This window comes from Salarchaeum sp. III, from assembly GCF_036418315.1.
In the GTDB taxonomy this organism is placed as follows: Archaea; Halobacteriota; Halobacteria; order Halobacteriales; family Halobacteriaceae; genus Salarchaeum.
Genome location: NZ_JAZHPG010000011.1, coordinates 1 through 54072, shown reverse-complemented (window position 1 = coordinate 54072; position 54072 = coordinate 1). Strand labels below are relative to the sequence as shown.

The following is a 54072-nucleotide window of genomic DNA, read 5'->3' as shown; positions in this document are numbered from 1 at the left end:
CCCGTGATAACCGCCGTCTTCCCGTCGAGTAGTGGTTCCGACATCACGCAAATATTTCCGCTACCGCGGGATAGCGTTTCTGCCAAAACAGATTGGTACTCGCTCACACCCGATTCCGGAAACGGTCTCCCCGGGCGCTATACGACTGAGTCGACGTACTTCGTGACGTGGTCGTCCATCCGGCGCTTGAACCCGGCTTGCCGGGCGAGCCGGTCGAGTTCGCGCGCGACGAGAGTCCCGTACTGCACGGCCTTCTTCTCGCGGTACGCTATCGGGTCGGGCAGCCGTTCCGCGGCGAGTTCGCGGAGCGCGCGCTTCCGGACGCCGTCGGCGACGAGCAGGTCGTCGGGAAGGCGGAGCGCCTCGCGGACGACCGCGTCGTGGAGAAGCGGCGTCACCGGTTCCGTATCGGTCGCGCGCACGGCCCGGATGTCTCGCTCCAGTTGGGCGGGGAGCGTCCTCACGACCTCGTCGCGCGCGCCGCGGACGGTGTCGGCGTCGGTTCGGGGGTCGCTCTCTGCCTTCTCCACCTTCGCGTACCCGCCGAACAGTTCGTCCGCACCTTGGCCCAGCAGGAGGCGGTCCGCGTCCGCGCGCGCCGCGACGAAATAGAGCGGGAGCGCTATCGACACGTCCATCGCGTTCGTCCGACCGATGGTGCGCGCCACCGACGGAACAGCAGCCTCCACGTCGTCGATGGTGAGTTCGTGGACGGTCAGGTCGCGGCCGAGCAGGCTCGCCGACTCCCGGGCCGCGTCGATGTCGGCGCTGTCGGGGAACCCGACGACGTGCAGGGGCGCGTCGGTGGCGTCCGCGACGAGCGCCGAATCCACGCCGCCGGAGAACGCGACCGCCGCGTCCCCGCCGTCTCCACTGGCGAGCGCAGTGTCGAGCGCGTCGCGGAGGGCGTCGAGGCCGCCGTCGGTCGTGGAGTCGGGGAGTCGCCAGACGCACTGGTGGTCGTTCGGCGCGCCGATGTGCCCCGCGGGAAACAGGGTCGGGTCGGCGAGGTCATCGGGGCTGTGGCTCCAGGTTCCGGCGTCGGTGTAGAGGAGTTCGCGGCCGAGCACGTCGCGGGCGAGGCGGCCGTCCGGGAGTTCGCCCGCGAATCCCGTTGTTCCCGGAAGCGGGTCACCGGTGTCGACGGCCTCAACGACGTACTGGGGGAGCATTAGAAGTAGTCGCGCAGCCGGTTCTTCACGCGGCGTTTCGCGCCCCCGGCCGCCTGCCGGAAGCTCACGCGCCACGGCGTCCGCGTCCCCTCCACGGAGGTCCGGCCGTCGCGGATGGCGTCCAGAATCGCGTCGAGCGACCGCTCGTCCGTGTCGACGCGCGTGACGGCCTGTCCGACCATCTCGGCGATGTGCGCATCGCTTCCCGCGGTCATCGGGAGGTCGTGTTCGTCCGCGAACCGCTCGGCCTGCCGGTTCGCCCGGCCGGTGAGGAGGCGGGAGTTGTAGATTTCGATGGCGTCTGCGGACGCGAGGTCGCGCCGCGAGACGTTCGCCGCGACGCCGCTCCGGGACTCCTGGAACGGGTGCGGGACGACCGCGATACCGCCGCGGTCCCGGATTTCGCTCAACGTCTCGTCGAACGGCAGGCCGGTGGGGATCGCGTCCCGAACACCGATGGCGAGCACGTGCCCCGCGGCGGACGTGACTTCCATCCCGGGAATCCCGACGAGACCGTACTCGCTCGCCTTCTCCGCGGCGTCGAGGCTCGCGTCTATCTCGTCGTGGTCGGTGACCGCGAGCGCGTCCAGGCCGACCGCGCGCGCCTGCTCCAGGAGCATTTCGACGGGGTCCCGGCCGTCGTAGGAGAGCGCGGAGTGCGAGTGCAGTTCGACGGACAGCACGAGCGAGGGTTCGCGGGCCGCCGGCAAAAGCCCCCCGGTCCCGTCGACGAGAACGTTTATTCCACGGGGAAAAAGACGTATCGTATGGCACTACTGAACGACGCCTTGCTTCCGTTGCAGAGTGGCAACGGCGGTAACGGCGCCGCCCTCCTGTTCCTACTGCTCGCGCTCCTGATAGCACTCGTCACGATAGCGGGAATGTGGCGGATTTTCCAGAAGGCCGATGAACCCGGGTGGGCCGCGATAATCCCCATCTACAACACGTACGTCCTGATCAAAATCGGCGGGAACCCCTGGTGGTACCTCCTGCTCTACCTCGTCCCCCTCGTGAACCTCATCGTCGCCATCAAAGTCTTCATCGACGTGGCTCGCGCGTTCGGCCGCGGCACCCTTTTCGGGCTCGGAATGGCCTTCCTGACGTTCCTCTTCGTCCCCCTGCTCGGGTTCGGTGACGACCAATACCGCGGCGCGCCGCGCTGAGCGCGAATCGGGGAGAACAGTTACGTGGGACCGCGACCTCTCGCCGGTCAATGAATCGGTATGCTCGGGGGCGCGTGCTCGCGTCGACGGTCCGCCCCGTCGCGGGGCGACCACAGCCGCCCGCGGAGGTGGTGGCGTGAACACGCTACAGGTCGTGCTCGACGCGCTCGTGGTGGCGCAAAGCACGCTGTTGACGGGGGCGGTGGTCGTGATGGCCATCGCCGCGCGCGGGTACGCGGGCACGGCGTGGGGGAACGTGCTACAACCGATAACGGTCGCCATCGCCGGGTTTCTCGGAACGACGATGGCCGCACAGCTTCCGCTGCCGACCGCGTGGTACCTCGTCGCGGCAACGGCGTTCTGGACGGTGAGCGTCGCGGCCGTCGCGCTCGCGACCTACCGGCTCGACCGGATGACGCGGGGTGTTGGAGCGTGAACGTCGAGGCCGTGGCAGTCGCGGTGTTCGCCGCCCAGATTTGCGTCCTGCTCGCGTGCATGGCTGTCGTTCTGAACATTCTCGTTCGGCGCGCCGACACCGTGCTCTACCAGGAGGGGGTGCTGTTGTTCGCGGTAACGCTCGGCCTGCTGAGCGTCGGCGCGGCCGCGAACTTCGCGTACGACTTCGGACTCGTCGAGAGCCGCCTCGCAGTCCTCATCTCGTACGTGTTCTACGTCGCGGCGAGCGCGTGTATCGTGGCTGCGGCGGTCTACTTCGCGCGGGACTTCGTCGGGACCGCGCGCGACCGCGCGGTCTCAGAGAGCGGGGACGGAACGAGTGGAGGGTTCGAGGATGCCTGAGAGCGCGGCGCAGACGCTGGACGCCGTCCGGTCGGGTACGCAGGTGCTCGCGGAGGCTCCGCCGCACGGCTCGGTGGTGGACGTGCTTCCGGAGCGCGCGTTCGACAACCTCCTGCTAGTGCAGACGAGCGGGTCGCCGGCGCGAACGGAGCGCGCGGTCCGGGAACGCGGCGCGAACCCCGCACACGTCGGCGTCATCCCCGTAACGGGGTCGACAGTGACGTACGACGGCCCGCTCTGGGTGTCCGAGCGCGTGAGTCCGAGCGACCTGACGGGACTCAGCATCCAGTTCTCGAACGCGCTTGAGCACGTCCGAGAGGGCGGCTGGGTGGTGTTCGACAATCTCAGCACACTCTACATGTACGCGGACGCCGACCGGCTCTACCGCCTGGTGTCGACACTCGCAAACGCGACGCGGGACGCGGGCGCAACCGGCGTGTACGTGGTCGCATCCGGCGTGATGCAGCCGGAACACAACTCGCAGTTGCAGAGCGTGACCGACGAGCACGTCACGCTCTGAGTGCACGAACGTGTACATGGAAACGCATTAATGGCGGGTGTTAGTACACGTAGTTGAATGAGTCTCGCCGATTCGGACCGCGAACTCGTGGAAGCGGAGCTCGGCCGCGACCCCACGACGACCGAGGCCGCGCTCTTCGAGAACCTCTGGAGCGAACACTGCGCCTATCGCTCCTCGCGCATGCTCCTCTCCGCGTTCGACAGCGAGAGCGACCGCGTCGTCGTCGGGCCCGGCGACGACGCCGCCGTCGTCGCGCTGGACGAGGATACCTACTTGACGTTCGGCGTGGAGTCCCACAACCACCCGAGCTACGTTGACCCCTACGACGGCGCGGCGACGGGCGTCGGCGGCATCGTCCGGGACACGCTCTCCATGGGCGCGTACCCCATCGCGCTCGCCGACAGCCTCTACTTCGGTGACTTCGACGCCGAACATTCCCGCTACCTCCTCGACGGCGTCGTCGAGGGAATCAGCGACTACGGGAATGCCATCGGCGTCCCCACGGTCGGCGGAAGCACGCAGTTCCACCCCGACTACGAGGGGAATCCGCTGGTGAACGTCGCCTGCGTCGGCCTCCTCGACGCGGACCGCCTCGTCACCGCCGAAGCTCAGGAACCCGGGAACAAGCTCGTGCTCGTCGGAAACGGTACGGGCCGCGACGGACTGGGCGGCGCGAGTTTCGCGAGCGAGGATCTCGCGGAGGACGCCGAAACCGAGGACCGGCCCGCCGTTCAGGTTGGCGACCCTTATACTGAAAAGCTCCTCATCGAGGCGAACGAGGACCTCGTTTCCGCGAACCTCGTCGAGTCCGCGCGCGACCTCGGCGCGGCCGGACTGGGCGGCGCGTCCTGCGAACTGGTGGCGAAGGGCGGCCTCGGCTGCGTCATCGACCTCGCGCGCGTCCATCAGCGCGAACCGAACATGAACGCGACCGAAATCCTGCTCGCCGAGTCCCAGGAGCGGATGTGCTACGAGGTCGCGCCGGAGAACGTGGACGCGGTCCGCGACATCGCCGAGACGTACGACCTCGGCTGTTCGGTCATCGGCGACCTCACCGACTCCGGACGCTTCGTCTGCGAGTTCGAGGGTGAGACGGTCGTGGACGCGCCGGCCGAATACCTCGCTGACGGCGCCCCCCTCAACGACCTCCCAACTGAGGAACCGCCCGAACCCACCGTCGACCTCCCCGATACGCCCCTCGAGTCCGCGTTCGACGCCGTGCTCTCCAGTCCGAACACGGCCTCGAAGCGCTGGGTGTACCGCCAGTACGACCACGAGGTCGGCGCGCGAACGAGCGTCCGCCCCGGCGACGACGCCGCACTGCTCGCGGTTCGACGCGCCGGTCAGGGTGTCGCGCTCTCCGCGGGCGCGAACCCGAACTGGACGGCTGCGGCGCCCTACGAGGGCGCGTACGCCACCGCCGTCGAGAACGCCACCAACCTCGCCGCGGTCGGCGCGACCCCGCTCGCCGCCGTCGACTGCCTCAACGGCGGGAACCCCGAGAAACCCGACGTGTACGGCGGATTCACCAGTGTCGTGGACGGATTGGCGGACGGCTGCCGCGACCTCTCAGTTCCCGTCGTCGGCGGGAACGTCAGCCTCTACAACGACTCCGCCACGGGGCCGATTCCGCCGACGCCGACGCTCGCGATGCTCGGCACCAAATCGGGCTACGACGCGCCCGGCACCGGCCTCAGCGGCGAGGGAACGCTGCTGCTCGTCGGCGGGCACGCGAGCTGCCTCGGCGGGAGCGAGTACCTCGCCCAATCGGGCGGAAGCGACCGCTTCCCCGCGCTCCCCGACCGGCCCGCGGACCGCGTCGCCGGCCTCGCGTCCGTCGCCGACCTCGCCTCCACCCGCGCGGTCCACGACGTGAGCGACGGCGGGCTCGCCGTGACGCTCGCCGAGATGCTCACCGCGGACGCCGGCCTCGAAGCCAGCGTCCCGGGACTCGCGGAACTGTTCTCGGAAGCCCCCGGTCGCGCGGTCGTCGAGACCACGGACCCCGACGCCGTCCGCACCCGCGTCGACGCCGTCGAACTCGGTGCCGCGGACGACTCGGGAACGCTGACGCTCGACGTTGCTGGAACGGAACTCGCGTACGGCTTCGAGTCGGTCGCGGACGCCCGCGACACGCTCGCCGAAGAACTAGACTAGAAGCGCCGGTCCGACGATTACGGCGAGACCGAGGAGGAGAACGACGAACCCAGTGAGGACGGCGCGCCCGCCGTATTCCTGCATCGGCGACGTGACCCGAGAATCGTGCCGGGACTGTTCGTCGGTCGCTTCCTCGCTCTCGGTGTCGGAGTCGCTCATATTCCGAGTGTTCTGTGGGCGCGTATTTACGAACTTCGAACGATGTGAACGTCGTAGCTCGCGTCGGTCGCGACGTTCTGCCCGACGCTCACGAGGTTCGTGACGAGGCGACCCGCGCTCCGACTGCCGACGAACACGACCTCCGCGTCGAACTGTCGCGCGGCCTTCCGCACTGCGAGTCCGATGGTCGCGAGCGGCGGCGCGGACTCCAACTGAATCGGCTCGAACGACGCGGTCGGCTGGCGCTCCCGAACGCGCTCGCGCAGCGTCTCCTCGACCGTGTCCATGTCGAACGAATCGTCGTCCCGGAGCCAGTCGTTCGCGCGAGCGTACGCGGGACTGTTCGGAATCGTGGTGACCGCGACAACTTCCCGGTCTCCCGCGAACTCCACGGCCCGGTCGAGCGCGGCCCGCGAGAGCGTCGAGTCGTCGTAGGCGACGAGAAACGTCATACTCGACGTAGGTCGGGTTCGACTATCAGCGTACCGTATCGAGGCGAAACCGTGAAACGCCGCGCGAGTGAACGAACAGGTATGTTGACGAAGCGCGTCATCCCGTGTATCGACGTGGACCTCGACGAGAACGGGGACGCGGCGGTCTACACGGGCGTTCAGTTCGAGGACCTCCAGTACACGGGCGACCCCGTGGAGCTCGCGAAGAAGTACAACGAGGCGGGCGCGGACGAGTTCGTCTTCCTCGACATCACCGCGAGCGCGGACGGACGGGAGACGATGCTCGACACCGTCTCCCGGGTCGCCGACGAGATCTTCATCCCGCTCACCGTGGGCGGCGGCATCCGCACGCGCGAGGACGTGAAGGAGACGCTGCGCGCGGGCGCGGACAAGGTCTCCATCAACACCGCCGCCATCCAGCGCCCCGAACTCATCACCGAGGGCGCGCGAGCGTTCGGCAGTCAGTGCATGGTCGTCAGCGTCGACGCCAAACGCCGCTTCGACGAAGACGGCGAACACTACGAACAGGTCGATGGCGAGTCCTGCTGGTTCGAAGCCACCGTCAAGGGCGGCCGTGAGGGGACCGGCCGCGACGTACTCGAATGGGTGGCGGAAGCCGAGGAGCGCGGCGCGGGCGAACTGTTCGTGAACTCGATCGACGCCGACGGCACCAAGGACGGCTACGACCTCCCGCTCACGAGCGCCGTCTGCGACGCCGTCTCCACGCCCGTCATCGCCTCGTCCGGCTGTGGCGGCCCCGAGCACATGAAGGAAGCGTTCGACGCCGGCGCCGACGCCGCGCTCGCCGCCTCCATCTTCCACTTCGACGAGTACGGTGTCGACGAAGTCAAAGAGTACCTCGACGAGCACGGGGTTCCCGTGCGGCTGTAGCGGATTCTCGAACGCGCTCCGACTAGACACTCGGCTAGTGTTTTTTGTCGTGACGAGTGGATACAGTCGTATGGACTGGTCCACGGTGCGCGCGATTCTTCTCGGGCCCACGCCGGAGAAAACGAAGCGGTGGAGCGTGCTCGCCGGAGTCCTTCTGGGCGGGTCACTGCTGTACTTCGCCGCCCTGAACGCCTTCACTGGATACAGCTGGCCCGTTCACCTCGCGCTCTGGTGGGAGGGATACGCCGTCTTGCTCGGCGCGCTCGTGGTCGTTCAGGCGTACGCTACTGAGGCCCTACTGGTGAGCTGGGCCGTGAGCTTCGCGGCCGTCTTCGGACTGGTGATGAACTACGGCGGGATAGCGCTCACCGGAGAACCACCAGCCCTCCCAGAATTGCTCGGACTCGGACTAGTTGGTGGCTGTCTCGCGGCACTCACGATTGGAACGCTCGGGTTCGCGGTCGGTGCGGCACTCCGACGGTTCGCGCCAGCATTCCGATAAAACGGGACACAGAGCAGCTGATAGCCGCCCCACCACGCTCCCGGTCACTGGGCCACGCCCGACTCGGATACGTCCTCGCTCGGCAGGGAAAAGGAGAACCGTTAAGCCGCTCGAATATGTAGTTGTGAGTAGTTACTTCGAGGGAGCCTGCCCTCACCTGCCCGATGACGTCGGAAGACCGAGGGCTGTCCCCGTCTACCGGTTCGACCCGGGCGGCGGAGACGAACACGGGCTGGACAGACGCGAACCTCTGCTCTACGCCATCTGTCCCGCCTTTCTTCACTGAGGAGTACTGATTAGTTCCGTTCCCCTGTCCCATGCCTCGAAACCATCACTCAGCCGCTCGACGCGGCGGTCGAAACGACTCCCCCGGTACCACGGAGACAAGCCTATCGACGCTCACGCGCACCGCGTTCCGGGACGCGCGGTACGTGGACCGCGCGCTCGAACGACCGCTCGATCAGGTTGTCTTCGTCAGCGACGAGCTCGGGTACGCGGCGGACCTCGCGCTCGCGTTCCTCGGTGTCACCGAAACGCGGCAGTCGGGCGGATGTTGTGTCGTCACCACGGAGCGGCGCGTGAGCCGAATCAAGCGCGATACCGACCGAGTGCTCTGGGAGTCGCGACTCGGCGTCGTCGAGGTCGGTATCGACGAGTCGACGCGGACGGATCCGTACGCGGAAACGCCCGTGTACTCGCTCTCAAACGTCGGGGACTACGCGTCGCTCTTTCTCACCGTGGACGACCTCGTTGGGCGGTTCGACGGACCCGCGTCACTGGTCGTTCACTCGCTCGACGCGCTGCTCGCCGAAACGTCCGTTCGAACCGTCTCCCGCCTCCTCACGCTCGGCCAGCGGCTTGACGCGACGCCCCAGTTGTTCACGCTCGACAGCCAGCGCTGTTCGTCCGACTCTCTGGAGACGATTCGGTCGACCGTGGATGCGGTCGTTCGAATCGAACACGTGTCCGGAGAACCGCTGATAACCGTCGAGTAACAGCTCATAGCGACACGTTCGGGAGTCGTAGCATGTAGCTCGCACTCAGGCGGGTTCGAATCGGTAGCCGTCCCAGTCCTGGCTCTCGGGTTCGCGGATGCCCGCGTCGGGGTCCCGGAGTTCGTCAACGTGGACCGGCGTGACGGTGTCGCCGATGTCGACGCCGTCGGTGGTGAGTTGGCCGAGGGCGCGCACAGACTGGCCGTCCACGTCGAACTCGACGATGGCGAGGTGGTTCGGTTGGCGGACGCCGGGCGGCGTGGCGGTGCTGGTCGTCCACGTCACGACCTCGGCGGTCCGGTCGGTGAGCGAGACGGTATCGTCCTGTGGTTCGCCGCAGTCGGGACAGCGGGCGTGACCGGGATACGTGAGGTGGTCGTTCGGACAGCGGTGTGCCTTCATGCTGTTTCGAGGATGGTGGTGGTGACGCAGTTCCCGAACCCGCCGACGTTGCAGGCGAGGCCGACATCGGCGTCGACCTGGCGGTCGCCGGCGTCGCCGAGAAGTTGCTGGTGGAGTTCGTACGCCTGTGCGACGCCGCTCGCGCCGAGCGGATGGCCCTTCGACTTCAGGCCGCCGGAGGTGTTGACGGGGAGGCGGCCGTCCCGTTCGGTGACGCCGTCCCGGGCGAGCCGCCAGCCCGCGCCCTTCTCGGCGAACCCGAGGTCCTCCAACTGGAGGACTTCGAGGATGGTGAACATGTCGTGGAGTTCCGCCACGTCCACGTCGTCGGGCGTCCGACCCGCCATCTCGAACGCGGCGTCCGCGGAGTCGGCGACACCCTTCATCGTGGTTGGGTCGTCGCGCTCGTGGACGACGTGCGTGTCGCTCGCGCCGGCGACGCCCGACACGACGGTGTAGTCGTCCGTGTACTCGCGAGCGACGGATTCGGGGCAGAGAAGGAGGGCGGCCGAGCCGTCCGTGATGGGGCAGAAATCGTACAGCCGGAGCGGGTCCGCGACGATTGGGGAGTCCAGAATCTCGGCCTCGCTCACCTCCTTTCGGAACTGGGCGTGGGGGTTGTCGACGCCGTTCCGGTGGTTCTTCGCAGCGACCGCGGCGAGCGACTCCCGGGGTGCGTCGTACTCGTCGAGGTAGCGGCGCGCGGTCAGCCCCGCGAAACTCGGGAGCGTGACGCCGTGCTTGTACTCCACTGGATGCGTGAGGCTCGCGATGACGTCGGTGGCTTCGCCCGTACTGCGGTGCGTCATCTTCTCCCCGCCTACGAGGAGTGTCATGTCGCTCGCGCCGGACGCGACGGACTGCCAGGCGGCGTAGATGCCGGCGCCGCCCGACGCGCTCGTCTGGTCCACGCGCTGCGTGTACGCGCCCACCATCCCGAGGTCGTGCGCGAGCATGTTCGAGACGCCGGTCTGCCCCTCGAACTCGCCGCTCGCCATGTTCGAAACGTAGAGATGCTCAACCGCGTCCGAGGGGGCGTTCGCGTCCCGCAGGCAGGCGTCTCCGGCCTCGGTGAGGAGGTTGCGCAGCCAGCCCTCGCGCTCGCCGAACTGCGTCATCGACGCGCCGATAACGGCTACCCTGTCCATACTCGAGCGAGTGCAAGCGAGCGCCTTCACGGTTTGGGTGACTCGCGCCTCACAGAAAGCAGTAGGCTGATACTGACGGGGAGCGCACGTGGAGGACGATGACCGAGCGGTCCCTCCACACGCGCCGCGGCGTGCTGGCGTCCAGCAGTGCCCTCCTCGGGTCGATCGCGGGCTGTACGACCGTGTTCAGTGATGGTGAACCCCCTCCGAAGCCGACGCTCGACGACTTCCGCGGCGACACCAGTCTCGTCGGCGACCGCCCCGTTCCGGGCGGACCGCGAATCGCCGACCTCCCCGAACTCGACGGCCGGCTCACCGTCTACGTCGCGGGAAGCGCGAGCGAGCGATACGAGCGACTCGTCGGCCTGCTCGAACGCACGTATCCCGGATTCGCTCCGACGCTCCGCGTCGAACCGGCGGACGTCCTCGTGTCGGCGCTCCGCGAACAGGCCGACGCCGGGAACGTCCGCGCGGACGTCTTCCTCGCGACCGATGCCGCCGCCGTGGACACGCTCGCGGACGACGACCTCACCGCTCCGCTTCCGGACGACGTGACCGCTCGCGTCCCCGAGAAGTTTCATCCGGACGACACCTGGGTTGGAGTCGGCGCGCACTCGCGCGCGCTCGCCTACGACACCAGCGCCCTCGACGCCGATACTGTGCCGACGACGGTTTACGCGATTCCCGATGCGGTTCCCGGACCGGTCGCGTGGGCGCCGCGCTCCTACGGCTTCCGGACGTTCACCACCGCGCTCCGCGCGCTCGACGGACGGAGCGCCGCGCGCGAGTGGCTGCTCGCCGTACTCGACGCGAACCCCGAAACCGTCGACGGCGAATTCTTCGCCGCAAACGCCGTCGCGCGCGGTGACGCCGCGCTCGCGCTCACCTCCCACCAGGACGTCCTGCGCGTTCGCGCGGGCCGGCCCGATATGCAACCCGGGCTCGCGTTCACGCAAAACGACGCGGGCGCGCTGGTCAACGCCACCGCCGCCGGCATCCTTCGCACGAGCAGCGCGACGATGCTCGCCCGCCAGTTCATCCGCCACCTCCTCAGCGCCGAAGCACAGGAGTTCGTCGCCACTGACGCGCTCGCCTACCCTGTCACAGCTGGCGTCGACCCGGTCGCGGCTCTCCCGCCGCTCAGTGACCTGCAGCCGCCCGGTCTCTCCCTGTCGGCCTTGGGGGACGTGGCACGGACGGAGTCCCTGCTTCAGGAGGTCGGAATTCTGCCCTAGGGGGAGATCGACACCATGAACTCGAGGTGGTCTGCGGCGTCCTCTACGCTGTCTACAACCGCGTCGACGCCATGGACGAGCTCGCGCACGACGAGCGCGTCCGCCACCTCCCGTTCGTCGAACGCGACTCGAACGGCGTCGTGGCGGCGGTCGTCACACGCGCGCTCCAACGCTCGGATGTGCGATACCGCGTCGGAGACGGTTTCTCCGCCACCCGTGCCGAGATAGGCGGCGGTCGCGGTTTCGAGGTGCGTGCTCGCGACCACTGCGTCCGCCACCATCTCCCGCAGGTGCGGTCGGACGGGCCCGAGGTACGCGCCGGTCGCACGGTAATCGAGCGCGACGGCCTCTGCGTGGTTCGCGATCTCGTCGACGCGCGTGTAGAACTCCGCGAGGTCGCCCGCTTGCAGGTAGACGCTGCGGAACGTCGGAGCCGCCGCGCCGAGCGCCGATTGGAGCGAACGCCCCGTCTCATCGCATCGCGACTCCAGGGACTCGACGCGTTCCACGCCGGATGCGCCCCCGTCGAACACGCCGTCGAGCGCGCCGACGCACTCTGTCACCTCTTCGAGGTACGTTTCGCTTAGTTCGTCGATGCTGTCGTCGCTCACGGCTACCTCCATTATCTACGAATCCCGTGAAAACGCGGGAAAGCCTTGCTATGAACGGTCCGAAGCACTCCGTACTTGTCTGGAGCGCTCGATACCCACGAAATCGCACAACTCCCGAAATTGGATATAGCGAAATAGAATTTATAGAGTGCGTGGCGGACATGGTGGAACCTAATATACTCGACAGGAGGTGTTCGTTCTGAGGGAACGAACTCGCCCGTGGTCACCGGAAGTCAACGCCTGGACGAGCGGAAACACCGAACGGCGAATCGAGGCTCGGCCGCACCAAGGCCCCTTCGAACCATCGTGGCACTCGCCGCTCGGTTCGCACGTCCGTCGCCGGGGTCGAGAAACCGCGTACAGTACCTGTTGGGGAACGAACAGCGTTCTTCTACAGCGAGTGGGGTACCCCGGACGGTGCGACGCGCTCGCCATATCCGAAACGTCGCTGTCACCATCGTCACCGGCCAAACCCCTCCCTCGGGATGAGAGGGTGGTACCAGGACACGGGTAATCGGTGTCTATCCAAGGTTTCTCTACCCGGGGACGTCTGTCATCATGGGTTCGCCGCCGGGGATTCGCACGACCCGGCATCGTGTTCTCTCAGTAGACTCGGGAAAGAACCGACACGAGCGCCACAGGATTACCGTCAGTCCGATGGTGTACGGCCCTGAAGCATCGCACTCAAAAAGCCGTCTACGAGAGGGGCTTCACGCTCGCAACTGTCGTGGGAGTCCCGTTCAGGAATCCGATACCGGAACGACAGCGGTGACCCCGAGCTGCGCCAGAGTAGCCGTTTCGATACCCCAACCCGCTTCCGCTGGCCGGGGCGTCCCGCGCGCGAGGAAGGCCAGACTCCTCGCGTCCGACTCGTCAACGAGCCGTGACTCCCCTCGAATCAGAATTAGTAAGAAAGCAACGTAGGACTCGACACTCTCGGCTGTAATCTGTCTAATTGGGGTACAGAGATCTAAATCAATATTTCTAGCACTACAAAACGCCACTATTGTAGGTACACTACTGACGATAAGTGTATTTATCCGCTGTAGTGGGAACTTTGATGGTGGCGGGATGTGAGGCGTGACGTATGAGCGAAGAGGAGCGCACGTCGGTGAAGACGTACGTGCCGCGGTGGCAGAAAGCGGAGTGGGTGTCGGACGCGGAAGACCTCGATATGACGCAGAGCGAGTTCGTACGGGCGATGGTGCAGGCGGGCCGGCAGAACATCCAAATCAATGTTGAGGACACCGGTTCTGGGCCCGTGGACCCTGGGGGTGACGGCGGGGAAACGGGGTTGGAGGAGGACGTTCGGTCGTGTCTGTCGTCTGAGGGGACGCTCGATTGGGAGGAACTGCTCGCGGCAGTAACTGACGACGTGGAAGACCAGGTCGAGGCGGCGATTCAGTCCCTCGAAGACAAGGGAGCGGTTCGGTACCGGCCGCGCGAGGGCGGGTACACGCTGGTGGACGAATGAGCGAGCGCGTCGAGTACTTCCTGGAGGACATGGGGTTCCACGGGAAGAGCGAGCGCACGCGAGCGGCGTACGAACGCGTGCTCGGCGAGTACACGGCGTTTCTCGACCAGCGCGGCACGTCGCCTGCGGACGCCGACCGCCGGGACTGTCTCGCGTGGGTGTCATCGATACGCGACGGCCGCGCGGACAGTACGGTCGCGACGTACGCGTCCTACGTGCATCGGTTCTACGCGTACATGTCGCAGGTCGGCGAGCTGGACGCGAATCCGATGTCGCTCGTGGTCGAGGAAATGGACGAATCTATCGACACGGACCCTGCGCGCCGCGAGATACCGATTCCGCGTATGCGGGCGTTCGTCACCGACATCCGACACCCGCTGGAGCGCGCGGTCATCGTGACGCTCCTGAAGACCGGGCTGCGCGTCGGTGAACTCTGTAATCTCGACCTCCGAGACATTACGCTCGACGCGCCGGAACTCGGGGACGCCTACGAGTTAGGCGGGCGCGCGCACCTCGACGGCCGGACGGACACGCTGTTCGTCGACCCCGATACCGTGCGCGGAACGACCGTGAACGGCGAGGAGCGCACGGCGTCGAACAAGCGAAAACGCGTGACGTTGGTTCCCGTCGACGGAGAGTTGAAGCGCGCACTCCTCCGCTGGCTCGCGATTCGACCGGACGCGCCGTCGCCCGCAGACCCCTTGTTCGTGAGTACGAGCGATGCCTGGGGCGAACGCGTGACGCCGGAGATGGTGCGGAACGTCGTGACCCGCCACGCGACTGACGCCGGCTGGTACGAACCCGGCGCTGACGCCACCGAGAACGTCACCCCCCACTACTTCCGGCACTTCTTCACCACGCACCTCCGCGACCGCACGGGAGACCGCGGCGTCGTCAAGTACCTCCGCGGCGACGTGGCGGACGACATCATCGACACCTACACCCACAACTGGGGTGATCGCGTCCGCGAGGTCTACCTCGACTCGATTTACTCGCTCACAGCGTGACCGACACCCAACTCATACACTACATTCCGCTATATTGAATGTGGGGTGTGTCTGTCGACCGAGTAGGAACATTCACGAGGACAACACTCGGACTACGACCGTGATTCGGAGTCGTTCGACGAACGCGGCCGCTTCCCGGTGGCGATGACACCCGCATTCGACGAGTGGCAGGTGACTGCGGCCACACTCTTTCAGGGCGTGCTTCGGGAGGACTACCGGCCGATAGACGTGGCGCTCGCCGCGCGGAACGCGATGGAGGCGCTCGGGATTCGCGCGCCGAGCGGGGACGCGTACGTCGTCCCGCTGTTCGATGGAGATACGCCGGAGCTGACGGACGAGTACGTGTTGTTCCGGCCCGAAAAAGAACAAATCGGATGGCACGACACGTCGTTCGGCATCAGCGGCCGCGAGCGGTTCGTTGACTGCGCGGACGCCGCCGGAACCGAAATCGGTCACCGCGTCCAGTTCTGGCTGCGCGACGACATCACGCCGTCGGACGCGGCGCTCCCCGCGGACGACCGACCGCCGAGCGAACTCGCGCCCGTAGAACCGCACGCGGTGGACGACTCAACCGTGTTGGACGACCTTCGCGAGTTCGTGCGAACGGAAAAACACGCCGAGCGGTCGGGAGCGCGGCGGGCGTACCGCGAGCTGGGCCTCCGGGAATCGATTCGACGAGGAGAGGCCGCGGGACCGTTCGCGTTCGTCGGGACGACCCGCGACGAGATGGGGGACGTGGCGTTCGTCCTCCAGCACGTCGGAGACGACGACCCGTCGCTCCGCCGGGACGCCGGCCTGTTCCCCGGAAACCGCTGTCTGCTGGACGCGCGCGGCGGGCCGTCGTGGATGCCGATCGACACCGAACTCGTCTCGGTCGACCGACCGCACGTGACGTTCCGGCCGCTCGACCCCGGTATCGACGACGAAACACTCGAACGAGTGGTGAACGGGACGGACGCGTGGCTCACTAGCCTCCTGAATCCGGTGCCGTTCCAGCGCCGATTGGACGCCATCGAGTCGGTGGCTGGAGCTGACGCGAAGCGCGAACTGCTCGCGGGCACGCGACCGCTCGGATTCACGGTGAACGAGCACGCGAACTACGACCCGACGCCGAGCCTGAACGACCACCAGCGCCGCGCGCTCGTCTGGGCGGACGCCGCCGAGGACGCGGTCTGCATCCACGGGCCGCCCGGAACGGGGAAGACGCGGACGCTCACCGCGTACGTCCGCTACGCCGCGACGCAGGGCCAGCACGTGCTCGTCGCCGCGCACTCGAATCAGGCCGTGGACAACCTCCTCGTCGGCGACAGCACGCCCGACGACCCGGACCCCGATTCGTTGCACGGGCTCGCGAACGACGCCGGCATCTCGCTCGCGCGCGCCGGCGGGAACACGACGAACGAGGTTGTCGCCCGCGAGTACGCGAACGAACCCCTGGAAGCCGCGGACGTGGTGGCGGCGACGACGAGCGCGGCCGCGGCGTTCGACCGGAACCGCTTCGACGTGGGCGTCGTGGACGAAGCGACGCAGGCGAGCCGGCCCGCGACCGCTATCGTCCTCGACTGCGCTCGCAAACTCGTGCTCGCGGGCGACCACAAGCAACTCCCACCGTACAGCGCGAACGAACACGATACCGACGCGGACTCACACCCGTCGCTCTTCGAGTACTTGCTGGAGCGCTACGGCGACGACCTCGCCGTCCCCCTGCGCGAGCAGTACCGGATGCACGAGGAGATAGCCGCGTTCCCCAACAGGGAGTTCTACGACGCCCTCCTCGAAACCACGGAGCGGGACGAGTCGTGGACGGTCGACGACCTCCCGCCCCTCCGCGGCGTGGACGTGACCGGGCCGGAGCGCCGAGACACGGCCGGGAACTCCTACGACAACCCGGCGGAGGCCGATGCCGTGGTCGCGGAGGTCGAACGGCTTCGCGATGCCGGGCTTCCCACCGCGGACGTAGGCGTCATCGCGGCGTACACCGGTCAGGTTCGATTGCTCCGCCAGCGGCTCGGGGACGCCGGGCTCTCCGACGTGACCGTTGACACCATCGACTCCTTCCAGGGCGGGGAGCGCGAAGCCGTCGTCGTCTCCTTCGTCCGAAGTAACGACGACGGTGCGAGCGGGTTCCTCGAACTCCCCGAGGAGGGACCGCGACGGCTGAACGTCGCGCTCACGCGCGCCCGCAAACGCCTCGTCCTCGTCGGCGACTGGGAGACCCTCGGGACCGTTGCCCCCCATCGAACGCCCGGAGAGAGCTGTGCGGACGTGTACGCCCGCCTCGCCGACCACCTCGGGCTTGCCTAGGCTTCGCGCGCGAGCAGGAATCCACCGTAGCTCGCCGCCCAGAGGATGCCCAGGTAGGCAACCCAGCGCTCCAGACCGCCGATTCCAAGCGCCGTCCCGCCGCCGAGGCCGACGAACGCCGCGAGCGCGAGGAGTTCGAGAACGCCGAGAACCATCGACGCGTACCGGAAGGCCGCCGACTCCGCGCGGGCGACGGCGATCGCGACGACGCCGCTTCCACCGAACGACGCCAATGCCGCGAGCGCGTGCGGCGCGCCCGTCTGCTCCGGGAACAACCCCACACCCGCGAACCCGACCACGCCGGTGACCGCCACCAACGCGGGAACCAGTTCTGTCTCGTACACGTCCCGGAGGAAGTACGCCGCGACCGCCATCAGTCCGCCCCCGAGAACCATCGCGCCATTGAACACCAATCGCGATTCGGGGGTTCCCGTGTCCGACCCGAGCGCGCTAATCGTCTGCGTCGACGTGCTGTACCCCGGATAGAACGCCTCCGCGGTCGTGAACGCCAACGCTAACAACACACCCACCGCGAGTATCGCGCCTCCTGCGGTCGAACGCGAGCGAACGTTACTCATACTACGAGCGTCAGCGGACAACGCTAAAAAGGGTCGGACCGGCCTATCGAGGGACCTGTTGCTGTGGGCGGTGAACGCCAGTAGAAGAGCCGGTAAAGGGATTTGAACCCTTGGCCTATTCCTTACGAAGGAATCGCTCTACCAGTCTGAGCTATACCGGCGCGCCTTCGCATTCACTCGTAGCCGGATGATAGAAATAAGGCTGTCGAATCAGGCCCGGAGTCGGCGGGCGGGCGCGAGTATGCGGCGGGGGAGCCAGCGGGCGAACGCGACGACCGGGTGGAGGCGTCCCCAGCGGGGCGGGGTGGCGCGATAGCCGCCGTCCACGTGTTCGGCGTGGCCTTTGCTGGCGAGGTAGGAGAGCGCGGGTTCGACGCGAGTTTCGGTGAGGTCGAGGGTGTCCGCGAGTTCACTGGGTGTTCGCGGGCCGTCGGCGTTCTTGAGTTCTCGATTGACTGCGTTCATGGTCTGCATGCGGAGCATGGCTTCGGTGCCGTCGTCGTCTGCGCCCCGAACGAACGCGTGCGTCTCGGTGTCGTCGCCGTCTCGTGCTTTGGTGTAGGCGTCGAGGACCGTCCAGGCGCCGACCCCGGCGAGCAGGCCCACGACCACGACAGCCGGCATACTGCCTTGACCCGACATACCGCCCGGACTCGTGAGTGCGACGAACCCGGCAGCGGCGACGACGAGCGCGCCGTACACGCCCTGCGAGGTCTCATCAGGGAGGTTTCGAGCGTCTACCAGCCAGTCAGCCACGGCGACACCGCCGATCAATATGAGCATATATGCGGCAGTAAAAGCGCTCATACCTCCGAAAACCACCAGTATCGAAACCACCGCCAAGAGGCCGCCGATCGCGCGGGCGTGTTCGTTTTCGAGAATGGAGGGCGTTCGCGGCATACCTGATACGTGTCGGTTCGCGAGAAATAAACGTTCCGTCAGTCCCGGGTGAGGCGGACGTCGAGGCAGACGTTGTACTCGTGGGGGGCGTACGACCGGACGGTGTGCCGGGTTTCGACGGTCACGTCGTAGTCGGGTTCGGCGGCGTCCCGGATGGCGTGCTCGCCCGGTCCGAATCGGTCGTCCTCGTGCTGGATGTCGTAGTAGTGAATCGTGCAGTCGTCGCCGGCGAGGCGGACGGCGGTGTCGAGGAACTCCTGTGCCGAGTGCGGGAGGTTCATCACGAGGCGGTCCGCCCAGTTCTCGTAGTCGGCGGCGAGGTCGCGCACGTCGTCCGCGTGCGCGGTGATGCGGTCTTCGACGCCGTTCCGGCGGGCGTTCTCGCGGAGGTAGTCGATTGCGGCCTCGTTGATGTCGGTGGCGACGACCTCGGCGCCCGCGTCCGCTATCGGAATCGCGTACGGGCCGACGCCCGCGAACATGTCGAACGCGTTCTCACCCGTTTCGACCTGTTCGACGACGCGGTGGCGTTCGGTGGCGAGGCGCGGCGAGAAGTACACCTCGGTGATGTCGAGCGCGAACTCGTGGCCGTACTCGCGGTGGACGGTCTCGGTACTCTCACCGACGAGCACGTCCCAGTCGCGGACGCGAGTTTCGCCCTTCACCTTCGACGCGCGGTTCACGACGGTCTTCGCGCGCACGTCCGACTCCAGGATGGCGTCCGCAATCCGGCGGGCGCGCTCCGGGTCGTCCTCGTCCACGATGACGACGTCGCCGAGGCGCTCGTACGTCGGTTCGAAGCCGAGAACGTCGGCGGGCGTCGTCGGCGTCCGGCGCTCGGGCACGTCGTGCACGGCCACGGTGAGGTCGTCGGGTACCGCGTCGGTGTCGGTGACGGGGATGTAGATGGTTCCGTCGTCGACGACGATGTCGAACTCGGGCGCGACGAGGTCCGCGTCCGCGAGCTCTTGCCGCGTCTCCTCCCCCTCTGCGACGGGGGCGCGCACGCACGGGACTTCCATACTCGCTCTCGGCGACGCCGGGGTTTACGCCTTCGGCTTCACGCCGAACCCGAAACCGAAAAACGCCCGCGCCCCCGAACACGGGTATGCTCACGTTCGTCGGCCTCGGGCTCTACGACGAGGAATCCATCACCATCGAGGGACGCGGGGCCGTCCGGGAGGCGGACCGCGCGTTCGCGGAGTTCTACACCAGCCACCTCGTCGGTGCGGACGTCGACGACCTCGAATCCTATCACGGGGTCGATATCGAAGTACGCGACCGCGAGGGCGTCGAACAGAACCCCGAGCCGATTCTCGACGCGGCCGAGTCCGACGACGTGGTGTTTCTCACCGCGGGCGACACGATGATTTCGACGACGCACGTCGACCTCCGACTGCGCGCGCACGACCGCGGCATCGACACGCGCGTGATTCACGCGCCCACCGCGGAGTCCGCGGCATCATCACTTACGGGCCTCCAGAACTACCGGTTCGGGAAGGCGACAACGCTGCCGTTCGAATGGGTGCACGGCGCGGACGGCGTCCCCGCATCAGTCACGGACACCATCGAGGACAACCGCGAGCGCGGCCTGCACACGCTCTGCTACCTCGACATCAAGGTCGGGGAAACCCCTCCCAGCAACCGAACCGCGGGACGGCTCGGTGACAAGGTGGACAACCCCTACCGGGAGGGAGACGACTACATGACCGCGAGCCATGCTGCCGGCCTGCTCGCGGAACACTGGAATCCGGACGCGCTCGGCGTCGTCGTCGCCCGCGCGGGAGCACCTGACTCACTCGTCGAAGCGGACACGCTCGAATCGCTCGCGGACCGTGATTTCGGCGACCCACTCCACTTGCTCGTGATTCCGGGCGACCTCCACCACGTCGAAGCGGACGCGCTCACCGGACTCGCAGGAGCGCCGGAAGACGTAGTCGACGAACGGACCGTGTAGGAGACGGGCGGACTGCTTAGGACCGGTCGACCGGTGAGTTCTCGGGGTTCAGAATCTCTATTTCGTGGCCGTCCGGGTCCTTCGTGAACGCGTACTTGTCGTCGCAGGACTCGGGGTCGCGGTAGTCCTCGGCCTCCCGCGTCATGAGGGTGTCCCAGTCGTCGTGGAGGTCGCTCGTGCGCACGGCGAGGTGGCCCCAGGCGTCACCGAGGTCGTAGCTGCGGCCGTCGTAATTATAGGTGAGTTCGACCGTCATCGCCTCCTCTGCGGCGCCCTCGGGTTTGAGGAAGTAGTTCGCGAACGTGTCGGCTTCCCAGCGGCCGGCGTGTTCGTACTCGAACTTCCGCGTCCAGAATCCGAGGTGCTGGTCGGCGTCCTCGACGCGAATCATCGTGTGGTCGAGGCTCCACTTCGCGCCGTGGTCACGTTCGACGATTTCGATTTCGTGGCCGTCTGGGTCCGTGACGAACGCGTAGCCGGGGTTGTCCTCGGGGCGCCGGTAGTCCTCGACGCCCTCGTCCATCAGGTCGTAGTACGCGTCGTGTACGTCCTCGACGCGGACGGCGATGTGGCCCCAGGCGTCACCGAGGTCGTAGTCCTCCTCGCCCTCGTTGTGGGTGAGTTCGAGGAGCGCGCCGTCCTCGTGAACGTCCTCGGGGCCGAGGTAGACGATGGTGAAACCGTCGCCGTCCCAGCGTCCCTTCTCCTCGTAGTCGAAGTGGGACTGATACCAGTCCATGGACTCCTCGAGGTCGCTCACGCGAATCATCGTGTGGTCGAGCACGAAGTCACTCATAGTCGAGTGCTGGGACGGGGGCGGCGTAAACCTACTGGGGTCGGAACGCCCTGCCGCGAACGCGGCGGTAGTCCCAGACGGCGACCGCGAGCAGGCAGAGCGCGCCGAGCGGGAGCGTGAGGTAGTCCCGAGTGGTGTAGAAGCCGACGGCGAAGTAGAGTTCGTTCAGGCCCGCGAGCGCCAGGAGGCCGTCGGTCACGCGGTGGTCTTCGAGGCCGAACGCCGCGAGCACGAGGCTGAGGAGGGCGAGCGCGTAGAGGAGGACGCCGGTGAGCCACGCGCTGAACCAGCCGCCGGGGACGACGGCATTGTCGAGGTAGGTGGCGAGGTCGGTGACGTGGAACGAGGGAGTGAAACTGAGGAGGCCGTAGGCCGCGAACCCGCCCGCGCCGCCGTCGTAGAAATACACGGTCCACGGGATGACGCCCGCGAGAACGACGGCGAGCGCGCGCGTTCTGTCTCTCATCTGCGGGCGACGACGCGCAACACGTCCTCGTCTTCGAGGACGTGGTCTCTCCCCACTTGCTGGTCGTCGTGCTGGGCGCTCGGCCCCGTAACGCGCGCGAACCGGAAGCGCTCGTCGAGCGTCCCGCCGAGTTTGTGGAGGGCGTCGTCGACGGTCGCGCCGCGCTCGATAACGAGCGGCTCCTCCCAGTCGATACCGCGCCCGGGCTTGTCCATGTAGACGCGAATGAGGCCGAGTTCCTCCCACATTCGCTCCTTGAAGCCGTCCAGTCCCTTCTCCTCGTACGCGCTGATGAACACGGCTTCCTCGGGGTCGATGTCGCGCTCCCGCAACCCTTCTTTTACCGTGTCCACGTAGGACGGTTCGATGAGGTCGACCTTGTTCACGGCGACCATCGACGGGAGGTAGACGCGATTGTCCATCACGCCGTCCACGAGCTGGTCCACGTCCGGGTTCCCGCGAATAGACACGTCCGCGTTCACGAACCCTTGCTCGCGGAGGATTTCGCGGACGGTGTCGTGGTCGAGCTCCATATCGCCCGACGTGTTCACGTCGATACCGCCCTTTCCCTTCCGCGTCACGCGGACCGCGGGCGGCTCCTGGTCCAGTCGAATCTTCGTGTTGTAGAGTTCGTCGTCGAGACGGTCGTACTGCTCGATTTCGAACGCGGACAGCACGAACACGATGAGGTCCGCGGACCGGACGACGGAGAGCACTTCCTTCCCGCCACCGCGTCCGCCCGCAGCGCCCTCGATGAGGCCGGGGACGTCCAGTATCTGGATGTCCGCACCCCGGTATTCGAGCATTCCGGGGTTCACGTCCAGCGTCGTGAACTCGTACGCGCCGACCTCGCTGTCCGCGTTCGTCAGCGCGTTCACGAGCGTTGACTTCCCGACGGAGGGGAACCCGACGAGCGCCACCGTCGCGTCCCCGTGCTGCTTCACGGAGTACCCGCTCCCGCCGCCAGACCCGGACTGCTGGGCTTCCAGCTTCTCCTTCTTCTCGGCGAGCTTCGACTTCAGGCGGCCGACGTGGGCTTCGGTGGACTTGTTGTACGGAGTGTTGGCGATTTCCTCCTCCAACTCCTCGATCTCCTCCTCCAGTCCCATTGGAGCGCCCTACGCCGGTCCCGCCTTTATTCCTGTTCATCAGGCCGCCATCGCCGACCTCGTTCGCTTTCGACACGTTAAAGCCCTGAACCCCTGCATGTCCGCGTGATGCCCGACCCAGAGAGTTTGCGCGACAGCACCCAGATCGTCCTCCCCGCGGACGATCTCCGGGAGCACCGCGCGGACATTAACGACCGGTTCGTCGTCACGGTCGTAGACGAGGACGGGCTCTCCCGAATTATCGGTAGTCCCGTCGAAATCAAGGCTGTCAACGACTACCTCACTCGTCAGGGAGTCAGCCTCCCCTGAAAGGTAATCCTTAAAACTGCGGCGACAGTTCGGATAGGTATGGCTGAGACTATCGAAGTGCTCGTACCCGGCGGTCAGGCCAACCCCGGCCCGCCGCTCGGTCCCGAGCTCGGACCGACGCCCGTCGACGTACAGGCAGTCGTCGAGGAGATTAACGACCAGACCGCCGCATTCGACGGCACGGAAGTGCCCGTCACCATCGAGTACGAGGAGGACGGCTCCTTCAGTATCGAAGTCGGCGTCCCGCCGACGGCGGAACTCATCAAGGACGAGGCCGGCTTCGAGACCGGTAGCGGCGAACCGCAGGAGAACTTCGTCGCCGACATCTCCATCGACCAGCTCAAGAGCATCGCGGAGCAGAAGAAGCCCGACCTCCTCGCGTACGACACGAAGAACGCCGCGAAGGAAGTCGCCGGCACGTGCGTCACGCTCGGTGTCACCATCGAGGGCGAGGACGCGCGCGGCTTCAAGAAACGCGTCGACAACGGCGAGTTCGACGACGTGCTGGCTGAGGCGTAAGCCGAAGCCAGCGCCAGCAGGACGCAGCCGGGTCCTGCGTTGTTCTCGCTGAAGCGTAAACGCAGCGAGCAGCGGGTTTTCGCGGTTTCGACTCCGACCGACGAGCGGCGCGGCCGCGGAAGTACTAAGTGTTGCATCCCGAATGAGTTCGGTATGCCCTCCAGCGAACCCGCGTCGAGTCGCCGGAGCGCGCTCGCGGCGGTCGGAGCCGCGGTGAGCGCGTCGATAGCCGGGTGTTCCGGGATTCGGGACGCCGTCCGTAACCGAGGAGTGGAGCGGCCCGAGCGACAGGTGGCCGCGGAGTGGACGCCGTCGCCGGGACAGTGGCCGATGAACGGCTATAGTTACGCTCGCCGGAGCCACAACCCGCACGCGACGCCGCCGCGGGAGTCGCCGTCCGTCGCGTGGTCGTGGACGGTTCCGGGCGATATCGCGGACATCGTCGTCGTGGACGACCGCGCGTACGTGCGGACGAGCGACGCGCTCGTCGCGCTCGACGCGAGGGACGGACGCGTTCGGTGGCGGCGGCCGCGGTCCACGCCCGGGTCGCTCCTGTACGTCGCGGGACGGCTGTACGACGCCGAGAACGAGACCTTGCGCGCGCTCACGCCCGCCGGAACGCCGACGTGGACGCACGACGTTGAGATTTCGCCGCTCTCGTACGCCGTGTTTGAGCGCGCGGGCTGGGTGTATCTGCTCGCGCGAGACACCGCCGTCCGATTGCACGCGGACACCGGCGAGGTCGTCTCGACCGCCGAACGCGACGTGTTCGTTCCGACGACGGCGGGCGGCCCGGTCTACACGGGCCGGTTCTCGTTCGGCGCGTTCGACGTGTCCGACGGATTCGACCGACGGTGGGTGATGGAGGCGGACAGCGGCTACACGGCGTACGATGGGGCCGCGGTCGCCGGCGACACCGTCTACCGGCCGGAAGCCGTGTTCCACGGGTCGCCGTCCGGCCGGCTCGGACTGTACCGGACCGCGGACGGCGGCGTGCGTGCGGCTATCCCGTTCGAGCACACGCCGTTCTCGCCCGCCGTGACCGGGAACGAGGTGTTCGTCAGCACAGCGACCGTGACCGCGGGCAGCATCGGAACCGGCGGCGGGCTGATTGCGCTCTCCCGGGACGGGTTCGAGCGGTGGACGTACGCGCCGGACGCGAGTCTCACCGCGCCCGTGTCCGCGAACGACGCGGTGTACGTCGGTCCGTGGGCGAACGACGACGTGCCGCTCGTCGCGTTCGACGCCACGGCGGGACGCGAGCTGTGGCGTCTCCCCGTGACGGGAACGCCGTCGCTCGCCGCGGCCGGGAATACGCTGTACGTCGCGACGAGCGAGCGCGTTCGCGCGCTCCGCGAGTGAGTCAGTAGCCGAGCCTGTCGAGTCTGTCCGCGGCCCACCGATCGTACTCCTCGTCGGGGAAGTGGTAGGCGTGGTCGAGCGCGAAGTAGAGTTCGTACAGGGGGCGGCGGTCCTCGAACGCGGGGTCGACATCCAGCACCGTCTCGTAGCCGTTCCTGAAGTCTTCGCCGAGGCCGCACCAGTCGGCGTACGCGAGTTCGACCTCGTGGTGGCCGTACCAGGGCGCGGGGTCGAGGAGCGCGCGCACGTCGTTCTCGGCGGGAATGGCGTTGTTCCGCCAGAGGTCGCCGTGGAGGAAGCGGGGCGTGGGGTTGTCGGGGAGGAGGTCGTGGGTGTCGTCCGCGAGCGCGTGAACGCGCGCCCGCGTGTCGTCGTCGACGCCCTCGTGGCGGTGTGCGGCGTCGGCGACCGGGCGGAGACGGTACTCGCCGAAGAAGGCCGGCCAGTCCCCGGTTCGAGGGTTCGGCTGTTCGAACCGTCCCTTCCACGTGGGTTCGGGCCAGCCGTAGGCGTCGGCAGTCTCCCCGTGGAGGCGAGCGACCAGCCGTCCGAGCGCGCGTTCGGCGTCCGGCGTCCACTCGTCGCCGGGGACGTATTCGAGCACGAGCACGTCCTCGGTCGCACAGACGACGGACGGAACAGGTGCGCCGTGGTCGGCGAGCACGCGGAGGCTCCGGGCTTCGACGTCGAGCGGCGCCGGGCCGGTCTTCACGGCGACGGACTGACCGGAGTCCAGGCCGGCGCGCCACACCCGCCCGATTTCGCCGCCCGAGAGTTCGGTGAGGCGGACGACGATGGCGTCGGTCGCGGCCTCGACCTGGCGCGTCGGGAAGTTCGGCACACTGCGTCGTCCGCGCTCCGCGCGTGTGAACCCTGTGATCGCGCGGACGTGGCATTATCAGTAAAAGTAGCTGCAACCTCACCGAGAAATTGTCTCCTGGAATTCATTTGAACCCTTATTGTACTCAACCTTAAAATTTCTTATCTAATTGTAGTTATTATGGATAGTAATCAACTAGCCAATAGAAATCGTCCAGTTGACCTTGTGTTCTCAAAAATGGAACAAACTCTGCCCTGGCCCACAAACGTCTCGTATATTACTCACGAATGTGTTCTCCATTTCTTGGATCCGGGACGGATTCGTTCCCATCTGACCGAATTCGATAAATTGATGAATCGTTGATGAAATAGTATGTAGTATAAAAATCATCGGAGGCCAATCGATTACCATCCTCTATATACGTTTTTTTCGCTTCCAGCTCCAATCGGACGATATATCCTGCGTCGGTGGTATTCACTAATTCTTCCTCAACGACTCCTACGCTAAGTTCAATAGTTTGGTTGGTTAACTCGCGGTTCCATTTATACGCCTCCTCGACTTGTTTTGCGAATGCGACAACGTTCTTGTGCGTGAGATTGTCTGGAGTTTCCGGAATTGATTTTTCGGTTAAACTGTGGTCTGGTGTCCTGTCCCACTGGTCCGCTGTAGGCTCCGAGGGATTGAAAGTACATCCTGCCGTGAGGACAAGCAGTGCAACAACAAATGTGCTGATGTGAAGGCGCATATATTTTATTGAAGATATAACATTAAATAGTTAGGGAGGTGGTGACGTACAGTCTACGCCGGAGAGTCCAGATTGAAAACGAGCAGTGTTCAGCTTAGCTGGGCCAATGCGGCGGTTTACTACGGATACCAGAATGATCACAATCGGCATCTATGCTTGTAACACCGAGACGTTATCGGAGCGCGATGTTCCCGCCACATAGCGGGATACCGGATTTCGCCACAGACTCAGGTGTTGTTCCTCGCTCCACAAACCCCGCCTCGACGCAGTCGCTATCATCCCGGGGCGGACGAGTTCGTTTGACCACTCGAACCTCGCTCCGCCTCACCATTCGTCCTTATCTGAACAGGTGCGCCCTCTTCTCGCGTAACGACGGCCTTAAGTGCGGCATACTCGTTGTTCGGGACGAGACAGGCGTAGCCTGTTTCACTGACCCGTAGGAGCTCCCCGGAAGGGGGCAAGTACACTACGGAGGTGAAAGATGGCAGATGACATAGACGAGGCAGTCTCTCAAGCGATCGACGAGGCCCCCGAGCGGAACTTCCGCGAGACGGTGGACCTCGCCGTGAACCTGCGAGACCTGGACCTCAACGACCCGTCGAATCGTGTCGACGAGAGCGTCGTGCTGCCGTCGGGAACCGGACAGGAGACACAGATTGTGGTGTTCGCCGAGGGCGAGACCGCCGTTCGCGCCGAGGACGTCGCTGACGACGTGCTCGACGGGGACGAGCTGTCCGACCTCGGGGACGACGATGACGCTGCAAAAGACCTCGCCGACGAAACGGACTTCTTCGTCGCCGAAGCGTCCATGATGCAGGACATCGGTCGATACCTCGGTACTGTGCTCGGTCCGCGCGGGAAGATGCCGACCCCGCTCCAGCCCGACGACGACGTTGTCGAGACCGTAAACCGCATGAAGAACACCGTGCAGCTTCGTTCGCGCGACCGGCGTACCTTCCACACCCGCGTGGGTGCGGAGGACATGACGCCGGAAGACATCGCGGACAACATCGACGTTATCGTGCGTCGACTGCACGCAACGCTCGAAAAAGGCCCGCTCAACGTGGACTCCATCTACGTGAAGACCACGATGGGGCCGTCCGTCGAGGTGGCCTGAGATGTCCGCAGAAACTGAGCGCACCACCGACCACATTCCGGAGTGGAAGCAGGAGGAAGTCGATAATCTCGTCGAGATTATCGAGTCCTACGACAGCATCGGCGTCGTGAACGTCGCCGGTATTCCGAGCCGACAGCTCCAGGACATGCGGCGCGCGCTCCACGGGAGCGCCGAACTCCGCATGAGCCGGAACACCCTGCTCGTGCGCGCGCTCGAAGAAGTGGACAGCGGCCTCGAAGACCTCACCGAGTACGTGAGCGATCAGGTCGGACTCGTCGGAACGAACGATAACCCGTTCGGGCTGTACAAGCAGCTCGAAGCGTCGAAGACTCCCGCGCCCATCAACGCTGGCGAGGTCGCGCCGAACGACATCGTCATTCCCGAGGGCGACACGGGCGTCGACCCGGGCCCGTTCGTCGGCGAACTCCAGCAGATCGGTGCCGACGCGCGGATTCAGGAGGGGTCCATTCAGGTGCTCTCCGACTCCGTGGTCGTGGAGGAGGGCGAGGTCGTCAGCGACGACGTCGCCAACGTCCTCTCCGAGCTCGGTATCGAGCCGAAGGAAGTCGGTCTCGACCTCCGCGCGGTGTACTCCGAGGGCGTGCTGTTCATGCCCGACGAGCTCGCCATCGACGTGGACGAGTACCGCGCGGACATCCAGTCCGCCGCGGCCGCCGCTCGGAACCTCTCCGTCAACGCGGAGTACCCGACGGCGCAGACCGCGCCGACGCTGCTCGCGAAGGCCGCCGGCGAGGCGAAGAGCCTCGGTATTCACGCGGCCGTCGAGAGCCCCGAGCTCGCGGACGACCTCGTTGCGAAAGCGGACGCGCAGGTGCGTGCGCTCGCGGCGCAGATCGACGACGACGAGGCGCTCCCGGAGGAACTCCGCGGCGTCGAAGTCGAGCAGTCCACGGTCGAGGAGACCGCGGACGAGGACGAGGACGAACAGGCTACTGAAGAAGCGGAATCCGAGGAAGGCGAATCCAGCGAGGACGAGGACGACGAGTCCGGCGCCGAAGGTCTCGGAAACATGTTTGGTGACTAATAATGGAGTACGTTTACGCAGCACTCATCCTGAACGAATCGGGCGAGGAGATTAACGAAGACAACCTCACGTCGGTCCTCGAATCGGCCGGCGTCGACGTCGAGGAATCCCGCGTCAAGGCGCTCGTCGCCGCGCTGGAGGACGTCGACATCGAGGACGCCATCGAGACGGCTGCTGCGGCGCCCGCCGCGGGCGGCGCTGCCGCCGGTGGCTCCGCTGAGGGCGGCGCCGAAGAAGAATCCGAGGAAGAGGCCGAGGAGGCCGAGGCCGAGGAAGAAGAGGAAGCAGAAGAGGAGGACGAAGAGGCCAGCGGCGAGGGTCTCGGCGACCTCTTCGGCTAAGTCCGTCCCGACACATCCGTACTTTCTTTCGACGCCAGTCGCGTAGCCGCGCGTAGGTTCAAATACGAGCGGGCGGCCAGCGGTGGGTGATGCTGGACGGCCTGCGCGTGCTTGTCGACCCGTCGCTGACCGGGAGCGTCCTCGCCGCCGTTCTCTGCGGCGTCTTCCTCGGCACGCTCTCCGGGTTGACGCCGGGCTTGCACGTGAACACGCTCGCCGTGCTGCTCGCGGCGGTGTCGAGTGACCTCCCGGGGGACCCCGTGCTCGTCGGTGTCGTCGTGCTCGCTGCAGGCGTCACGCACTCGTTTCTCGACATCGTGCCAGCGCTCGCGCTCGGGGTGCCGGACGCCGCGATGGCCGTCACGGCGCTCCCCGGACACCGGCTCGTACTCGCTGGCCGCGGCCGCGAAGCCCTCCGGTTGTCCGCGCTTGGAAGCGCAAGCGCCGTCGCGCTCGCGTTCGTGCTCGGCTGGCCGATAACGATGGGAATGTGGTCCGTCAGTCCGTGGTTGGACGCCCACCTCCCGCTCGTGCTCGCCGGGGTCGCGTGCGCGCTCGTCGCGAGCGAGCGCACGCCCCGCGCCCGCGTCGGCGCGGCGCTCGGCGTCGCGCTCTCCGGCCTCCTCGGACTCACGGTACTCGATGCGACACTCAACGCGCCCCTCGGGGACGGCGACGTACTCCTCCCGCTGTTCTCGGGGTTGTTCGGCGTGCCCGTGTTGCTCGCGGCGCTCGATGGCGCGGGCGTCCCCGAACAGGGCGATGCAGTCGTTGAGTCGAGTCGGCGGAGCGTCGGCGTGTCGGCGCTCGCTGGGTCCGTCGCCGGCGCGGCGGTCGCGTACGTCTCCGGCGTGTCGAGCGCCATCGCCGCGACTGCCGCTCTCGGCGTTCTCCCCCGATCTGACACGCCGGACCGCGCGTACGTCGTCGCGACCAGCGGCGTCAACACCTCCAACACGATTTTCGCGCTCTACGCGTTCGTTTCGCTGGGCACACCACACACGGGTGTGCTGGTGGCGCTCGACCGGTCGGGCGCGCCGCTCGACCTCCCGGTGTTCCTGCTCGCGGTCGCGCTCGCCGCCGCGGTCGCGGTCTGCCTCGTTGTCACGGTCGGCGACGCCTACCTCCGGGTCGTCGGGGACATGGACCACCGGCGCGTCGTCGCCGCTGTGCTCTTGGTGGTCGTGGGACTCACCTACGTTCTTTCGGGGATGTACGGCGTGGGCGTGCTCGCGGCAGCGAGCGTGCTCGGTCACCTGCCCGTGTGGTTCGGCGCGCGCCGCACGTGCCTGATGGGCGTGCTGCTCGTGCCGCTCGCGCTATAGCCAGTCCTGCTCGCGGAAGTACCACACCAGGATGGCGGAGAGCAGTCCCATGCCGAGGAGGGTGGCGTGGTAGGCGTACGGCCAGCCGAGCTCGGGCATCGTCTCGAAGTTCATGCCGTACACGCCGACCACGAACGTCAAGGGGAGGACGATGGTTGCGACGACGGTGAGGCGTTTCATCACCTCGTTCGTGGACTGGCTGAGCGCGTTCAGGTAGATGTCGCGGGAGCTGGACGCGAGGTCGCGATAGGTCTCGACGAGGTCGACCTGCTGGACGATGTGGTCGTACACGTCCCGATAGTACTTCTCAGTCTCCTGTTGGACCTCGGGCGGGTCGCCGCGCGCGAACCCGCTGACGGCGTCCCGGGTCGGCCAGAGGAGTTTCCGAACGGCGAGGAGTTCCCGGCGCACGTCGTTGACCTCCTCGAGGAGGTCGCTTCGGGCGGCGTCTACGAGTTCGCTCTCGATGAGTTCGATGCGGTCCTCGATGTCGTCGAGCAGCGCGAAGTAGTCGTCGACGATGCGGTCGAGCACGCGGTACGCGGTGAAGTCGGGGCCGCGGCTGAGGACGCGGGCGTCCTCGCGCAGCACGGCGTCCCAGGTCGCGCCGATAGCATCCACGTCGTCGTAGGTGAGTGTCACCAGCCAGTCCGCTCCAACAAACAGGCCGACGGGACGGGTGTCGAGTTCCTGGTCGAACGTGGTCTCGCCGGCGCGGAACCGGGCGTCCGTGACGAGGAGGAACGTGTGCGTGTCGAACTCCTCGGTCTTCGGGCGGACGCCGTTTTCTACGTCTTCGAGGGCGAGCGAGTGAATGCTGCACGTGTCACGGACGGCGGCGAGTTCGTCGGACGTCGGGCTGTCGGCGCGAATCCACGTCGTTCCCTGGGCGTCCTTCGCGGCGTCGAGGTCGTCGTAGGCGGTGACGCCCGCGTCCGTGTAGACGACGGCAGTCACCGTCACGCGCCCTCACCCCCGCTCGGACCGGGGCTGCCGACCGCGGCGAGCGTCACACCGACCATCACACCCGTGACGGAGAACGAGCGCCCCGGATACGGTTGGACGACGCCGACCGCGTACGCGAGCAGCGAGAGAACGCTGAGTACGCTCCCCGCGATGCGAACGCTGTCCATACCCACTCCTCTCGAGAGGTCGAAAAAAGCCTTCGCGTTATGAGGCGTGTTCGAGGTTCTGGAGGAGCGTGTACACGTGCTCCTGCTCGCCGTCCAACTGCTGCGGGTAGACGCCGACCGCGGCGACGATGTCACCGCCGTCGTTCACCTTCGTGACGTGCACGAACACGTCGACGCTCTGCCCGTCGAAGTTCGCCGTGCCGGAGAACTTCGTCACGGTCGCATCGTGGCCGAGCACGGTCATCGTCGTGTTCGACACCGCCTGGAGGTCGTCGATGGTGCCGTACCGCTTCTGGATGAGTTGGGCGAGTTCGTGGTCGTCATACTCGTTGAGGGGGTTGAAGCTCTTCCCGAGCACGCTCACCTCGGGCGAGGAGAACGTCCCGAACACGGCGGCGCGGCGTTCGACACCCAGCACACTCACTTGTTTTTCGTACTGGGCGACCCAGTTCGTTATCTCGACGGTCTTCGACTGGCCGGCGGCGGTGAACGTTCGGTTCACCTGCATCTTCTCGACCGACACCTCCTCGTAGCCCGAGGATTGAAGCGTCGAGTCCTCGACTGTGACCTGGTTCGCGCTGAACGTCACGGGACCGCTGAGGAACCCGAGACACCCGCTCGCGAGCACAAGCACGGCGAGTGCGACCGCGACCGCTGTTCGACGTGACATGAGGTTCCGTTGGCTCGAAGACGGCATAAAGACGGTGGCTACCTGTCAGAGCCGGTACGTGGGGCCGTCGTCGGTGTCCTCGACGGTGACGCCGAGGGCTTCGAGGCCGTCCCGGAGGTCGTCCGCGCGCTCGTACTCGCCAGCCTCCCGGGCGTCCTCGCGGAGGTCGAGGACGAGTTCGACCAGGTCGCCGGCGAGGTCCGCGTCACCGGCGGTGACGGTCTCGAACTGGAGGCCGAGCACGCCGCCGCCGAGGTCGCCGAACGCCTCGATAGCTCGCCGGAGGCCGGCGTAGTCGTACTCGTCACTGGCGTCGATATGCGCGTTCACCGCGGACGCCACGTCGCCGAGCGCGCTCAGCGCCTCGCGAGTGTTGAAGTCGTCGTTCATCGCCGCCGCGAAGTCCTCGCGCGCGGCCGCGACGGCGCCCCGGAGGTCGTCGTCGGCGCGTTTCGCGTACGCGTCCGGGCTGTCCGCGGCGTCGACCGCGCGGTCGTACGCCCGCGACAGGCGCTCCCAGCGCTCCTCGGCCTCGTCGATGGCGGCCTCGCTGTACGTCTGTCGGCTGTTGTACGTGCCGGAGACGAGGAACGTCCGCACGACGTTCGGGCCGAACCGCTCGATAGCTTCCTCGGCGGTGATGAAGTTCCGGAGGCTCGAACTCATCTTCTCGTCGCCGATTTCGAAGAGCGCGCAGTGCAGCCAGTAGTTCGCGAACGTCTCGCCCGTGGCCGCCTCGCTCTGCGCTATCTCGTTCTCGTGGTGCGGGAAGACGAGGTCGCGGCCGCCGACGTGGATGTCCAGCGTCTCCCCGAGGTGGGTCATGCTCATCGCGGAGCACTCGATGTGCCAGCCCGGCCGCCCCTCGCCCCACGGCGACTCCCACGTCTGCCCCTCGGGCTGTTCGGGCGTTCCTGAATGTTCGGGGCCGCGGTGTTCGGCTATCGCGTCCTCGGAGACGCCGCCCGCCTTCCAGAGCGCGAAGTCGGCGGGGTTTCGCTTCTCCGACAGCTCGCCGTCCTGGCCCTGTTCTTCGATATCGTCGAGGCGCTGGTTCGAGAGTTTCCCGTACTCCTCGAACGAGGTCACGTCGAAGTAGATGGAGCCGCTCGACTCGTAGGCGTACCCCTTCTCCACGAGCGTCTCCACGAGGTCGACGATTTCGGGGACGTGCTCGGACACCCGGGGGTAGACCTCGGCGCGCTTGAGGTTCAGGCCGCGCATCGACTCGATGATTTCGCGGATGTAGTGTTTCGCCACGTCGTCCTCGTCGTCGCCCTGTTCGCCGACCCGGGCGACGATTTTCTCGTTCACGTCGGTGAAGTTCTCGACGTGTCGCACGTCGTAGCCGAGGAATTCGAGCCAGCGGTGCATCACGTCGACGTGCACCCAGGAGCGTGCGTGCCCCAGGTGTGGCGGGTCGGACGTGGTCAGCCCGCAGTAGTAGAGAAGCACGTTCTCGGGGTCCTGTGGCTCGAAGGCCTCTTTCTCCCCGGAGAGCGTGTTCGTCACGTGCAGCGTCATGCACGGGCGTACGCCGCCCCCGGCCTTAAATCACCGAATACGCGTCAGGCGTTGTCAGAACTCCACGCGCGGGACGGCGGCGAGCGCGGTCTCCACCGCCCGCAACGCGTTCGGGCCGTCCCGGCGTTCGACCACGACGACGAGCGAACCGTCGGTGTATCCCGCCGCCTCGGGCGCGATGCCCGCGGTGTCCAGCCGTCCAAGTACACTGGCGAGCGCTCGCGCGTCCACGTCACCCGTCGCGACGACGCCCGTGAGCGACCCCGTGCCCGCCGCGTACGCCGTGTCGTTCACCGCGAGTAGCCCTGTGTCGCTCTCGCCGAGACCGCTCTCCATCGTCACCGTCGCGTCCACCGCGTCGGCGTCGTGCGTGAGGTCGTCGCCGTACCGCCGCAGCGCGGTCGCCACCGCGTCGGTCTCGCCGTCCACGTCGAGCAGTCGGGCGGCGGCGGCGTAGTTCACAACACCCGCCGCGAGCGCCGTCCGGAGGAACGGACGCGCGTCCACCGCAGTCCGGGTTCGTTCCGCGAGCGAACTCATATCTCCCTCGTGGTGACGGTCGAACGTAGGTCGTGCGGTCGCGACCGAAACCGCGAAGTGACCGACAGGCGACACGCTCTCATGGACTTCCGTCTCTTCGGCGCTATCCACATCGACCGTCCCGGGGCAGTCGCGGACGATCTCGATGCGCTCGCGGCGGATGCCGACGCTCTCTTCCTCGAACACGCTCCCGAACCGGTCGCGGTGCGGACGCTCCTTCGCCTCGTCGTTCGCGCGCCGCTCGCGGCCGTCGGCCTCGCGGTCACGGCGCTCGTCCAGCTTCTGTTCCTCCTCCCCTTGGTCAGGGACGTGCGGCCGGTCGAGCAGGTTGCTGCGTACCGGCTCGCGGACGAGCACGACATCCCCGTCCACGGCGTCGATTCCCTGGCGGCGGCGCTCGCCGACTGGGGCGGTTCGTGGTGGGTGCTCGCGAACTGGGTCTGCCTGGCTGTGCTCGCGCTCGCCGACCCGTTCGCGGGAGCGCTGACGACCGCCGTCGCGCTGGGGGTCGTCGTCGGGCAGGCCGGGTACGCACGCCTGTACCGGCGCAGTCGCCCGCTTGGAACGGCCGCAGCGTTCGTCCTCTTCGCCGCGGCTATCACCGTTCTCGCCGTCACGAACGCGCTCTCCGTTCCGGTTGTCGTCGGCGGCGTCCTCGCGAGCAGTGTTCTCGTTCGGTTCACGATTCCGACGCGTGACGCCGGGATGGCGGACCGAGCCGTCGATATCGCAGAACGCGAGGGCTACGAGCGCGCGTGTCTAATCGCTGGTGCGGCGCACGTTTCGGGAGTGACGCGGGAACTCGCAGCGCGCGGGTGCACGCCGTCGCGCGTTCGAACGCCGCGCGTGTTCCGCCACGGCACCACGACGGCGGACGTCACCGTTCCCGACGCGACCGAGTCGGTGGACCCGAGCGCGCGGGACGTGTTTCCTCGGCGTGCGCTCGCCGCGCTCCTCGACCTCGCCGGTGCCGCCGTCGCCGCTATGCTCGCCGCAGTCTCCATCGCGCTCATCTACCCCGAGACGTACTCGGACGTGGCGGTTGGGGGCCTCATCCTCCTCGCGATAGTCGTCGTCGGGTTCTGCTACTATGCGGTTCCGGAGGCGCTCACCGGTCGGACGCTCGGGAAGCGACTCACGGGACTGGTCGTCGTGTCCATCGATGGAAGCCCGATTTCGACTCGCGAAGCGGTCGTCCGCAACCTCGCGCGGCCGGTCGATGTTGTCGGGGTGTACGCTCTCGGGTTCGTCGTCGCGTGGGTGATGGACGGCCAACGGCTCGGCGACATCTCCGCGGATACTGTCGTGGTCGAGTCTCCTTGACATCCTCCCCGCCCTGAAGGGCGAGGATTCCCGACCGCGTTGGGATATTGTGGTTTACGACGTGGCCTGTTCTCGCGGTGCGAAGCATCCGCTCTCTTGGTCGAACAGGTACACCGAAGGCTGTGCCAACCAGCCGTTACTCCTATCTCCCCCATCGCAGGCGAGACTCGGAGATACTTTCTGTCGAATGTTCTCAGCCCCATTCACGTCCGCATTCGCCACCGTACCGCAGTCATCGCACACGTACAACCCACGTTCAACACGGTTCGCTTTTCGTGTTCGACCACAACACGAACACGACTTCGATGTATCGCGCTCAGACACTCGTTCGACTGTAATTCCTTCCACCCCAGCCTTGTACGCAAGCATCGACGTGAAGCGGTCGAATGCCCACGAGTGCAGGTCGAGGTTTCCGTGCTTGCCCCAGTTCCTTGACTCACCGTTCTCCTCATCCTCGCGGACGCCGGAGAGGTCGCCAATCACAATCGTCCCAATTCTTTCGTCAACACACCGTTGGACGATGTGCTTGGACAGGATGTGGAAGTAGTGGGTGCGACGAGCCGACTTCTTCTGGGTCAACCGTGTCGCTTGGTCGGAGTCTGAGTCGTCACAGCGAGCAATTCGCTTGCTGAAGTAGTAGTCGTCCTGCTTCAGACAGTTGAGCGGGTACAGTTCGCTGTGACCGTCCTCGTAGGCGAGCGCGGCGAAGTTGTTGATTCCGAGGTCAACGCCCACGGTTTTCTCACCGGGTGCGTCAGAAACCTCGATTTCGACTTTGCACACGAAGTGGAGTTCCCACTCGTCACCAATCCAGACCGCCCGAACTTGTTGGACGCTCTCGACGGTGGAAAGGTCAACGTCGGGCCGAGTCTTGTACTCGCATAGGATGAAGTCCGACCAGTACTCCTTGAGGTTCGAGCCTTTGGAGAGCCTGACTCGCTCGTACTGTGTGTCGAGTTTGAACCCGGCGGCTTTGAACGTGACCGTACTTCGCGGGTGTTCGTCGCCGTGTTTGCGGTACTTCGGCGGATTCGCTCGTGTGTCTCCGTTGCGTCGTTTGCCGTACCAGCCGTTGAACGCCTCAGCGAGTTCTTGCAGGACTCGCTGACTTGACTGAGAATGCAGGTCATCATAGCGTTCGTGGCTCTTGAGGTACGCGGTGAGTTCTGCGTGGCTGGGAATACGGCCGATCTCCGACCACACACGGTTACACGTCCACCGTCCGACGTTCCAGAGTTTTGAAGCGGCGAACCCGAGCGAATCGAGGTCGTCAGACACCCGTTGCTGATTCCTGATGGAAGCAGTGTAGGTGCGGGTGACGACCTGTTTCGCCATACGTAAATTATGTAAACAAACCTACTTGAAGGTGTGGATTCGAGCGTTGAATATCCTGCCGAGCGTTTGAATGGTGGATTGTTCAGGGGTTGTCGGATTCATCCCCGCCCTGAAGGGCGGGGCTTTCTCCTTGAATTCCCGTAACCGAGGCCGGTTGCGAAGTCACTAAGACCGACGCGGCCCTTTACTCTCGTATGAGTCAGGCGCTCGTCATCGTCGGTCACGGCTCGCACCTGAACCCGGGGTCGAGTGAACCCGCGTTCACGCACGCGGACACGATTCGCGCGACAGGAGCGTTCGACGAGGTCCGGGAGGCGTTCTGGAAGGAAGAACCCTCGTTCCGGGAGGTCTTGCGGACGCTCGAATCCGACGAGGTGTTCGTGGTGCCGCTGTTCGTGAGCGAGGGCTACTTCACGGAGCAAGTGATTCCGCGCGAACTCCGCTTGGAGGAGTGGAGCGTCGAGGACTGGGAGTCGGACGGCACGGCCGCCGACCACGTCACGCTCGAAGCGACGGACGTGGGGAAGACGATTCACTACTGCGGCCCCGTCGGCACGCACGATTCGATGAGTGATGTCATCGTGCAGCGCGCGAAGTCCGTCACCGGTGACGACGACGTGGGCGAGGGGTTCGGTCTCGCGGTCGTCGGGCACGGCACGGAGCGCAACGAGAACTCCGCGAAGGCCATCTACTACCACGCGGACCGCATCCGCGAGATGGGGCGGTTCGACGAGGTGCAGGCGGTGTTCATGGACGAGGACCCCGAGGTGGACGACGTGACGGAGTTCTTCGACGCGCCCGACATCGTGGTCGTCCCCTTGTTCGTCGCGGACGGCTTCCACACGCAGGAGGACATCCCGGAGGACATGGGTATCACCGAGGACTACCGGACCGGCTGGGACGTTCCGGAGACCGTGGACGGTCACCGCATCTGGTACGCGGGCGCGGTCGGCACCGAACCGCTCGTCGCGGACGTGATTCTCGAGCGCGCGGCCGACGCGGGCGCGGCCGTCGAGCGCGCCATCGCCGAGGTTCGCGAGGAGACCGGTGGCGTGAACGCGGTGAGCGACTAGTGAGCGAGACCGTGCAGGTCGCGGCGCTCATCGACGCCGCCGGTGACGGCGTCGAGTTCGACGGCCTCCGCGTGGAGGACACGACGTACGGCTATCGGTTCGAGACGCCGGCGGAGAGCCACCGTGGCCTGTCGACGGACGAGCTCGGCGACGTGGCGACCGGGAACGAGTACGTCGCGAACTGGTACTACTGGCAGCAGGAGGTCGCGGGCGAGGACACGCCGCGGCGAGCGTTCCTCCGGTGGGTGGAGCACGCGAACGGCGACGACACCGTCCCCGAGCGCCTCGACGCGCTCCGTGGCGACGGCCTCACCCGAGAGTGGGGGGAACTCCTTGTCACCGCCCGCATCCGCGACGGCGAGCACATCTACGAGGTTCGTCACGGCGAGGACGCTGACGCGATCGACGCCGAGCTGGAGACGTACACGGACCCGCTGGACGCCCGACAACTGGTGAAGCACGACGACGACGGGAAGTACCGACCACTCTCGACCGCGCCGACCCTCCCGCACGGCTGGACGTTCACGGGCCTCTCCGGCGACGACCTCGTGCGAACCGTGGACTTCGTCTATCCGGCGACGGTGGCGAACTGGCACCGCGAGCGCGAGAGCGACCTCGATATCACGCACTACCGGGAGGCCGCGGAGCGCCAGTCCGGCATCTACAGCATCGTGAGCCAGCTCACGCCCGAACAACTGGAGTGGGCGACCGAAGCCTGCTGCGTGGACTCCCAGTGCTTGAAGCGCCGGGAGTGGGAGTACGACGAGGACACCGACATCGACACGCCGGGCGGAGAGGGCGCGTTCCCGTGCCGGGAGCCGTGTTCGCTGTTCGTCGCGGCGGCGCGGAAGTTCGTCACGCTCGAACGCGACGAGGAGCGCGAGTACACGTTCGAACTCACGCCGACGGAGAAAGAACAGGTCGAGGACATCATCGGCGCGGTCGCGGACGGGCGCACGGACGAGATTCGGGAGGCGGACGTGAACGACGGCGCGAACCGCTATCGGGCGCGCTACCTTCGCGCGAAGCGGATGGACGACCGCGGGCTGTCGGGGACGCCGACGTACGACGACTAGGTCGCGCGCAGGAGGAAGCCGGCCATCGCGACGGCGCCGACGAGCGCGACGCCCGCGACGAACAGTGCGACGAGTCCATGGAGGAAGACGAGCGCGAGCGCGGCGGACAGCACGCCGGTCGCCGCGACCGCGCCGGGGACGAGGAGCGTTTCGGCGGATGAGCCGGTGGTTGGGTCCGGTTTCTGCGCGAGCGTCTCGCCGACAGCGACGCCCTCGCTCGTCTCCGACGGTTCCTCGATTCGCACGGGAACGTCGACCGACTCGGAGCCGTACCCGGTGAACACCGTGATGGTGCCGGAGACTGGCCGCGGGCCGTCCGCGACGGACACGTCGACGATGGTGGTGGCGTTCCGGTCGACGTAGTGGTTCGTGTCGCCCAGCGCGGCGACCCGGCGGAGCGCGTCGTCCAGTCGGACGTGGACGTGCGCGGGCGACCCCGCGTTCTCGAGAACGAGCGCGAACGACCCCGTGGTCTCGAAACCGGCGGCGTCGGCGCTCACGGAGTGCGGGCCGTCGGCGTTCACGTGAACCGTGAGAGTGTCGGCCACACGCTCGCTTCGTGGCCCGAGGGAAAAAGCTCTAGGCTGCACCCTCCCGCATGTCCGGCGGGAGGAGGTTCGGGATACCGTCCTCGATGGGGTAGGATTCGCCGCACTCGGTGCAGGTGAGCGTGCCGGAGACGATGTCGCCGTCCTCCTCGTCGTCGACGTCGAGTTCGAGATCGTGTTTGTCGAGCGGACAGCAGACGATGTCCAGGAGGTCCTCCTTCATACGCGAGTGGTGGGGAGCGCCCGGCAAAAGCGTGCGGGTTCTCCGCGGTCTATGACGTATCGTCGTCGGCTGCTATGACGATGCGCTGGCTCAGTGTACGAATCCAGTACGTCGTCCGTTCGGTCTCCGCGGACGCGAGGGCGTCCTCCACCGCCGCTGCGACCGCCTCACTGTTCTCGGCGTCGAGCGCGTCACCGACTGCGTCTCCCGCATCGAGATGTGGCGGCTCGGTCATAGAGAACAGTTCGGTTGGACCTCGCCTACGACTGGCGCATTGGCCTCAATGCTATTCATAAGGAATCAGAGCGGCACCAGAGCTTTCTGTGTAGGTGATAGACATCGGATAGAGCACACAACTGGTGGGGCTGAATCATCTCGTTCCACGGTCGCGTACCGTGGCAAGTAGGCCTCGTCGCCGTCGTCCCCTCCTGCCTGTTCTCACACTACTATGGTAGACAGCCAATCACCGGATGACGAGTTCAAGGATGCATTGAACGCGGTTCTCACGGACGCGGTCGAGGACGGGGTTACAATCGAAGGCGGGTGGAAGATAACGACGGCACACAACACCCACTGGGACGTCCAGATAACTGCGGTCGAATACACCGAGGACTGAGGCTCGGTCGTCGGCGCGAGACGGTATATATTCCTTTGATACCCAACAAAACCGTTACCCATATCCGGGAACTACCCGTGTGCGATGGGTCTCTCAGTTTCTCGAAACCGGACGGACGGGTGACCGCTGGTGAGTGTCATCGCCGAGTTCTCCGTCCCCGCGTCGGAGTTCGTTCTCGGGAAAGCCCTCCAGAACGCCCCCGAGCTCTCCATCGAACTGGATAAGCTGGTGCCGACCGGGGCGGCCATCGTTCCCTACATCTGGGTCCTCGGAACGCCCCGGGACGGCTTCGAGGCGGTACTCGCACGGGAACCAGAGCTTTCGAACTACCGCCTGGTCGACGAGCTCGACGACCGCGCGCTCTACCGCATCGACTGGAACGCCGCGTCGACAAACATCGTTCAGGTAATCGTCGACCACGACGCGGTCCTCCAGGAAGCGGACGGGGACGCGGACGCCTGGGAGTTCCGCGTTCGGTTCCCGGACTCGCACGCGCTCTCGGAGTTCCATACTGCCTGCCGCGAGGCGGAGTTAGAACTAACCGTGAAGCGCCTCTACAATCCCGTTGACCCCGCCGTCGCGGCTCTCCCGGAACTGACCGACGCGCAGCGCGAGCTTGTGGAGCGTGCGTACGACGAAGGCTACTTCGACATCCCACGGAAGATCACGCTACTCGAACTCAGTGAAAAGATCGGAATCTCCGACCAGGCAGTCAACGAGCGACTGCGACGCGGTCTGAGCGCGCTGATAGCAGCGACGCTGAAGGCGGACAACTCCTGAGCGAACGGAAGACGGGGGAGTACTCCTACCGAAGCACTGTCCGACGAACGACGACTCGACCGCGTCCGTCGGACCCGTCTTCCACGCTGCCGTTCGGTGGTTCTCGAATGGCAAGTCGCGCAGTCCGGGTCCCGGGACACTCGAGGACTGCACTAGTTCCTGGTGCCGTCACGGGGGAACTCGCGCTGCCTCGGTACCGAGGACGTTTATGAGTGGGAGTGGGTCATGTCGCCGATGGGTCCGCAGGGACTACTCGCGGAGGACGCCGACGGGGTTTGGGACGTCGAGCGTGGTGAGGTAGAGGGCGGACAGTCCGCCGACGAGGACGGTGGTGCCGTAGTCGGCGGCGCGGAAGAGGAGGGCGGCGACGACTACGGGACCGGCGGCGTGTGGGGTGAGCGCGAGCACGAGCGCGGTGATAGCGGAGTCGACGACGCCGATTCCGCCGGGCGTGCCGATGACGGCGGTGAGGCCGGCGATAGGGACGATGAATAGGAGTGTGGGGTAGGCGACCGGGACGCCGACGGCGCGCAGGCAGAGGTAGAGCGGGAGGACGTAGAGCGCCCAGCCGAGGTGGCTGAACGCGAGCGCGGCGGCGAGCGTGCGCGGGTTCTCGCGGAGGGTGTGCGCGACCTCGTTCGCGCGCTCGACGCGCTCCTCGACACGTTCCTCGGATGCGGCCGCCCGGACGCGACCGGAGACGCGGCCGACGGTGGCGCGCACGGCGCGCGCGAGGGCGTGCGCGACGGGGCCGATGGCGTCGAATCGGACGATGAGGACGTAGGCGGTGACGAGCGCGGCGAGCATGCCGGCGATGGCGACGACGGCGACGAACCCGACGCCGGAGAGGGTGCTGTGGCCGACGGTAAGAACGAACACGAGGCCGAACGTGGCGAGCGTGGCGGACGCGACGTTGTTCGCGAACTCTGTGGTGGAGATGGCGACGAGCGGGCGTTCGAACTCGCCGGAGCCGTATCGGGAGAGGACGTAGGAGACGATGCCGATGCCGCCGACGTGGCCGCCGGGGAGTATCGCGCGTCCGAACAGCCCCGAGAAGTAGGCGGCGTGGAAGCCGACGCCGTCGAGGCGGCCGCCGACGGTGTGGTAGAGCCGGCGCGCGACCTGCGCCCACGCGACGAGCGACCCGACGGACGCGACGACGGCGAGCGCGTACAAGGGCTTGTTCGCGCGTTCGAGGCCGCGCGCGAACTCTCCCCAGCCGACCGCGTTCACGAGTAGTGTGAGCGTGGCGACTGCGATTCCGGTTCCGAACGCGGCCCTGACCCCCCGTCGCATACCCGAACCGTGGGCACGGGGGTTCAGAAAAGTAGGGGCCGACTACTGGAAGGGGTCGTGGCGGACGACCGTCTCCTCGCGGCCGGGGCCGACGCCGATGGCGTACGCGGGCGCGCCGAGTTCGTCCTCGACGTACTCGACGTAGGCGCGTGCGTTCGCGGGGAGGGCGTCGTAGCCGTCCTCGGCGACGGTTGCCCAGTCGACCTCGGGCCAGCCGTCGAACGTCTCGAACACGGGCTCGCAGCGCGCCCACTCCTCGGTCGTGGCGGGCATCGTCTCCAGCACGTCGCCGTCGAGTTCGTAGGCGTGCCCGACCTCGACTTCGTCCAGGCCGGCGAGCACGTCGAGGTGGTTGAGGACGAACCCGGTGAAGCCGTTCGCGCGCGCGGCGTGCCGGAGCATCGGCATGTCGAGCCACGCGACGCGGCGCGGGCGGCCGGTGACGGTGCCGTACTCGCCGCCTTCCTCGCGGATGTAGGTCGCGAGGGCTTCGTTCTCGCCTGCGCCCTGTTCGTCGTAGCCGGGCGTGTCGCCCGCGACGCCGCCGAGTTCGGTCGGCATCGGACCGCTTCCGACCCGAGTGAGGTAGGATTTCACGATACCCACGACCTCACCGTTTCCGATGACGCCGGGGCTGAGGCCGGTGCCGGTGGCCGCGCCACCCGCGGTCGGGTTCGAGGACGTGACGTAGGGGTAGTTTCCGTGGTCGATGTCGATGATGGTTCCCTGTGCGCCCTCCATCATCACGTTCTCGCCGTCGTCGATAGCGGTCGCGAGGAACTCGCCCGCGTTCACGGTCATGTCGTTCTCGGCGAGGCGGTCGCCGATGTCGGTGAACTCTGCGTGGAGCGCGTCCACGTCGAACGCGTCGGGGTCGTCGAGGTCTGCGATGTCGAGGCCGTAGACGTTCTCGACGATGGCGCGCTTCTGGGGGACGACGTATTCGAGGCGATCGCGGAGCACGGCGGGGTCGAGGAGGTCGCCGACGCGGACGCCGCGGCGGCCCGCTTTGTCCTCGTAGGTCGGGCCGATCCCCCGGCCGGTGGTACCGACTTCCTGGTCGTCCTCGCTCTTCGCTTCCTCCTCGATGCCGTCGAGGACGCGGTGGTATGGGAGGATGACGTGCGCGCGCTTGGCGACGCGGACGTCGGGGTCGAGGCCGCGGTCGCGGAGCGCGTCGAGTTCGTCGAAGAGCGTGCGGGGGTTGACGACGCAGCCGTTTCCGAGCACGCCGGTCTTTCCGCGGACGGCGCCGGAGGGGACGAGTGAGAGCTTGTATTCGTCGCCCTCGTGGACGACGGTGTGGCCTGCGTTGTCGCCGCCCTGGTAGCGCGCGACGACGTCGACGTCGTCGCCGAAGATGTCGACGACGCCGCCCTTCCCTTCGTCGCCCAGTTGGGCGCCGACGATGGTGACGGTCATGGTCGAACAGTTCCGCGCCCCGGGTAAACAGATTACGGATTCGACGCCGAAAATGGGCACGAACGTGCGTCACTGGCCGGGTATCGAGTCGATGGTACGCACGTCCGAACAATGCTCTGGGAGCGCCCACAACGGTTATACCCGGGCGTATCGAAGTGTTCGAATTGAGGGCGGGCGGGCGTTCGCGGAGAGTAACCTTTAAACTCCGTAAAGACAAGTTAACAAATGCCATGATAGACCGCCTTGAGAAGGAAGTCGATATGCTCGAACGCCACCTCCAGGTCCTTCGAATGGTTCTCGAACGCGAACCCATCGGCATCGTGAAGATGTCGAACGAGACCGGCTACCCCCATCACAAAGTCCGGTACAGCCTCCGCGTCCTCGAGGAGGAAGACCTCATCGAGGCGTCCAGCCAGGGCGCAATCACCACCGAGCGCACCGAGGAGTTCGTCGACGAACTCGACGAGAAGGTGGACGAGATTATCGAGAAGCTCGAATCGATGAAGATCGACACCGAAGAAGCCGAAGCCTAGAGTTCCGGTACCGTCACGTGGAACGTCTCGTTTCTGTCCTCGACCAGGCAGAGGTGGAATCCCGACTTCCGAGCGACCTTTACGTAACTCTTCTTGTCGCTGCGTGAGAGGAATCCGCCGCCGCCCGTGGCGTCCTTCGCCGCCTCCAGCGCGTCCGGTTCGAAGAACGATGCGGTGACGTAGAACGCGCCGCCGAGCGACTCCTGGGCGGACGCGACGACGTCCGCGTTTTCCACGAGGGCCGTCATCTCGTCGCCCGTAACGGGGTCGCGTTCGGGGTTGAGTTCCGCGACGAGGAGTGGGTTGCCCATGCGGTCGCGGAGCACCACGTCGAACGTCGAACGCACCTCCTCGCCGGCCTCGTCGCGCACGGAGACCGTCCCCTCGAGTTCGGCGCGGTCGATGTCGGGAATCGCGTCGAACACGTCCGCCAAGCCCTTCGTTCGGCCTGTGTCGAGGAGTTCGTACGGAAGGTCGCGCACGATCCAGGAGACGAACCGATAGGCCGCCGTTCCCTCGAGGAAGTCGTCGAACGGCTCGCCGTCGACCGTCGCCTCGGTCGCGTCGAACTGCGTATGGTGTTCGAGTCGGAGGTTCGCGTTCACCGCCTCTCGACTCGCGTCGGCCTCACCGACGGCGTCCAGGGTCGGGTCCGCCTTCGACCCGTATCGGACGAAGAGGTTCGTGCCGGCGAGCGCCTCCGCGGGCGTGCGGTCCGAGGGCGCCTCCGGCTCGGAGGTCCCTGCGCTCTCCGCCATCTCGCGCGCCGTCTCCAGGTCCGCGCGCAGTTCCTCGACCTCGTTCCGGAGCGCATCTCGCTCCTCTTCGAGTTCCGCAACTTCGCCCCGGAGTTCCTCGGCCTCGGTTTCGGCTTCGTCGGCGCGTGCTTCGAGTTCTTCGATGCGGTCCTCGCGCGCCGCCACCGCCTCCTTCAACGTCGCTACCTGCTCGGACACATCCGTCGTGGACTGCCGGCTTGGGGACTGAGCGCGCTGCTCCGTCGTCCGCTGCGGCGTCTCCGCGGACGTGGACTCCGACGTGCTGGAACTCGGCCGGGTCGCCGCTTTCTCGGGGTCGAGCGACGGAACCGTCGTTGCCTCCCGCCACTCCGCTTCCTCGGAAAACACGCCGTCCTCCGCGTCACCCGCCTCCGGTGCGTCGGCTACGTTAGCCGCGTCGGCCGCGGTGTCGTCGACCGCGCGCGCGGCCGGTGACTGTTCTACACCCTCGGCCTCCGGGCGCCCCGGCGACGGCCGCTCAACCGCCGGCTCGCGGTCGTCGGAAGCAGCTTCCGACTCGCTCGCCGCCTCCTGTTCGGAGGGCTGCTTCGAGTCCCCGTCCGCGGGTTCGTCGGTCGCCGTGTCCGCTTCGGCCTCGGTGATGGTCGGCTCGTCCGGCTCTTTCACCGCGCGCTCCGCGGTGGCGTCGAGTTCCGCCCCACCGTCACTCTCGCTCTCCGTCTCGCCCTCGTCTGACTCCGTGTCTGCGTCGGCCACCGCACCCGCCGCACCCAGGGTCGCGGCGTCGTTCGCAGCCGAGTCATCCGCCCCCTCCTCGGTCTCCTCAGGTTCGGGTTCCGGTGGTTCGGGAACGTCGGTCACATCGAGGTCGACCTTCACGACCTCGTACAGCCCGACCTCGTCGTCCGCGCGCTCGAACGCCTCCTCGCCGGTGAGGAGTTCCTCGCTCGACCCGACGAACGCCGCGCTCAGCGACCGGCCGCCGTAGTACGCGGTGTAGTAGTCGCCGGAGAGCACGTTCTCGGAGAGTTCGACGTATCCCGTGAACCCCGCGTCGGCGAGCATCTCGTCAGTCTCCGAGAGCGGCGTGTCGTTCGTGTAGTAGGTCGCCTGCGTCTCCCCGCCCGCTTCTTGCATCGCGAACAGCAGCGGGAGCGAGATATGTGGCGCCTCGTACACGTCGAGCGAAGCGTCCTCGAAGTCCTCGATACTCCCCTCGAACACCCCCACGACGCGGCCGTTCAATACGAACAGCCACGTGTCGTCCGCCACGACGGCACCCGAGAACTCTCGGTCAGCGAGCTCGTGCAGGCCGCGATACCCGTCGGGGACGGATACCGATGACCACGACCGCACGCGCTCGACCGTACGTGAATCCATATACGTGAGCGAGGAAGCCGCGACGTATAAAATCTCCCTCTCCGGGGTTCCCGGACCGGTGGACCGAACGCTTTTCGTGACCGTCGCTCGGACGCCACTGTATGCACGTCACGGTCGTCGGCGCGGGACAGATGGGGAGCGGAATCGCACAGGTATCGGCGATGGCGGGCCACGAGGTCGTCGTTCGCGACATCGACGAGGACCGCGTCTCCACCGGCATCGAGAGAATCGAGGACACGCTCGACGAAGGCGTCGCGCGCGGGAAGGTCAGCGAGAGTGAGCGTGACGCCGCGCTCGACCGCGTCAGGGGTGTCGTCGACCTCGACGACGCCGTCGCGGACGCGGACCTCGTCGTCGAAGCCGTCCCCGAGGACATGGACCTCAAGCAGGACGTGTTCACGGATATCGAGGCCGCCGCACCCGCGGACGCCGTTCTCGGCTCCAACACGTCCAGCCTCCCCGTCACCGAACTCGCGAGCGTCCTCGACGACCCCGAGCGAGCCATCGGCCTTCACTTCTTCAATCCCCCGCACCTGATGGACCTCGTCGAAGTCGTCGTCGCCGAACAGACCAGCGACGCCACCGAGGCGTTCGCCACCGACTACGTCGAAGACATCGGGAAGGAAGCCGTCGTCGTCCGCGACACCCCCGGGTTCGCCACCTCCCGCCTCGGCGTCGCGCTCGGCCTCGAAGCCGCTCGCATGGTCGAAGAAGGCGTCGCCAGCCCCAGCGACATCGACGCCGGTATGCGCGAAGGCTACAACCACCCCATGGGCCCCCTCGAACTCACCGACCTCGTCGGCCTCGACGTCCGCCTCGACATCGCCGAAACCCTCCGCGACGAACTCGGCGAACGCTTCAAACCCCCGCAGATACTCAAACGCAAAGTCCGCGCCGGCGACCTCGGCAAAAAGACCGGCACCGGCTTCTACGAATACGACGAGGACGGCGAGAAACTCGGGCCCGCCGACTACTGAGTTCGTCGCCAAGAGCCCTTCCGACGAACACGACCACGCGAACGACCCATCTCCCGAGTCGAGTGAGCACCCCTGGCGTACCCGGTGCCACTCAAGAGCACGTGTTCGAGAACGGCGTTCAAGGGTTTGATAGCGCCCGAACGGGTTTCGGCCTCTCTCTCGTCGGCGAACTCGCTCAGGCCCACGATGGCGAAATTTCCGTCGAAGACCGACAGCCGGGTTGGTGGGCGTGGCGACTTAGTCATCGACTGCCGCGGCCTGATATTTCGCGGGCGTGGACTGGAGAATCGCCATCGCCTCGGTGACGAAACTGGAGCGTCGACGGGTAGCGTCGCGGTCGAGAGAGACGAGCGTTCCGCTCAACGAGCGACCGCGCAGAGGAATTTACTACGGCCTCTGTGCCGCACATCGGCGAGTTGGTCGTATTCGTCGCGCTACCGGGTGAGTAAGCCGCCACAGGGGCACGTCATGGACGACCCACTCCGTTAGTGAGTACTGGGGAGCGCTGTTGGTCGTCGTGAATGTAGTTACCGCAGTAGTCGAAGCGTTCGAGGGAGTCGACGGCCTCATCGCCGGTGCTTACCGCGACCCCTCTGCAGGTTTTCAACGCAGACGACGTCCCCACCGTCGTATCACCCCGACGATTTCGCGTCTCCGAACCAGGAGTGGAAAAACAATCCACCGACCGGTGATACCGATTCCCAGCGAAGCACCTCCGCGTGTGCCTCCGGTGATGCGAGGCGAACGTGCTGAGGCCAACAATTTTCAGACCGCCCCGACAAGCCGACCTATGCCCTCTATCGTAGTAATCGGGGTAGGGGTGTTCTTAAGTATCGTTTTCGGTTGGGCGCTGCTGCATCCACAGCGCACCTACGAAATCCGGCAACGTGGACAGACGAACGATCCTCCCCAACTCAGCCCTGCTGGAAAACTGAAATGGCGGGCCCTCGATGCGGTGTTCATATTTCTCGGGATAGCAATTGTCTGGGTTGGGTTGACCATGTGACCATCCGCTCTAACGGCGTTTCAACGGAACCGTCCCCGACGAGGGCGAAGTCCCACTACCGCGCATCGAACAAGCACTCGAATTCGGGACGGCGGAACCCGCTGCGGCTACAAATCCTGAGAGACTGGACGCACGTTAATAACGGTATAAAGTCGTCGCTGTATGGTGATTACGTCCCGTAGACCGAGGGGAGTGGGGACGGAGGATTTCAGGCTCTCGCGCGTCCGTGGTTCTGGTGGATCGTGGACTACAGCGAGTCTTGGGTGGGCGACCGCGTGAAGGAGTGGAGAGAACGCGTCAAGTGGCGCGAGCTTGTGGAGGACCCGATCGACTGAATCGCGTTACTGCGCTGGACTCCATGCTCTCCATCCACCCCTCTCCCCCTGGCGCACATATATTTATACAAGGAGGCAGCCGTGGCGATTTCTCTGGAGAACCGACCCTGACCGACCCGGAATTCCGATGGAAATTGTCCGATCTGCAGTACGGAGTCCAGATTGTTATCAGCTGGACGAAGCGGAAGCCGATTCTTCTCGTGCGAGTGCGTTTTCTACGGTGTCGATTACCTCGCGGATGCTGAATTCTGCGTCTGTATCGAGGGCGAACCCGACACCCTGTGTCCCGTTCGTTGGAATAACGATATCGAGAATATCCTTGTAGACGCGTACTGTCGCCCGTAGATTCTGTTGTTGTTTTTCCTCGTGGATTGTGTAGCCTAGGGACTCGAACCGTAACTCTTGGATGATTTCGTCAACCTCTTCGGGGTCGTATTTCTGTTCAGCCCAGTCGGAGCGGTAGACGTGGCCAACGCCTTCTTCGTCGTAATAGCTCACACCGACCATGGCGTCCTCTCCTACGGTCTCGCGGAGGACGGTTGCCGTTTGTTCGGCTTTTTCTTCCATGCACGTTATTAACAATAGTCAATATACTAAGAGACTGTGGCCGTGTGAGTGGTGTGTAGTGTGACTCCTGGGGGTTACGCGTCCGAGAACGTGCTCGTCCGAATATGCACACGAACCCGCGCCCACTCGTGTGCATATCCACTGCCGATCTTTCTCATTCTACAGCCGAAGCATCTCTAACTGGACTTGATTCGGTGAAATCACTCCGATATAGGGGTTTCAGCAATCCAAATTTAGCCCGTGAAACGGACTCGTGTGTACAGAGCCAAATCGAGACGGAATCGTAGCCGACGACAGAAGGAATTCCAACCATCTATCGTATTTTTGAGGGGTGATTCACGACGAGGGTTTAACACAGCGCATCTGGAATAGATTGTATGGCGGAGTTAGGGACTGCAACTATCAGCGTATTAGTTGCATTAGTAACAAGTGTGGCGGCGAATCTTCTATCATGGTTTGTGAAGCGGAGGTCAAGAAAAAAGGAAGAAGCGAGAAACGCGAAGAAGGAGTGGTATAGTAATATAATACATAAATGTAACCAAATGAAGAAGGTTACTCTGCGCATAAATGATACAGGGAATTTGGAAATAGAAAACGGCCGAATAGATTTTGATCGGGAGAGCGATGAACTGGCTGAAATTAGTCTTCTACTCCAGGAAATAGAGGAGTTAAGCTCACAACCTCCTGAAGGCTGCCGAAACGGAGAAGTCCACAAAAAGATTCAATCGTTTTCTGGAAGATTAAGAAACCCCACAAGTGGAAAACAGAGATTAGAGACCGTAGTTGACCTAACTGAATTTACATATGGCCAAGCTCAAGAGATGAAGAAACTATCAGAGAAAAAACGGAAGAGAGTCAGTTAAAAATTGTTGTTCTATCCACGATACCTTTTGGGGTGTGAATATCCACCGAATTATTAGAAATGCGGCCCAGTTCATCCTCAACATCTTCCTTATTTTCGATTATATCACCATTGCTGGAGACTAGTACAGGCCCGTTATTCTCCATACACCAAAATCCCGCGTCAATCAACGACTCAAGATTCGCATCGGTGGGGGCATATTGGGACAGGGCCGTGCGACTTGTCCACACACTCTGTCCGCCACGCTCATACTCTTCTGGTGATTTGACTTCTTCCAACTCTCTCCGTTGAGTATTCCCCTGTATGCGAACGTCATCCAACATCTCCCGAAACTCTGCTAAAGTCATCTCGTCAAGGTCAGACCTCAACTCTTCAATATCTGGAAGATACCCCTTACTGAGGTCAAAATCAAGCGCAGACTGGAGTGACGAATAGTTCAAGATATCCGCACGGAAATCACGCTTATCCTTCTCCTCATCGCGGTCAAATTCAGTTGCTTGTTTAATAAGGTGGTTCCAGAGACGCTTCCGGTTCGATAGCTGGTGGTTGAGTGCACGCCACGGCTCTTGACCAACGACTATACAACCACCTTCATCAGAGTATTCATCAATAACACGTTCAGCATATGGTTGCTCCTCAAAATAGGTGGCACAGTACTCAACAAGAACTGAGTAGTCCGCGAAAAGATTCGGTAACCCTCCTTCAGCTACCATTTTTGAAATTAGATAATACTGCTTTCTCCATCTTACCGATGGATTCCGGAACCCGTCCCCGAACAGCCTGATAGTCAGCTAAGCTCCCTCTCAATCCACTTGACCTGATGCTCTTCTCCCAATTGGAGAACTTTGTGGGGAACGTGCGCTTATACTGCTCTACGTAATCGGCACCTTCGTCAAGGAAGTCCTCATTCAGCTCATCTTCTGGGCCTTCAGCTTGGTCCAGAGAGATTTTCATCGCAGGTAACGGCCAAATATCTTCATGATAGAGGCGAGCGGATTTTTTTACCTCAGAAACTTGGGGGCCATTTGGACTATCCTCCGAGGCCAAGGACACAAGGCTGTATTGCAGCTCGTCAAGGAAGTCTCGAACTAGTCTTGTTTCTGTGTCCGCGAAATGCTGACTCTCATCCAGCTCGTACCACAGATCAATTGACGGGGACTTAAGGGCATCTGCGTACTCGTCCGCATGGGTCGGAAGATTCTCATCTTCACGGATATTCTCTAAGGTCTCAAGAATATCTAGATTAGATAGATAGGCTTGGCGGAACTTCTCATCAGCTTCTGTCTCGTAATTCTCTTGAAGGAATCCAAAAAGTGCTTGATTCCAGTCTTTTTCAATTCCTTCCTCAATGAAGTACCCCTGTATCTCCTTTACCGTCAAATCATCATACTTCTTCGAAAGGACTTCTTGCTGTTTCTCCTCCTGCGATAAACTCCGTGGAGAGAGATGCTTTGGCCGTAACGTCCCATATGGCTCAAACTGCCCGTATCGGTACCACGTCCGAATAATCGGGATGTCAAAATGTTCTACAACCCGATAAACCAATTTCTGAACCTTCACGTTCGCATCAGAGAACCCCCAACTCTGATTCCGGGGAACATCGAGATTCAGTTCCCCAAGCGCACCCTCAAGTCCTAGTTTGACATCTTCAGCGACTTGAGGGGAGCTCACGTCCAACTGGAAATCGGTATTCATCTGGGCAAACGCTCGTGTTCACAGAAGAGTCGACAAAGCATAAAGAGCTTTTCCCAACTGAGAAGAGAACTGTATTCTCGATTATATACGCAGTATAGAGGCTAAAGATAGGATTTGGAGAGCCAAAGGAGGGGGTTATAGTGGTTAACCACTACACTATGTGTTTCAGATCACTACCTGAATACGGGTTGTCGACTTCAGGCAAGTCGAACCTTGGAGTTTCGGATCTCAGTAGCGAAGGCTGCGTCTGCCTCCTCAAGGAATTCACGACCATCATCTGTGAGCCACCAAATTGGATTTCGACCCACCTCTCTGAAATCCAACAGCCACGTCTCCGAAAGGTCGTAGGTCGGTTTCGCGTGCACATACGCGCTCGTGTGCCATAAGGAAACATGCAATTAGCGTTTTGTAGGGGTTAAGGAGGGGGTAAATCGGGGTTCGAGTGAGCCAAATTCAATGGGTCAAGTAGGGTCGTACACACGACTCGGGTATGCGAATCCGAACTGACGGCGACTACGCACACCGCATGGACACCATCGAAGCGGCCGCCGAACGCCTCGGCGTCAACAAAACCCGCGCTATCCTCATCGCCTGCGACTCCGTCGGCCAGCTCCTCGGCAATGCAGAAGCGGCGCTGGAACATCCCGATCTCCCACCGAGCGTTCAGCAAGACCTGGCCGACAAACTAAGTACACGCCATATTGATATCACAGTTTCCGAACCAGCAGTCTCTATCGAGATAGAATAGCTACGGGGAAAGAGAGCATAACCGGTGAATTCCCGATTTTGAGAGAGAGGTGAACCAAGACAGTGTGAAACACTACCGAAGAACAGATGTATCATACGGTTGAATCCCCGATACTATGCCCCATACCTGTGAGGACTGCGGCGAGGAGTTCCAGACACTCTCCAAGAAGCGCCTACATGATTGCCTAGGAACCCTTCTTTTAGAGGATGTGTCCGGAACGCGTAACGAGTGGATACAGTGGGAATGCGTCGCTTGTGGTCGCACGAACAGCGTGAAAACCGATAACGTCGTTGAGACCGCAAAGGAGGTAGAGACTGTCAAATTAGTTTGTGCGCATCCGGAATGTGGAGAAGAGCGTGGCCTCGTGGAAGGAAATGCTGAATTCGCTGCTGTATCTCGTGAGCCTTGGCGGAGACGGAATACGTCCGAGGATATGCCGGAGGAAGTTGAGCAAGGACTTGAACCTGGGTACGATTGTCCGGAGTGCGACTATGCATCGTCAGGCCTGACAACAGGCCCACATGCGTTTCTTGACCACCTGCGTGAGGAACATGGGTACTCTTCAACAGAAGCTCATCAAGTCCTCAACGGGTAGGCACCAATCTCTATAGACTGACGCTCGCGTGTACAGTATCCTCAGACTATCTAATGTCGGACAAGGTTTTACAGGCGAAGATAACAGTATGTCCGTTGGCACGGCCGGACTTCCAGCGAGTCAACCTATGACCACGAATTCCCGCCCCGAACACGTCGTTAATCGACTGGACGACGATACGTTTGTCAAAACGATACCTGAGTTCCTGGAAAAAGAACAGTCCGTAGAGATAGTACTCACAGAAAGCCCAACAAAAACCAGGGACAGAACCGCGACGGTAGAGAAACAAGAACCGCCAGAGTGGGTCCCTGAACCGCTCAACTTCGAGTATGCAGACTCTTCCTATACACTCACCGGCCAGACGGACTACTGGTTGGTCGAACACAAGACCCGCCGCGGCGAGTACGTTGGTATTGATGAAACTGTCGTGAAATTAGCATGGCGCTCCCATCCAGAAGGAGCGCCAATCGGCCGGCTCGCAGTTGTTCCGGACGAATAAGCATATTCGAGCCACCAAATTAACCCCTGTTTCGACTGTTTCTCGTGGAACATGCGGTTCCCGTCGAGCGCAGACTACGTAGGCGGTGTATTATTTGGTTTTGCCCTTAGGCACACGCCCAAGGAGGAATCGGCCACGAAGAGGCCGATTCCTCCTCGGGTGTCGCCTCGGGGCGCACACGTCGCTTCGCTCGGGTG

The 54072-nt window shown here is 64.7% G+C and carries 62 protein-coding genes and 1 tRNA gene (1 of these 63 only partly in view); 30 read left to right on the top strand and 33 right to left on the bottom strand.

Features of this window, described 5'->3' with window-relative positions; all coding sequences use genetic code 11:
- From U3A55_RS01115 to U3A55_RS01105, 3 genes are all read right to left on the bottom strand, one after another.
- Positions 1-44: the 5' end (the start) of an SDR family oxidoreductase gene (locus tag U3A55_RS01115; protein ID WP_330989677.1), read on the bottom strand. Its footprint begins 733 nt before the window's first position; the window shows 44 of its 777 coding nt (coding positions 1-44); it begins with the start codon at positions 42-44; its stop codon lies off the left edge, out of view.
- A 93-nt stretch (positions 45-137) separates the two neighbouring features.
- A complete protein-coding gene (locus U3A55_RS01110; RefSeq protein WP_330989675.1) occupies positions 138-1172 on the bottom strand; it encodes an asparagine synthase C-terminal domain-containing protein in 1035 nt (344 codons plus the stop codon).
- Positions 1172-1855, bottom strand: coding sequence for a PHP domain-containing protein (locus U3A55_RS01105; RefSeq protein WP_330989674.1), 684 nt, complete (start codon positions 1853-1855; stop codon positions 1172-1174). Before U3A55_RS01105 ends, U3A55_RS01110 begins: the two co-directional genes overlap by 1 nt.
- Positions 1856-1939: 84 nt before the next feature.
- Here U3A55_RS01105 and U3A55_RS01100 point away from each other — a divergent pair, with 84 nt between their 5' ends.
- The 5 genes from U3A55_RS01100 (at position 1940) to purL (ending at position 5810) form a co-directional block, all read left to right on the top strand.
- Entirely contained in the window at positions 1940-2335 is a 396-nt protein-coding gene (locus tag U3A55_RS01100; RefSeq protein ID WP_330989673.1) for a DUF5684 domain-containing protein, read from the top strand.
- Between the two features lie 136 nt (positions 2336-2471).
- The gene (locus U3A55_RS01095; protein WP_330989672.1) at positions 2472-2771 is read left to right on the top strand and encodes a hypothetical protein; all 300 of its coding nucleotides are present in this window, start codon (positions 2472-2474) and stop codon (positions 2769-2771) included.
- Positions 2768-3133: a hypothetical protein gene (locus tag U3A55_RS01090; RefSeq protein WP_330989671.1), complete on the top strand. Its 366-nt coding sequence runs from the start codon at positions 2768-2770 to the stop codon at positions 3131-3133. Before U3A55_RS01095 ends, U3A55_RS01090 begins: the two co-directional genes overlap by 4 nt.
- Positions 3126-3653 (top strand): DUF7504 family protein, encoded by a 528-nt coding sequence (locus tag U3A55_RS01085; RefSeq protein ID WP_330989670.1) that lies wholly within the window; start codon positions 3126-3128, stop codon positions 3651-3653. The genes U3A55_RS01090 and U3A55_RS01085 overlap by 8 nt, the downstream gene beginning before the upstream one ends.
- Positions 3654-3710: 57 nt before the next feature.
- Positions 3711-5810 (top strand): phosphoribosylformylglycinamidine synthase subunit PurL, encoded by a 2100-nt coding sequence (purL, locus tag U3A55_RS01080; RefSeq protein WP_330989669.1) that lies wholly within the window; start codon positions 3711-3713, stop codon positions 5808-5810.
- On the opposite strand, the gene U3A55_RS01075 is transcribed toward purL, so the two are convergent.
- Positions 5802-5969: a DUF7550 family protein gene (locus U3A55_RS01075; protein ID WP_330989668.1), complete on the bottom strand. Its 168-nt coding sequence runs from the start codon at positions 5967-5969 to the stop codon at positions 5802-5804. The two genes, purL and U3A55_RS01075, sit on opposite strands and share 9 nt — an antisense overlap.
- Before the next feature lie 26 nt (positions 5970-5995).
- Positions 5996-6421, bottom strand: coding sequence for a universal stress protein (locus U3A55_RS01070; RefSeq protein ID WP_330989667.1), 426 nt, complete (start codon positions 6419-6421; stop codon positions 5996-5998).
- Between the two features lie 81 nt (positions 6422-6502).
- Between U3A55_RS01070 and hisF the strand changes: the two genes are divergently transcribed.
- The 3 genes from hisF (at position 6503) to U3A55_RS01055 (ending at position 8809) form a co-directional block, all read left to right on the top strand.
- Positions 6503-7312, top strand: a complete 810-nt coding sequence (gene hisF / locus U3A55_RS01065) for an imidazole glycerol phosphate synthase subunit HisF (protein WP_330989666.1) — start codon at positions 6503-6505, stop codon at positions 7310-7312.
- A gap of 70 nt (positions 7313-7382) precedes the next feature.
- Positions 7383-7814: a hypothetical protein gene (locus tag U3A55_RS01060; RefSeq protein WP_330989665.1), complete on the top strand. Its 432-nt coding sequence runs from the start codon at positions 7383-7385 to the stop codon at positions 7812-7814.
- A 317-nt stretch (positions 7815-8131) separates the two neighbouring features.
- Positions 8132-8809, top strand: coding sequence for a hypothetical protein (locus U3A55_RS01055; protein ID WP_330989664.1), 678 nt, complete (start codon positions 8132-8134; stop codon positions 8807-8809).
- 45 nt (positions 8810-8854) lie between these two features.
- On the opposite strand, the gene U3A55_RS01050 is transcribed toward U3A55_RS01055, so the two are convergent.
- A complete protein-coding gene (locus U3A55_RS01050; protein ID WP_330989663.1) occupies positions 8855-9211 on the bottom strand; it encodes a Zn-ribbon domain-containing OB-fold protein in 357 nt (118 codons plus the stop codon).
- On the bottom strand, positions 9208-10359 hold the full coding sequence (locus U3A55_RS01045) for a thiolase C-terminal domain-containing protein (protein WP_330989662.1): 1152 nt from the start codon (positions 10357-10359) through the stop codon (positions 9208-9210). Before U3A55_RS01045 ends, U3A55_RS01050 begins: the two co-directional genes overlap by 4 nt.
- Before the next feature lie 98 nt (positions 10360-10457).
- Here U3A55_RS01045 and U3A55_RS01040 point away from each other — a divergent pair, with 98 nt between their 5' ends.
- Positions 10458-11594 (top strand): extracellular solute-binding protein, encoded by a 1137-nt coding sequence (locus tag U3A55_RS01040; protein WP_330989661.1) that lies wholly within the window; start codon positions 10458-10460, stop codon positions 11592-11594.
- Here U3A55_RS01040 and U3A55_RS01035 read toward each other — a convergent pair.
- The gene (locus U3A55_RS01035) at positions 11591-12217 is read right to left on the bottom strand and encodes a DUF47 domain-containing protein (protein WP_330989660.1); all 627 of its coding nucleotides are present in this window, start codon (positions 12215-12217) and stop codon (positions 11591-11593) included. The two genes, U3A55_RS01040 and U3A55_RS01035, sit on opposite strands and share 4 nt — an antisense overlap.
- Positions 12218-13292: 1075 nt before the next feature.
- On the opposite strand from U3A55_RS01035, the gene U3A55_RS01030 reads away from it, so the two are divergent.
- The 3 genes from U3A55_RS01030 (at position 13293) to U3A55_RS01020 (ending at position 16990) form a co-directional block, all read left to right on the top strand.
- Entirely contained in the window at positions 13293-13679 is a 387-nt protein-coding gene (locus tag U3A55_RS01030) for a DUF5805 domain-containing protein (protein WP_330989659.1), read from the top strand.
- Positions 13676-14686, top strand: coding sequence for a tyrosine-type recombinase/integrase (locus tag U3A55_RS01025; protein ID WP_330989658.1), 1011 nt, complete (start codon positions 13676-13678; stop codon positions 14684-14686). The genes U3A55_RS01030 and U3A55_RS01025 overlap by 4 nt, the downstream gene beginning before the upstream one ends.
- A gap of 144 nt (positions 14687-14830) precedes the next feature.
- On the top strand, positions 14831-16990 hold the full coding sequence (locus tag U3A55_RS01020) for an AAA domain-containing protein (RefSeq protein WP_330989657.1): 2160 nt from the start codon (positions 14831-14833) through the stop codon (positions 16988-16990).
- On the opposite strand, the gene U3A55_RS01015 is transcribed toward U3A55_RS01020, so the two are convergent.
- The 4 genes from U3A55_RS01015 to U3A55_RS01000 form a co-directional block, all read right to left on the bottom strand.
- Positions 16987-17568, bottom strand: coding sequence for a DUF998 domain-containing protein (locus U3A55_RS01015; protein ID WP_330989656.1), 582 nt, complete (start codon positions 17566-17568; stop codon positions 16987-16989). The genes U3A55_RS01020 and U3A55_RS01015 overlap by 4 nt on opposite strands.
- Positions 17569-17655: 87 nt before the next feature.
- A tRNA-Thr gene (locus tag U3A55_RS01010) sits at positions 17656-17729 on the bottom strand.
- 49 nt (positions 17730-17778) lie between these two features.
- On the bottom strand, positions 17779-18324 hold the full coding sequence (locus U3A55_RS01005) for a hypothetical protein (RefSeq protein WP_330989655.1): 546 nt from the start codon (positions 18322-18324) through the stop codon (positions 17779-17781).
- A 182-nt stretch (positions 18325-18506) separates the two neighbouring features.
- Positions 18507-19490 (bottom strand): class I SAM-dependent methyltransferase, encoded by a 984-nt coding sequence (locus tag U3A55_RS01000; protein ID WP_330989654.1) that lies wholly within the window; start codon positions 19488-19490, stop codon positions 18507-18509.
- Between the two features lie 86 nt (positions 19491-19576).
- Between U3A55_RS01000 and dph5 the strand changes: the two genes are divergently transcribed.
- A complete protein-coding gene (dph5, locus tag U3A55_RS00995) occupies positions 19577-20425 on the top strand; it encodes a diphthine synthase (RefSeq protein ID WP_330989653.1) in 849 nt (282 codons plus the stop codon).
- Positions 20426-20441: 16 nt separating this feature from the next.
- Here the strand turns inward: dph5 and U3A55_RS00990 are convergent, their stop codons facing one another.
- The 3 genes from U3A55_RS00990 to U3A55_RS00980 are packed head-to-tail and all read right to left on the bottom strand — an operon-like array spanning position 20442 to position 22796.
- Positions 20442-21221: a VOC family protein gene (locus tag U3A55_RS00990; RefSeq protein ID WP_330989652.1), complete on the bottom strand. Its 780-nt coding sequence runs from the start codon at positions 21219-21221 to the stop codon at positions 20442-20444.
- 31 nt (positions 21222-21252) lie between these two features.
- A complete protein-coding gene (locus tag U3A55_RS00985) occupies positions 21253-21687 on the bottom strand; it encodes a hypothetical protein (RefSeq protein ID WP_330989651.1) in 435 nt (144 codons plus the stop codon).
- Positions 21684-22796, bottom strand: a complete 1113-nt coding sequence (locus U3A55_RS00980; RefSeq protein ID WP_330989650.1) for an OBG GTPase family GTP-binding protein — start codon at positions 22794-22796, stop codon at positions 21684-21686. Before U3A55_RS00980 ends, U3A55_RS00985 begins: the two co-directional genes overlap by 4 nt.
- Before the next feature lie 108 nt (positions 22797-22904).
- Here U3A55_RS00980 and U3A55_RS00975 point away from each other — a divergent pair, with 108 nt between their 5' ends.
- The 3 genes from U3A55_RS00975 to U3A55_RS00965 all read left to right on the top strand — a co-directional run bounded on the left by U3A55_RS00975 (position 22905) and on the right by U3A55_RS00965 (position 24986).
- Positions 22905-23105 (top strand): VNG_1110C family protein, encoded by a 201-nt coding sequence (locus U3A55_RS00975; protein WP_330989649.1) that lies wholly within the window; start codon positions 22905-22907, stop codon positions 23103-23105.
- A gap of 39 nt (positions 23106-23144) precedes the next feature.
- On the top strand, positions 23145-23624 hold the full coding sequence (locus U3A55_RS00970; protein ID WP_330989648.1) for a 50S ribosomal protein L11: 480 nt from the start codon (positions 23145-23147) through the stop codon (positions 23622-23624).
- Positions 23625-23777: 153 nt separating this feature from the next.
- Positions 23778-24986, top strand: coding sequence for an outer membrane protein assembly factor BamB family protein (locus tag U3A55_RS00965; protein ID WP_330989647.1), 1209 nt, complete (start codon positions 23778-23780; stop codon positions 24984-24986).
- A gap of 1 nt (position 24987) precedes the next feature.
- Here the strand turns inward: U3A55_RS00965 and U3A55_RS00960 are convergent, their stop codons facing one another.
- Both U3A55_RS00960 and U3A55_RS00955 read right to left on the bottom strand, forming a co-directional pair.
- Positions 24988-25827 carry a fructosamine kinase family protein gene (locus tag U3A55_RS00960; RefSeq protein WP_330989646.1) on the bottom strand — a complete coding sequence of 280 codons (840 nt, stop codon included), beginning with the start codon at positions 25825-25827 and terminating at the stop codon, positions 24988-24990.
- A 256-nt stretch (positions 25828-26083) separates the two neighbouring features.
- A complete protein-coding gene (locus U3A55_RS00955; RefSeq protein ID WP_330989645.1) occupies positions 26084-26551 on the bottom strand; it encodes a hypothetical protein in 468 nt (155 codons plus the stop codon).
- A 481-nt stretch (positions 26552-27032) separates the two neighbouring features.
- Here U3A55_RS00955 and U3A55_RS00950 point away from each other — a divergent pair, with 481 nt between their 5' ends.
- From U3A55_RS00950 to U3A55_RS00935, 4 genes are all read left to right on the top strand, one after another.
- Complete coding sequence (locus U3A55_RS00950) at positions 27033-27668, top strand: 50S ribosomal protein L1 (RefSeq protein ID WP_330989644.1); 636 nt, start codon at positions 27033-27035, stop codon at positions 27666-27668.
- Between the two features lies 1 nt (position 27669).
- Positions 27670-28713 (top strand): 50S ribosomal protein L10, encoded by a 1044-nt coding sequence (locus U3A55_RS00945; protein WP_330989643.1) that lies wholly within the window; start codon positions 27670-27672, stop codon positions 28711-28713.
- A 2-nt stretch (positions 28714-28715) separates the two neighbouring features.
- Entirely contained in the window at positions 28716-29054 is a 339-nt protein-coding gene (gene rpl12p / locus U3A55_RS00940) for a 50S ribosomal protein P1 (RefSeq protein WP_330989642.1), read from the top strand.
- Between the two features lie 89 nt (positions 29055-29143).
- A complete protein-coding gene (locus U3A55_RS00935; protein WP_330989641.1) occupies positions 29144-30379 on the top strand; it encodes a tripartite tricarboxylate transporter permease in 1236 nt (411 codons plus the stop codon).
- On the opposite strand, the gene corA is transcribed toward U3A55_RS00935, so the two are convergent.
- The 5 genes from corA to U3A55_RS00910 are packed head-to-tail and all read right to left on the bottom strand — an operon-like array spanning position 30374 to position 34246.
- Positions 30374-31342 (bottom strand): magnesium/cobalt transporter CorA, encoded by a 969-nt coding sequence (corA, locus tag U3A55_RS00930; protein WP_330989640.1) that lies wholly within the window; start codon positions 31340-31342, stop codon positions 30374-30376. The two genes, U3A55_RS00935 and corA, sit on opposite strands and share 6 nt — an antisense overlap.
- Positions 31339-31512 carry a hypothetical protein gene (locus tag U3A55_RS00925; RefSeq protein WP_330989639.1) on the bottom strand — a complete coding sequence of 58 codons (174 nt, stop codon included), beginning with the start codon at positions 31510-31512 and terminating at the stop codon, positions 31339-31341. Before U3A55_RS00925 ends, corA begins: the two co-directional genes overlap by 4 nt.
- 37 nt (positions 31513-31549) lie before the next feature.
- Entirely contained in the window at positions 31550-32182 is a 633-nt protein-coding gene (locus tag U3A55_RS00920) for a DUF6517 family protein (RefSeq protein WP_330989638.1), read from the bottom strand.
- Positions 32183-32227: 45 nt separating this feature from the next.
- Positions 32228-33706 carry a cysteine--tRNA ligase gene (cysS, locus tag U3A55_RS00915; protein ID WP_330989637.1) on the bottom strand — a complete coding sequence of 493 codons (1479 nt, stop codon included), beginning with the start codon at positions 33704-33706 and terminating at the stop codon, positions 32228-32230.
- 54 nt (positions 33707-33760) lie between these two features.
- A complete protein-coding gene (locus tag U3A55_RS00910) occupies positions 33761-34246 on the bottom strand; it encodes a DUF7523 family protein (RefSeq protein ID WP_330989636.1) in 486 nt (161 codons plus the stop codon).
- An 81-nt stretch (positions 34247-34327) separates the two neighbouring features.
- Between U3A55_RS00910 and U3A55_RS00905 the strand changes: the two genes are divergently transcribed.
- Complete coding sequence (locus tag U3A55_RS00905; protein ID WP_330989635.1) at positions 34328-35569, top strand: RDD family protein; 1242 nt, start codon at positions 34328-34330, stop codon at positions 35567-35569.
- Positions 35570-35623: 54 nt separating this feature from the next.
- On the opposite strand, the gene U3A55_RS00900 is transcribed toward U3A55_RS00905, so the two are convergent.
- On the bottom strand, positions 35624-36904 hold the full coding sequence (locus tag U3A55_RS00900; protein ID WP_330989634.1) for an RNA-guided endonuclease InsQ/TnpB family protein: 1281 nt from the start codon (positions 36902-36904) through the stop codon (positions 35624-35626).
- Positions 36905-37098: 194 nt separating this feature from the next.
- Between U3A55_RS00900 and U3A55_RS00895 the strand changes: the two genes are divergently transcribed.
- Together U3A55_RS00895 and U3A55_RS00890 are read left to right on the top strand one after the other, a co-directional pair.
- A complete protein-coding gene (locus U3A55_RS00895) occupies positions 37099-37977 on the top strand; it encodes a CbiX/SirB N-terminal domain-containing protein (protein WP_330989633.1) in 879 nt (292 codons plus the stop codon).
- On the top strand, positions 37977-39053 hold the full coding sequence (locus U3A55_RS00890; protein WP_330989632.1) for a DR2241 family protein: 1077 nt from the start codon (positions 37977-37979) through the stop codon (positions 39051-39053). The genes U3A55_RS00895 and U3A55_RS00890 overlap by 1 nt, the downstream gene beginning before the upstream one ends.
- Here the strand turns inward: U3A55_RS00890 and U3A55_RS00885 are convergent.
- The 3 genes from U3A55_RS00885 to U3A55_RS00875 are packed head-to-tail and all read right to left on the bottom strand — an operon-like array spanning position 39050 to position 40059.
- Positions 39050-39601: a DUF7524 family protein gene (locus U3A55_RS00885; RefSeq protein ID WP_330989631.1), complete on the bottom strand. Its 552-nt coding sequence runs from the start codon at positions 39599-39601 to the stop codon at positions 39050-39052. The genes U3A55_RS00890 and U3A55_RS00885 overlap by 4 nt on opposite strands.
- Positions 39602-39632: 31 nt before the next feature.
- Positions 39633-39824 carry a methytransferase partner Trm112 gene (locus U3A55_RS00880; RefSeq protein WP_330989630.1) on the bottom strand — a complete coding sequence of 64 codons (192 nt, stop codon included), beginning with the start codon at positions 39822-39824 and terminating at the stop codon, positions 39633-39635.
- A gap of 49 nt (positions 39825-39873) precedes the next feature.
- Positions 39874-40059 carry a hypothetical protein gene (locus tag U3A55_RS00875; RefSeq protein ID WP_330989629.1) on the bottom strand — a complete coding sequence of 62 codons (186 nt, stop codon included), beginning with the start codon at positions 40057-40059 and terminating at the stop codon, positions 39874-39876.
- Positions 40060-40272: 213 nt separating this feature from the next.
- Between U3A55_RS00875 and U3A55_RS00870 the strand changes: the two genes are divergently transcribed.
- Both U3A55_RS00870 and U3A55_RS00865 read left to right on the top strand, forming a co-directional pair.
- A complete protein-coding gene (locus U3A55_RS00870) occupies positions 40273-40440 on the top strand; it encodes a hypothetical protein (protein WP_330989628.1) in 168 nt (55 codons plus the stop codon).
- A gap of 129 nt (positions 40441-40569) precedes the next feature.
- Positions 40570-41220: a helix-turn-helix domain-containing protein gene (locus U3A55_RS00865; protein WP_330989627.1), complete on the top strand. Its 651-nt coding sequence runs from the start codon at positions 40570-40572 to the stop codon at positions 41218-41220.
- 249 nt (positions 41221-41469) lie between these two features.
- Here U3A55_RS00865 and U3A55_RS00860 read toward each other — a convergent pair whose 3' ends face one another.
- On the bottom strand, positions 41470-42516 hold the full coding sequence (locus tag U3A55_RS00860) for a lysylphosphatidylglycerol synthase transmembrane domain-containing protein (protein ID WP_330989626.1): 1047 nt from the start codon (positions 42514-42516) through the stop codon (positions 41470-41472).
- A 42-nt stretch (positions 42517-42558) separates the two neighbouring features.
- On the bottom strand, positions 42559-43938 hold the full coding sequence (locus U3A55_RS00855) for an adenylosuccinate synthase (protein WP_330989625.1): 1380 nt from the start codon (positions 43936-43938) through the stop codon (positions 42559-42561).
- Positions 43939-44168: 230 nt separating this feature from the next.
- Between U3A55_RS00855 and U3A55_RS00850 the strand changes: the two genes are divergently transcribed.
- Positions 44169-44471, top strand: coding sequence for a hypothetical protein (locus U3A55_RS00850; protein ID WP_330989624.1), 303 nt, complete (start codon positions 44169-44171; stop codon positions 44469-44471).
- Here U3A55_RS00850 and U3A55_RS00845 read toward each other — a convergent pair.
- Positions 44468-46591 (bottom strand): DUF7527 domain-containing protein, encoded by a 2124-nt coding sequence (locus U3A55_RS00845; protein WP_330989623.1) that lies wholly within the window; start codon positions 46589-46591, stop codon positions 44468-44470. The two genes, U3A55_RS00850 and U3A55_RS00845, sit on opposite strands and share 4 nt — an antisense overlap.
- A gap of 101 nt (positions 46592-46692) precedes the next feature.
- Here U3A55_RS00845 and U3A55_RS00840 point away from each other — a divergent pair, with 101 nt between their 5' ends.
- Positions 46693-47568 carry a 3-hydroxyacyl-CoA dehydrogenase family protein gene (locus U3A55_RS00840; protein ID WP_330989622.1) on the top strand — a complete coding sequence of 292 codons (876 nt, stop codon included), beginning with the start codon at positions 46693-46695 and terminating at the stop codon, positions 47566-47568.
- Positions 47569-47805: 237 nt separating this feature from the next.
- Here U3A55_RS00840 and U3A55_RS00835 read toward each other — a convergent pair whose 3' ends face one another.
- Together U3A55_RS00835 and U3A55_RS00830 are read right to left on the bottom strand one after the other, a co-directional pair.
- The gene (locus tag U3A55_RS00835; protein ID WP_330989621.1) at positions 47806-47931 is read right to left on the bottom strand and encodes a hypothetical protein; all 126 of its coding nucleotides are present in this window, start codon (positions 47929-47931) and stop codon (positions 47806-47808) included.
- Between the two features lie 1146 nt (positions 47932-49077).
- Positions 49078-49476, bottom strand: a complete 399-nt coding sequence (locus U3A55_RS00830; protein WP_330989620.1) for a hypothetical protein — start codon at positions 49474-49476, stop codon at positions 49078-49080.
- A 377-nt stretch (positions 49477-49853) separates the two neighbouring features.
- Between U3A55_RS00830 and U3A55_RS00825 the strand changes: the two genes are divergently transcribed.
- Entirely contained in the window at positions 49854-50339 is a 486-nt protein-coding gene (locus U3A55_RS00825; RefSeq protein ID WP_330989619.1) for a hypothetical protein, read from the top strand.
- Here U3A55_RS00825 and U3A55_RS00820 read toward each other — a convergent pair.
- Positions 50332-51051, bottom strand: coding sequence for a hypothetical protein (locus U3A55_RS00820; protein WP_330989618.1), 720 nt, complete (start codon positions 51049-51051; stop codon positions 50332-50334). The genes U3A55_RS00825 and U3A55_RS00820 overlap by 8 nt on opposite strands.
- On the bottom strand, positions 51041-52033 hold the full coding sequence (locus U3A55_RS00815; RefSeq protein WP_330989617.1) for a hypothetical protein: 993 nt from the start codon (positions 52031-52033) through the stop codon (positions 51041-51043). Before U3A55_RS00815 ends, U3A55_RS00820 begins: the two co-directional genes overlap by 11 nt.
- A 490-nt stretch (positions 52034-52523) precedes the next feature.
- Between U3A55_RS00815 and U3A55_RS00810 the strand changes: the two genes are divergently transcribed.
- Both U3A55_RS00810 and U3A55_RS00805 read left to right on the top strand, forming a co-directional pair.
- The gene (locus U3A55_RS00810) at positions 52524-52781 is read left to right on the top strand and encodes a DUF7692 domain-containing protein (RefSeq protein ID WP_442978248.1); all 258 of its coding nucleotides are present in this window, start codon (positions 52524-52526) and stop codon (positions 52779-52781) included.
- 722 nt (positions 52782-53503) lie between these two features.
- Complete coding sequence (locus U3A55_RS00805) at positions 53504-53875, top strand: hypothetical protein (protein WP_330989615.1); 372 nt, start codon at positions 53504-53506, stop codon at positions 53873-53875.
- The last annotated feature ends 197 nt before the right edge of the window (positions 53876-54072 follow it).

Coding starts and splice junctions, on each gene's coding strand:
- U3A55_RS01050 (WP_330989663.1), bottom strand. CDS start 9,211: ATGAAGGCACACCGCTGTCCGAACGACCACCTCACGTATCCCGGTCAC.
- U3A55_RS01070 (WP_330989667.1), bottom strand. CDS start 6,421: ATGACGTTTCTCGTCGCCTACGACGACTCGACGCTCTCGCGGGCCGCG.
- U3A55_RS01025 (WP_330989658.1), top strand. CDS start 13,676: ATGAGCGAGCGCGTCGAGTACTTCCTGGAGGACATGGGGTTCCACGGG.
- U3A55_RS00910 (WP_330989636.1), bottom strand. CDS start 34,246: ATGAGTTCGCTCGCGGAACGAACCCGGACTGCGGTGGACGCGCGTCCG.
- U3A55_RS00935 (WP_330989641.1), top strand. CDS start 29,144: ATGCTGGACGGCCTGCGCGTGCTTGTCGACCCGTCGCTGACCGGGAGC.
- U3A55_RS00810 (WP_442978248.1), top strand. CDS start 52,524: ATGCGAATCCGAACTGACGGCGACTACGCACACCGCATGGACACCATC.
- U3A55_RS00830 (WP_330989620.1), bottom strand. CDS start 49,476: ATGGAAGAAAAAGCCGAACAAACGGCAACCGTCCTCCGCGAGACCGTA.
- U3A55_RS01020 (WP_330989657.1), top strand. CDS start 14,831: ATGACACCCGCATTCGACGAGTGGCAGGTGACTGCGGCCACACTCTTT.
- U3A55_RS01000 (WP_330989654.1), bottom strand. CDS start 19,490: ATGGAAGTCCCGTGCGTGCGCGCCCCCGTCGCAGAGGGGGAGGAGACG.
- U3A55_RS00925 (WP_330989639.1), bottom strand. CDS start 31,512: ATGGACAGCGTTCGCATCGCGGGGAGCGTACTCAGCGTTCTCTCGCTG.
- U3A55_RS01055 (WP_330989664.1), top strand. CDS start 8,132: ATGCCTCGAAACCATCACTCAGCCGCTCGACGCGGCGGTCGAAACGAC.
- purL (WP_330989669.1), top strand. CDS start 3,711: ATGAGTCTCGCCGATTCGGACCGCGAACTCGTGGAAGCGGAGCTCGGC.
- U3A55_RS01075 (WP_330989668.1), bottom strand. CDS start 5,969: ATGAGCGACTCCGACACCGAGAGCGAGGAAGCGACCGACGAACAGTCC.
- U3A55_RS00805 (WP_330989615.1), top strand. CDS start 53,504: ATGACCACGAATTCCCGCCCCGAACACGTCGTTAATCGACTGGACGAC.
- U3A55_RS00950 (WP_330989644.1), top strand. CDS start 27,033: ATGGCAGATGACATAGACGAGGCAGTCTCTCAAGCGATCGACGAGGCC.
- U3A55_RS00880 (WP_330989630.1), bottom strand. CDS start 39,824: ATGAAGGAGGACCTCCTGGACATCGTCTGCTGTCCGCTCGACAAACAC.
- cysS (WP_330989637.1), bottom strand. CDS start 33,706: ATGACGCTGCACGTGACGAACACGCTCTCCGGGGAGAAAGAGGCCTTC.
- U3A55_RS00825 (WP_330989619.1), top strand. CDS start 49,854: ATGGCGGAGTTAGGGACTGCAACTATCAGCGTATTAGTTGCATTAGTA.
- U3A55_RS01060 (WP_330989665.1), top strand. CDS start 7,383: ATGGACTGGTCCACGGTGCGCGCGATTCTTCTCGGGCCCACGCCGGAG.
- U3A55_RS01100 (WP_330989673.1), top strand. CDS start 1,940: ATGGCACTACTGAACGACGCCTTGCTTCCGTTGCAGAGTGGCAACGGC.
- U3A55_RS00815 (WP_330989617.1), bottom strand. CDS start 52,033: ATGAATACCGATTTCCAGTTGGACGTGAGCTCCCCTCAAGTCGCTGAA.
- U3A55_RS00870 (WP_330989628.1), top strand. CDS start 40,273: ATGGTAGACAGCCAATCACCGGATGACGAGTTCAAGGATGCATTGAAC.
- U3A55_RS01045 (WP_330989662.1), bottom strand. CDS start 10,359: ATGGACAGGGTAGCCGTTATCGGCGCGTCGATGACGCAGTTCGGCGAG.
- U3A55_RS00945 (WP_330989643.1), top strand. CDS start 27,670: ATGTCCGCAGAAACTGAGCGCACCACCGACCACATTCCGGAGTGGAAG.
- U3A55_RS01110 (WP_330989675.1), bottom strand. CDS start 1,172: ATGCTCCCCCAGTACGTCGTTGAGGCCGTCGACACCGGTGACCCGCTT.
- U3A55_RS01085 (WP_330989670.1), top strand. CDS start 3,126: ATGCCTGAGAGCGCGGCGCAGACGCTGGACGCCGTCCGGTCGGGTACG.
- U3A55_RS00900 (WP_330989634.1), bottom strand. CDS start 36,904: ATGGCGAAACAGGTCGTCACCCGCACCTACACTGCTTCCATCAGGAAT.
- U3A55_RS00850 (WP_330989624.1), top strand. CDS start 44,169: ATGATAGACCGCCTTGAGAAGGAAGTCGATATGCTCGAACGCCACCTC.
- hisF (WP_330989666.1), top strand. CDS start 6,503: ATGTTGACGAAGCGCGTCATCCCGTGTATCGACGTGGACCTCGACGAG.
- U3A55_RS00955 (WP_330989645.1), bottom strand. CDS start 26,551: ATGCGCCTTCACATCAGCACATTTGTTGTTGCACTGCTTGTCCTCACG.
- U3A55_RS00895 (WP_330989633.1), top strand. CDS start 37,099: ATGAGTCAGGCGCTCGTCATCGTCGGTCACGGCTCGCACCTGAACCCG.
- U3A55_RS00985 (WP_330989651.1), bottom strand. CDS start 21,687: ATGAGAGACAGAACGCGCGCGCTCGCCGTCGTTCTCGCGGGCGTCATC.
- U3A55_RS00980 (WP_330989650.1), bottom strand. CDS start 22,796: ATGGGACTGGAGGAGGAGATCGAGGAGTTGGAGGAGGAAATCGCCAAC.
- U3A55_RS00855 (WP_330989625.1), bottom strand. CDS start 43,938: ATGACCGTCACCATCGTCGGCGCCCAACTGGGCGACGAAGGGAAGGGC.
- U3A55_RS00875 (WP_330989629.1), bottom strand. CDS start 40,059: ATGACCGAGCCGCCACATCTCGATGCGGGAGACGCAGTCGGTGACGCG.
- U3A55_RS01015 (WP_330989656.1), bottom strand. CDS start 17,568: ATGAGTAACGTTCGCTCGCGTTCGACCGCAGGAGGCGCGATACTCGCG.
- U3A55_RS00845 (WP_330989623.1), bottom strand. CDS start 46,591: ATGGATTCACGTACGGTCGAGCGCGTGCGGTCGTGGTCATCGGTATCC.
- U3A55_RS00860 (WP_330989626.1), bottom strand. CDS start 42,516: ATGCGACGGGGGGTCAGGGCCGCGTTCGGAACCGGAATCGCAGTCGCC.
- U3A55_RS00920 (WP_330989638.1), bottom strand. CDS start 32,182: ATGTCACGTCGAACAGCGGTCGCGGTCGCACTCGCCGTGCTTGTGCTC.
- U3A55_RS00965 (WP_330989647.1), top strand. CDS start 23,778: ATGCCCTCCAGCGAACCCGCGTCGAGTCGCCGGAGCGCGCTCGCGGCG.
- U3A55_RS00970 (WP_330989648.1), top strand. CDS start 23,145: ATGGCTGAGACTATCGAAGTGCTCGTACCCGGCGGTCAGGCCAACCCC.
- rpl12p (WP_330989642.1), top strand. CDS start 28,716: ATGGAGTACGTTTACGCAGCACTCATCCTGAACGAATCGGGCGAGGAG.
- U3A55_RS00975 (WP_330989649.1), top strand. CDS start 22,905: ATGCCCGACCCAGAGAGTTTGCGCGACAGCACCCAGATCGTCCTCCCC.
- U3A55_RS00840 (WP_330989622.1), top strand. CDS start 46,693: ATGCACGTCACGGTCGTCGGCGCGGGACAGATGGGGAGCGGAATCGCA.
- U3A55_RS01035 (WP_330989660.1), bottom strand. CDS start 12,217: ATGGAGGTAGCCGTGAGCGACGACAGCATCGACGAACTAAGCGAAACG.
- U3A55_RS00820 (WP_330989618.1), bottom strand. CDS start 51,051: ATGGTAGCTGAAGGAGGGTTACCGAATCTTTTCGCGGACTACTCAGTT.
- dph5 (WP_330989653.1), top strand. CDS start 19,577: ATGCTCACGTTCGTCGGCCTCGGGCTCTACGACGAGGAATCCATCACC.
- U3A55_RS00905 (WP_330989635.1), top strand. CDS start 34,328: ATGGACTTCCGTCTCTTCGGCGCTATCCACATCGACCGTCCCGGGGCA.
- U3A55_RS01030 (WP_330989659.1), top strand. CDS start 13,293: ATGAGCGAAGAGGAGCGCACGTCGGTGAAGACGTACGTGCCGCGGTGG.
- U3A55_RS00990 (WP_330989652.1), bottom strand. CDS start 21,221: ATGAGTGACTTCGTGCTCGACCACACGATGATTCGCGTGAGCGACCTC.
- U3A55_RS01040 (WP_330989661.1), top strand. CDS start 10,458: ATGACCGAGCGGTCCCTCCACACGCGCCGCGGCGTGCTGGCGTCCAGC.